Here is a 49,218-nt window from a genome sequence, read left to right as displayed (position 1 = left end):
TTTGTGAATTTGGTCGGCAAACCTTTCATTCACTCTAACTTGGAGACTTTTTCTTGTCTACTCCGCCCCTCGCTATAAGCTCTTTTTCTCCCCCGGCATAGCCGGGGGTTGCCTTTGTCAAGACAATGCAAAAAATTCCCGCGACTTTTAAAGTCGCGGGAATTCTTATTTGACAACGGAAACAGCTTACTTCAGCTCGACCTTGCCGCCAGCCTCTTCGATCTGCTTCTTCAGAGCCTCGGCCTCGTCCTTGGAAACACCCTCCTTCAGGGTCTTGGGAGCGCCCTCAACGGTAGCCTTAGCCTCAGCCAGACCCTGGCCGGTGATCTCGCGGACAACCTTGATGACCTTGATCTTGGCAGCAGCATCGAAGCCAGCCAGAACCACGTCAAAGTCGGTCTTCTCCTCAGCAGCGGGAGCAGCAGCGCCGGCAGCGGGAGCAGCCATGGCAGCGGCGGAAACGCCGAACTCTTCCTCCAGAGCGTGAACCAGCTCGGACAGCTCCAGAACAGTGAGACCCTTGATCTCTTCGATCATAGCGGTAACTTTCTCAGACATTGTATTTGCCTCCTAATAATTATTTTGATTTGTGTGGGTTGCGCTGAATTATTCAGCGGCGGGAGCTTCGGCGGCAGCCTCCTCAGCGGGAGCGCCGTTCTTCTCGGCGATCTGCTTCAGGACAACCGCCAGACCGGTGATGGGCGCCAGCATGGTGCCCAGGAACTGAGCCTGCAGAACAGGCAGAGCGGGAATTGCAGCCAGAGAGTTGATGGTGGCCAGATCGACAGGCTTACCATCCATGAAGCCGCCCTTAATCTCGAACTTGCCGTCCAGCTTCTTGGCATAGTCGGCCATGACACGGGCAGGAGCCACGGGATCATCGGCCAGAGCCAGAGAAGTGGTGCCGTTCAGTAGATTATCCAGATCGTTCAGGCCGGTGTTGTTGAAAGCAAAGCGCAGCAGGGTGTTCTTCACAACCGCATAATCCACGCCGCCCTCACGGCACTCCTTACGCAGAGCAGTGTCTTCTTCAACGGTAATACCCTTGTAGTCGACGATGACGCCTGCGGTAGCCTTCTGGATCTTCTCGGTCAGCTCGGCAACGATTGCCTGCTTCTCGGAAAGGACCTTTGCGTTAGGCATACTTGGTTTCACCTCCATGAGAATTTGCGGCGGACCTCCGTCCGCCCGGGTCAGAGGCGTTCAAAAAGGAACTGTCCTCATGCCGAAAGACATGAGGACAGAAAAGCATCATCAAAATGATTTTGCCATCCTCGGCAGGACTTACGGGGTCTCCCCCACCTGCTGTCTTTGGAACGCGACTGTTATTATATCAAATTTCGCCGCAATGTCAAGCATTTTCGCAAAATTCAATACGATTTTCTTTCTATTCCGCAAATTGGGAAAAATCCCATTCGCGCAATGAAAATTCAATTCGGCATTTGTCAGCCTGTATGCCTGACAAATACTCTCCCTGTGCCCCGCAGGCAAATACGCACAGCAGAGCCGTAGGGCAATGGGAAACAGCCGAAGCGCCGCCTGCAACGAAAGCAATGCTGCTTTCAGGCGGTGGCGTGGGGCCGCGCCTCTTTAAACAATCAAACGAGCTTCGCGGTGTTCATCTTCACGCCGGGGCCCATGGTAGTGGCGGCGACGCAGCTCTTGATATACTGGCCCTTGGCGGAAGCGGGCTTGGCCTTGACGATAGCGCCCATCAGAGCGTTATAGTTGTCGGTCAGCTTCTCAGCGCCAAAGGAGACCTTGCCGATGGGGCAGTGAATGATGTTGGTCTTATCCAGACGGTACTCGATCTTACCGGCCTTGGACTCCTGAACAGCCTTGGCAACATCGGGGGTCACGGTGCCGGCCTTGGGAGAGGGCATCAGGCCCTTGGGGCCCAGCACCTTACCGAGGCGGCCAACCACGCCCATCATGTCAGGGCTGGCGATGACCACATCGAAATCAAACCAGTTTTCCTTCTGAATCTTCTCAACCAGATCCATATCGCCCACATAGTCGGCGCCGGCCTCGCGGGCGGCATCGGCCTTGTCGGCCTTGGCAAACACCAGCACGCGGACAGTCTTGCCGGTGCCATGGGGCAGCACGATAGCGCCGCGGACCTGCTGGTCAGCGTGACGGGAGTCAACGCCCAGCTTCACGTGAAGCTCAACGGTCTCGTCAAACTTGGCCTTCGCGGTCTTGCAGATGAGGTCCATACCCTCAGCGGCTTCATACTGAGCGCTCTTGTCGATCAGTTTGGCGCTCTCCTGATATTTCTTGCCTCTAAACAATGTTATTTCCTCCTCATAGTGGTTCTTCGGAACGTGTCCTCCCACTGTATCGAGCGGTCGGTGACCGCACGGCTTAGTTGTTAGTCGCCGACCACAACGCCCATGGAACGAGCGGTACCGGCGATCATGCTCATAGCGGCCTCAAGGCTGCCGGCGTTCAAGTCACGCATCTTCATCTCAGCGATCTTCTGAACGGAAGCCTTGGAAATGGTGGCGACCTTATTCTTGTTGGGGACGCCGGAGCCGGACTCGATGTTGCATTCCTTCTTGATCAGGACAGCCGCGGGGGGCGTCTTGGTGATGAAGGAGAAGGAACGGTCGGCATACACGGTGATGACCACGGGGATGATAAGGCCCATGTCATTCTTGGTACGCTCGTTGAATTCCTTGGTGAAAGCGGCGATGTTGATGCCGTGCTGGCCCAGAGCGGGGCCAACCGGGGGAGCAGGAGTCGCCTTGCCTGCGGGAATCTGCAGTTTTACATAACCAGTAATCTTCTGTGCCACGGAGAGCACCTCCTAAATCATAAATGTGGTAGCGGACAAATATCCGCTTTTGGCGGGGCCATCGGCCCCTCCCACGGTTTTGCCGGACACGCCGGCGGAAAATCAGTCTACCGTTTCCACCTGATCCAGCTCGAGCTCCACAGGAGTCTCGCGGCCGAACATGGAAACCATGACGCTGACTTGATTCTTTTCGGGTTCGATTTCCTCCACCACGCCGGTAAAGCTGGCCAGAGGACCGTCCACGATTCTCACATGGTCACCCACGTGATAGCCCACAACAACCTCGTGCTTTTCCATGCCCATGGCAAGCACCTCGTCCTCCGTCAGAGGGATGGGCTTGTTGGCGCTGCCGACAAAGCCGGTCACGCCGCGGACATTCCGCACCAGATGCCACGTATCGTCCGTCATGACCATTTTAATGAGCACGTAGCCTGGGAATACCTTCCGCTCGACTTCCTTCGTCTCGCCGGACTCCGTAACTTCCTTCACGGTTTCCACGGGAATCTCCATCTGGAGAATCATATCCTCCATGTTGCGGCCGGTGACAAACTTCTCAATGCTGGTCTTAACGGCATTTTCATAACCGGAATAGGTATGGATCACATACCACTTCGCGTTTTCCGACATTGTGGTTCTCCTTAACCCTGAAACAGGTTCAGGATCATCTGGACCAGAGAATAGGCCACGCCATCAAAGATCCAAATGCACGCGCCGATGAGCAGGGAGCACAGCAACACGGTGCCGGTGTTCTTGAGCACGGTCTTTTTGCCGGGCCAAGTGACCTTCTTCAATTCGCTTTTCATCTCGCGGAGCCATGCCCCACGGGTCTTCTTCGCTACTTCTGCCATAAAGCTACACGTCCTTTCTCAGTGTGATCCGCTCTTACTTGGTCTCGCTGTGGAGCGTGTGCTTCTTGCAGAAACGGCAATACTTGTTCAGTTCAAGCTTGTCCGGGGTATTCTTCTTGTTCTTCATCGTATTGTAGTTTCTCTGCTTGCACTCGTTGCATCTCAAAGTGACTTTTACGCGCATTAACGGCACCTCCTTATTATTGGTATCATTCCCGGCTTGCCGGGGATACCGACTGCCTCCCTGCAGATTTGAAAGCGGCCCTTCTCTCCATGCGAAAAGCGAAAAAACGCATAACAAAAAAGCCCTTTTTCACAGGTAATGAGTATTTTAGCATACCGGGCATATCCAGTCAATCCTTTTTTGCTAAAAATTTTGCATTTTTCGTAAGAGCGCTCTGGTCGATTCGCCTGATACCGTCCCGGTTCCCTCCTTGCATTTGGCCGTTTTGCACGTTGCATTCCGCCGTGCGCCCTCCTATAATGGAAACATTATCCCCTGCACATATTATATAAGATTGGATGGAAGGTGCTCTTTCTATGAAGTATGACCGCGTTTACAATTTTTCCGCCGGTCCTGCCATGATGCCGGAACCGGTGCTGGAGGAGATCGCCGCCGAGGTATTGAACTATCACGGCAGCGGCATGAGCGTGATGGAGATGAGTCACCGCTCCCGTGTGTTTCAGGATATTCTGGCGGAGGCTGAAGCTGATCTGCGAACGCTGATGCACATTCCCGAAAATTATAAGGTCCTGTTCGTTCAGGGCGGCGGCACGGTGCAGTTCGCCATGGTGCCCATGAACCTGATGAAAAACGGCGTAGCCTGCTATGTGGAGACCGGTGCGTGGAGCAAAAAGGCCATTGCCGAGGCCAAGCGGTACGGCGAGGTGAAAATTGTTGCCTCCTCTGCCGACCAGAATTTCTCCTACATTCCCGACTGCTCCGATCTGGACATTCCCGATAACGCCGATTACGTCTATATCTGCGAAAACGAGACCATCAACGGCACCACCTACCACACACTGCCGGATACTAAGGGCAAAATTCTGGTGGCGGACCAGTCCTCCATGTTCCTCTCCCGTCCCTGCGATATCAGCAAGTATGGCCTGATCTGGGCCGGCGTCCAGAAGAACGTGGGACCTGCCGGTATGGCTATCGTCATCATCCGGGAGGACCTGATTCGGGACGATGTGCCAGAATTTGTCCCCACCTATCTCCGCTACAAGACCCACGCCGATGCCGACTCCCTGTACAACACCCCTAACTGCTGGGCCATTTACTGCTGCGGCAAGGTGTTCAAGTACCTGCTGGCCAACGGCGGGCTGGAGGCCATGGCGGCCCGGAACGCGGAGAAGGCCGCGACTCTCTATGATTTTCTCGATGAGAGCAAGTTTTTCACCGGTGCCGTTCGGAAAGAGGACCGCTCCTATATGAACGTTCCCTTTGTCTCCCCCTCCAAGGAGCAGGATGCCGAGGTAGTTGCTGCCACCAAGGCTGCGGGCTTTGACAATCTCAAGGGTCACAAGAGCGTGGGCGGCCTCCGGGCCTCCATTTATAACGCCATGCCGAAGGAAGGCGTGGCGGCTCTGGTGGACTTTTTGAAAAAGTATGAGGCCGAGCACGCATAAAAATGCATAGCAGGGGCGCCCGGACTTTCGTCCGGGCGCCCTTTTTATCTATTCAGGTATTCCTTCATGGTAATCTCAAAGCGGTGCAGCCGCTCTCCCCTTTCCGCGCAGCGGAAGCCGCAGGCGCCGACCGAACGGACAGAGCGTAGGTTTTCCGGGTAGATTTTTGCTATGACCTTGCCTGCCCGCCATTTCAGAAATGCCGTAGCTAACGCGGACCGCACCGCGTCGGTGCCATAGCCTCGTCCCCACAGTGCCTCATCTCCGATAGCATAAACGATCTCGTATGTGCCGGTCATCTGTTCCCGCAGCTTTACAAAACCAATAGCCTCGCCCTCCCGGGTACAAGCCATGAAGAACCGGCTCCTCCGATTAAAATGATAGGTCAGCATCGGCTCCGGCACAGAGCATTCCATCTGTCGGAGATGTGTGGTAACAGTGGAATCCTCATTTAGATATTGTGTTACAGCCGGGTTCTCCATCCATTGGAGCAGCAGTCGGACATCCCGCTGGGTCATATTGGCGCGCAAAAAAATAGAAGCGGCTTTCTTCATACGCTTACCTCACAGTAAAAATACTTAAAAGCCCTTCTATGCGTACCGCATGGTCGGTTCTTTTATATCAAATTGTGTTTTTCTCCAAGAAACTACTTATAGTATAGCAGAGATTTCTGTTTTGTCAACTTTCCTTCCTTTACATAAATTCCCGCCGTGAAATCGGCGGGAATTTATGCTTCTGTTTATTCCGTCTGCAGCAGCTTCTCCAGCTCCTCCCGGCTCACCAGCAGGTTCAGCGCCTCCAGCATTCCGTTGGCGGTCAGGTGCTCCGGCAGGTCGAGCCTTCGCAGAAGCACCTGCCGCCGCCGGGCGCTGTCCGCACCCCCGGCCAGCCCCCACTCCATCAAATCCGCCTTAGTGATAGGCGTCCAGGCCGGGGCGGGCGCTGCCGCTTCATCCAAAAACGTAGCGCCGGCGCGGCGGAGGGTCTCCAAAATGACCTCCGGCCGCATCCCCTCCACACCCAGCTTGCCCTCCTTGCCGGGGGCGCGCTTCCGCTTCTCCTTGCCGTAAACGTCCGGAATATACGCCTGCTTCACCCGGTCCCGGGGCAGCGCACCCTTGAGGTAATTGCGGATAACAAAGCCCGCGCCGTCGCTGTCCGTCAGAACAATGAGCCCCCGTTCCTCCGCCAACCGCCGAAGAAAGGCTACCTTCTCGCGGTCATTGAACACGGCAAAGCCGCCCAGCGTCACTACCGTGGCATCAACGATCTGGGATAGGGTATTTTTATCGTAGCGGCCTTCTACCACAATGACTTCCTTGATTTTTCTCATTTCCGGGCCGCCCCCAATCTTGCCAACAACAGCTTCAACTCCTCCTCCGGGTCAACGCCCCGCTGGCTTTTCATGCGGAGGTCCGCCACCTGACACATTTTCACGGCGTCCGCGCACCACTGTCCGCTGACGCGCTTTGCGGACTGCAGCAGCAGCTTGGCCGGGTAATCCGAGCGCATTTCCCATAGCTCCATAAGCCAGTATTTATCCTTGCCGCTATCAATGGCCATCCGGGCCGTATACAGCCGCCGGAGCTGGCTCCCCAACGCAGCTAAAATGACGATGGGCTCCTCCTGCATTTTCAGTAGGTCGCCTAAAATGGCGGCAGCTTTATTGTAATCGCTCAGGGCCACAGCGTCCGTCATCTTGAAAATCTCCGCCGACAGCACCGGGTCCGCCACGGCGTCAATATCCCGCTGGGTAATGGTGTCCCCCTTGGCATAGGCGCCGATCTTGGAAATTTCCTGTGCAAGCCCAGTCATTAAACCGCCGCAGAGGAAGATAAGATACTCCGCTGTTTGGCGGTCGATCTGCTTTCCCAGTGCCCGGAAACGCCGCGCGATCCACGCGGTCAGGTCCGAGGTGTCCTGCGCCTTGAACTCCACCACGGTCACATGGTCATCCATGGCCTTGCACAGCTTTTTCACCGTTTTATTCTGCTTGTAGGCCACCGTATCGTACACGAATACAACGCAGCAATACTCCGGCAGATCGTTCAGCAGCGCAATCAGCCGCTCCCGCTGGTCCTCCCCCAATTTATAGATGTCCCAGTCCGTGACCACGATCAGCGTCCGCTCCGCCAGCATGGGCATGGCCTCCGCCATCTCCGTCAGGCTCTGAGCGGTCAGGTCCTTCCCCTCCAGCGCGTGATAGTTGAATTCCTCAAACCCCGCCGGGACCAGTGCCTTCCGCATCTGTCCCAGATAATATTCCCGGAGATAACTCTCCTCCCCGTAAAAAAGGTAGGCATTGCCAAGGGCATTCCCGTCCTTCAGGTCGGTCTTCAGCTTTTGATAAGCCTCGTTTTTCGTACTTTTCTTCGCGTATGCCATAACTGCTCCTATTGAAATGAAAAATACACGTTTCCGTGCCGGTCCGTCCGATAAATAGCGCAGCCCGCCCGGGCCAGCCGCCGCAGGGTGTCCTCCGCCGGATGGCCGTAGGAATTGCTGCCGACGCTGATGACCGCCAGCTCCGGTGTCAAGGCACGCAGCAGCTCTGCCGAGGTGGAATCCTTGGAGCCGTGGTGTCCCGCCGCCAAAACCTCGATGTCCGGCAGATCATAACGTTCAATGAGCTTTTTCTCCGTGGCCCGGTCCATATCGCCGGTGATGAGGAAATCCCCCTCCCCGGCTGACGCCAGCACGGACAGCCCCAGTTCGTTGCTGCCGCTTGTCCCCAGCGGCGGAAATACCGTCAACTCCGCGTTGCCGAAGGGCAGAATGGTCTGCTCCGCCGCAACCTCTACCGCAACGCCGTACTGCGCTGCCAACGCTAAGATTTCCGTCTGGGCGGCGCTGTTTTCCGGCGTTTCCGGCACCATCAGTATCTCCACGACGATGCGGGTCAGCAGATGGGCGAAGCCGTTAATATGGTCATCGTCAAAATGCGTCAGGAGCACCCGCTCCACGGAGCGGCAGCCCATGCTCAGCAGCATATCTGCCGTATCGCACCCGGCATCCCGCCATGAATTGCCGCTGCCGCAGTCCACCACGGCAAAATGCGTCCCGGATTTCAGAACGATGCTCTGTCCCTGTCCCACATCCACGGCCACTGCGTCCATACGGTGGGTAAAGCGCAGCTCACCCAGCCGAATCGCTGTCACTAACGTCAATACGGCCATGCCCGCCGCCACGGCGTACTTCCGGCGGCTTCTGGGCCTCAGGAGCCACGCCGCGGCAAACAGAACATACAAAAACACCAGCCAATATTTTAAATAGGGATTGTCAAAATAAACCGCGTGGTATGGCAGCGCCACCAGCGCGTGACACACCCAAAGGAGATAGCGGATTCCCAGTCGAGGCACCAGCCCCACCAGTCTTCCCAGCGGCAGCCACAAAAAGCTCACCAGCACCGCCGCAAGGCCCGCCGCGAATACAACGCCTACCGCCCACAGGCACAGCAGATTGCTCAAAACAGATACAAGGGAGATTGTCTTAAAGTAGTACGCGCTTACCGGCGCGGTCAGCGCCAGACAGCCCACGGTTGTGGAAAGACTTGCCGCGATGACCGTAAAGATACGCCCGTGCTTCTTCTCCCCCGCCAACAGACGGTAAAGCCCCGGTGTCAGCCAGAGCAGCCCCATCACGGCCCCGAAGGAAAGCTGGAGGCTGACGGACTTTGCCGCAAAGGGATTCTGCGCCAAAATGAGGAACAGCGCCGTTAAAAGTGCCGTAGGCGGATCGTTTTCCCGGCGGAACAGCGGCGCGGCGGTCAGCAGACTCAGCATGACGCAGGCCCGCACCACTGAGGGCGAGCCTCCGGCCAGCACCGCGTAAAACGCCAGCACCGGAATGGCCACGGCGGCAGTCAGTCTGCGGCGGTGCCGCCCGGTGAGAAAGGCCACCAGCGCAAGGAGATATGCACAGTGCATTCCGCTGACCGCTAAAATATGGTACACACCGGCCTCGGACAAATCCACATCCGCCTGTGCCGACAATCCGCCCTTCTGCCCCGTCAGCAACGCCAGCAAAAAGCCCGCATTGTCGCCGCCAAACAACGTGCGAATCCGTGCCTGCATAGCGTGTCCCAACCGGACCGGCCACCACCGGGGAGAGCTTTGACTCCCCGCACTGAAGCGGGGTGTTCCCCGGCTGTAGGCCATCAGGAACACACCCTTGGAGTTGAACACCGTCACATCATCGTCCCGAATCCGGGAGGCACTTTGCAGATAGACGTCCTCCGTCATCCGCTGCCCGGGACAAAGCTGCAAAAGCGGCGAATCGCCGTAATAGACGAGCTTTCCCGGCAGCCCCTCTGCCCGCACCGTCACCTTGGCGCCGAAACGGGTCTCCGTGGGATAGTCCGTCAGCGTCATGGTCAGTGTTTGCCGGGTGGCCGCCAGCGCCTCCATCGGCGCGCTGACCTGCCGGATATACAGCCAGTCCCACCCCAGCGCCAATGCCGCGCCCACAAGGCAGAGTACCGCACGCTTCCGCTGCGGCGCGGGCAAAAGCAGCGTAAGTACGCCTGCGCCGATACACGCAAGCCCCACCGGCAGCAGCCAGTCCACTGCCAACAGATATTGCGCGGCAAATATTCCGGCGGCAAAGCCGCCGCAAAAAACAGCCAGTCTTCTCATTTCACGAACTTCTGCTCCGTCCGCCCCGCTTACCGTACCCGTGCTGCTCCGGTCCTGCTTTCACAACCCCACGTCACCCACGGACCTTTGCCCCTACTGCACTTCAGCCATTGAATACTGTCTCTCCGGCAAGCGCTGGTTTCTTCCCATAGAATTAATTTATGATAGCACATTTTTCACGGGGCTTCCACCCTTTTCTATACAGTGCGTCCGTGTTCGTTAAGTTCCCGTTAAATTCATGGGTCATACTATAGAGCGCCGTACCGCATTCTTGTGCATATTGCTGTTTTTCGCTCTGTTTTTAGCAGTTAAAAATGGTTGAGCTGTGAATATTGACATTATATTCGTAAAATTTCTGTGAAGTTTTTTCTTGACACCTCTCTCTTCGTAGAATACGTAGGTTACGTAGTAGAGGTCTGCTTTTTGCAGTCCCCAAAAAATGTAAGGGAGATTTAGTATGAAAAGAATTTTTGCTACCCTTCTTGCGCTGACTCTGGCTCTGAGCCTGACCACCTGCTGGAGCTCGTTCTGGGGCGGTCTTCTCAGCTGCATTTCCCTGTACTTCTTTGCCCCCATGCTGGCCCAGTTGGCGCTGAAGTTCATGTCCGCCGAATACTTCTGGCTGAGCCTGTTCGGCCTGACTATCATCGCGGGCGTTTCCAGCAAGTCCATGGTCAAGGGCCTCATGTCCGGTGCACTGGGCCTGCTGCTGTCCACCATCAGTCTTGACCCCATTCTCGGTACCAAGCGCTTCATGTTCGGCCAGTCTTTCCTTGCCGAAGGCATCAACACCACCTGCGCCCTTATCGGCCTGTTCTCCATGTCTCAGGTCTTCATTCTCATGGAGGCCAAGATCAAGGAGCGGGCCAAGGTCACGAAGTTCTCCGACAAAATTTGCCTGACCCGGGAGGAGAAGAAACGGCTGGCCCCCATGGTCATCCACAGTTGGCTCATCGGCAACATCATCGGCATCCTCCCCGGTGCCGGTGCCTCCATCGCCTGCTTCATGGGCTATAACAACGCCAAGCAGTTCTCCAAACACAAGGAGGAATTCGGCCACGGCAGCATTGGGGGCGTGTGCGGCTCCGAGGCCGCCAACAACGCCGTTACCGGCGGCTCCCTCATTCCTACCCTGACGCTGGGTATCCCCGGCGAGTCCGTGACCGCAGTGCTGATGAGCGGCCTTATCATTCAGGGCCTTCAGCCCGGTCCCGAGCTGTCCACCAAGTATGCCGACATGACTTACACCTTCTTCGCCGGCTTCGTGCTGGTGCAGTTCTTCATGCTGTCCATCGGTACCATGGGCTGCCGGGCTTTCGCCCAGATTCCCCGCCTGTCCGATGCTATCCTCATTCCCTGCGTCGCGGTGCTGTGCTTCGTCGGCTCCTACGCCATCAACAAGAACTTCAAGAATATGGTGGTCATGCTGATTTTCGGTGTGATCGGCTATCTCATGCGGAAGTTTGACCTGAACACCGCCGCCGTGGTGCTGGCCCTGATTTTGGGGCCCATCGGTGAAAAGGGCCTCCGGAACGCACCCCGCAGCTCTCAGGGCAATATCTCCGTACTGTTCTCCTCTCCCGTGTGCTGGGTGCTGATCTGCCTGTGCATCATCGGCATCTTCTCCCCCATCTTCATGTCCAAGTTTGAAAAGAAGGTCACCGGCGGCGAGGAAATTCAGTCCGATACCTGAATGTACAGCCGTATTCCCCAATCCTATTCATCCCCTGGCGCAGAATGCGCCGGGGGATGCTTTTTTCGTCCAGCTCCGCCATGGATGAGCGGCAGCAGAAATAACCGGTCAAAAACGGACATCCTCCGCTTTTTCCACTGCTGTCACGATTTTTCAAAAAATGATTGTTAAAAAAATTGACAAGTCCGCCATTTTATTCTAAACTAAGACTATAAAATATTGAGAGCCCCTATATAATAGCCGCTCCCTTGCCGCAAAAGCGGTTATCTTTTTTTGAACAGGTGATCAGAACATGAAAAAAGAGAATATCTCGGATGCCGTCATTCGCCGCCTGCCCCGGTATTACCGGCAGTTGACTGATCTTTGCAGCCGCGGTATTATCCGTACCTCCTCCCACTCTCTCGGACAGGAAATGAACATCACAGCCTCTCAGATTCGTCAGGACTTTAGCTGCTTCGGCGAATTCGGCCAGCAGGGCTACGGCTACAACGTGGAGGAGCTTCGCGCCGAAATCGGCCACATTTTAGGCGTGGACAATGACCATCATCTCATCATGATCGGCGTAGGCAATCTTGGCCGGGCACTGCTGAATAACTTCCCCTTTGAAAGCAGCGGCTTCACGGTGGACGCCTCCTTTGATGTTGATGCCGACATTATCAACACTGCCATCAACGGCGTTCCCGTTTACTCCGTCAACGATCTGGAGCAGTACATCAAGCGCCACACCATTGATGTTGTGGTGCTCACCGTGCCGCAGTCCGTGGCACAGGATATGGCTGCCCGCCTCATCAGCCTTGGCATCAAGGGCTTTTGGAACTTTACCAATGTGGAGCTTTCCAGCAGCGAGCCGGATGTGAAATTTGAAAACATCCACTTTGCCGACAGTCTCCTGACCCTGAGCTACCGAATCGCCAACCGCTGAGAGGAGAACCGCAGATGAAAAAGCGTTTTCTGCCGCTGTGTCTGGGTGCCGGACTGGCCGCTATCGTTTGGGCCGCTGCCGCGGGCGGCGGTGTTGATGACCCGCTGGCCTCCCTCTCCTACCTCAACGGCACCTTTACTGTTGCTGTAGACAAAAGGGTGGACGCAGCGCTGGACGCCTCCGACGCCCTGCTGCGTGAGCGGGCGGAAAATGGCGAGACCGCCGGCTCCGCCGCGCTGTGGCAGGAGGTCCGTCTGAAGGAGGGCGACGCCCTTCAGGGCGTTACCGGAACCGGAGCGCTTCTGCTGGCTGGCAGTGCACAGGTCATCTATGCCTCCGGCGCTGTGGTGGATGTCACCACCGGCAGCGTTGTTCCCGACGGCGCGCCGCTTTCTGTGGGACACCGCTATCTTGTCGCCGAGGATACCTCCGCCGCCTTTACCGTCACCTCCAAGACCGCCGTGCTGGACTATCAGGGGCAGTCCGCCTTCACCTATTCCGACCGGCCGGACTACAACGCCATGGCCGCTGCTCTGAAGTCTCTGCATCTTTTCAAGGGCACCTTTACCGGCTGCGGATCGGGCTATGATTTGGAGGCGGCCCCCACCCGGCTTCAGGCCCTTATCATGTTCATCCGTGTTCTGGGTGAGGAGGATCAAGCGCTTGCGTGGTCCGGCACAACGCCCTTCCGGGATATTGAAAAGGGTTCTCAGGCGGAGCGCTACGTGGGCTACGCCTATGAAAAGGGCTACACCAACGGCTACACCGCCACCTCCTTCCGGCCTGCCGGAGCGGTCAACGCCTATCAGTACACGGAGTTCGTTCTCCGGGCCATGGGCTACAGCTCCGCCTCCAATACTGACCTTGCCTCTACGCTGATTCGGGCAGTCAGCGCCGGTGTGCTGACAATGGGTGAGGCGGCACAGCTCCAAGCGGATACCTTCCTCCGGGCGGAGCTGGTGTACATCTCCTACTATGCGCTGGAGGCCGAGCTGCCCAGCGGCGAGGAAACGTTGGCGGACCGACTCATGGACTTGGACGTTTTCACCCGCAGCGAGTGGCGCAGCGCCCGGGAACTGGTTTCCACAGAGCGCCTTTAAATTCCGCCGCACCATCTCCACAGGACCGCATACTATGGATTGAGGCCGGCTCAACGGTCTACATCTCAATCTCATAGGAGGTTCCGATATGTGCTGTAATAACGGTTGCGGTGGTGGCGGCGGGAACTGCTGCTGGCTCATCATTCTGCTGATTATCATCTGGTGCTGCTGCGGCGGTGGCTGGGGCGGCTGCGGCTGCAACAACGGCTGCAATAACGGCTGCGGCTGCTGATTCTCTGAAATAGCAGCGACCCCCGCGCCTTTTGGCGCGGGGGGCTACTGCTTTTACACTCTGTTCAGCCGCTGGTCATCAGCGCAGATACCACCGACAATCACGCGCATCCGTTGTCCGCACGAGTTCCGCTATGCTGCCGTGGCTTTTGAGGTTACGGACCTTCTGCGAAAACTTATCATCATTTCTGTCGCTGAGAATTTCGCAGTCCTCCCCATCAGGCCGCATCTGCTGGCGGACTGCATCAATCAGCTCCGAGGTATGGATTCCCGGCCGGTTTCCAATGATTTCCAGCGCAACAGGCGCAATTTCTCTTTCTGTATAAAAGCTCATCATGACCACCCTTCCGCATAGCTGTCTATGGCGGGCTTCCCGCCGTCCTCATGCAGATTCTACCATAAAGGACAGGCCGCCGCAACTAAAATCTGCGTTCAGATGTCTCGATTCGCCTCAAAATCCCATTGTAGGGAAATATAAAAAATATTCTTCTCAAATCCGCGCCAGTATGGTAGAATAAAGTAAAATGTGGTTGTGTGCGCTGGCGGACATTTCTATTCCCCCGGCGCGGTCTATCAGGAAAGGCGGAAAAGCGAATGCAGAGAGTCAAGTGCGAAGAATGCGGCAAGGTTTACAATTTTGACGTGGATGATTTCTGTCCCCGGTGCGGCGCCTTTAATCAGCCTCCCAAAGCCTCCGCTATCAACGCCGATGGCAGCGTGATTCGGCTGGATGGCATCAACGAGAAAAACCATGCCGGCTCCTTTGTTCACGAGGAGCTGCACGAGGAAAACCGGGAACGCCGGCGCATGGGGCTTTCCAAGGGTACGCGGCGTACCGCTCCCGCCAAGCCGCGTTTTTCCGCAGAGGCCACCCGGCCCACCGTTTCCCGCCCTGCCAAGCAGACAAATGCCTCCGGCAGTCCGGTAGGCGTGATCTTCAAGATCATCGCCGCCATCATCCTTCTCAATATTCTCTTCAGCTTCGGCAGCTTTTTCAGATATTTTCTATTCTGATGCCGCCCAAGCCACTGTAAGCCGTGTGCCGCGCCGACGCTGGCCGCGGCACGCGATTTTGCAGGGATAGGAGCTTCCATGAATCCGCTTATCAAATGGCCCGGAGGAAAATCCGGGGAAATTCAAAAAATCCGGCAATATATTCCAGAATATGACCGATATGTTGAGCCGTTCTTCGGCGGCGGCGCCCTGTTCTTTCATCTCCGCCCGAGGGCTGCGGCCATCAACGATATTTCCGGCTCCCTGATGGAGTATTACACGCTGATTCAGCAGCAGGACGAGCAGCTGCGCGACCTGCTGCTGTGCTATAGTGACAGCTTTTCCGGCCTGATTGGCGCTTGTAACCGGCGCTATGATACGCTTTTAGAGCTTTATCAGAGCTTTTGCCGGGAGGATCTTAGTCTCGACGCACTCAGGGGCCGCCTTGCCGCTCTGTCCGCTTCGCTGGTTGCCTCCCTTCCCCCGGATTTTTACGAAAAGCTACAGCCGGATATCGAAGCCTTTACCAATAGCCTTACCCGGTACGCGCTGGACAAGCTGCGCCGTACCCGGAACAATGCTCTAAAAAAGCCCTTTTCCGATGAGGACCTACAGGCAAATCTGATCACCGGCTTTACCTGCGGCTACTATATGTACTTCCGGGACCTTTACAATGCTATGCAGGCCCATCGTAAGAAGCCTCCCTCCCCCGCCTACCGGGCCGCCAACTTCTATTTCATCCGTGAGTATTGCTATGGCTCCATGTTCCGCTACAATGCCAACGGGGAATTCAACATCCCCTATGGTGGAAAATCCTACAACAAGAAGAATATGCGCGCAAAAATCGACCATATTTTCTGCGATGAGGTGCGGGAGCTGTTTGCCAACACGGAGCTTTGCTGCATGGATTTTGGGGACTTTTTCCGGCATATCCATCTGACGGAGCGGGATTTCATGTTCCTTGATCCGCCCTATGACACGGATTTTTCCGACTATGAGGGCCGCGCCTTTACAAAAAAGGATCAGGAGCGGCTGGCTGCGGCGCTGCGGGAAACACCGGCCCGGTTCATCCTTGTCATCAAAAATACGGAGTTTATCCGCAGCCTTTATGAAAAGGACTTCCATATCCTCAGCTTTGACAAGCGCTACACCTACAATGTCAGAAGCCGGAACGAGCGCCGCGTAGAGCATCTCATCATCACAAACCTCCCGGTCTGACGTGTCGAAGCTTCCGGTCCCACGCACTTTTGCCGCAAGTATCTTTCAGTGCAATCCGCTGCCTTTGGACAATCTGAAAAAAGCATCCCGCAGGCTTACGCCTGTGGGATTTTCTTACAGCTTCATTCAGGGGTACATCAGCCGTTGCCGGTAGGGATATAGGGCCGGATGGACGCCGCCACGCTGGAGATGGGCATGGTCTGGAGCCAGACCCTGCCTGGGCCGGTAAGCAGCGTATTGAATAGGCCCTCGCCGCCCAGCAGCTTATTCTTCATGCCCGGCACCTGCTGAATTTCCATTTTCACGCCAGCTGTAAAGCCCGCTACATTGCCGGTATCCGCCACGATCTGCTGGCCCTCCCGCAGCTCGTACTCCACCAGCTCGCCGTCGATCTCCGCAAAGGCCACGCCGCTGCCGCTGAGTCGCTGCATGATAAAGCCCTCGCCGCCGAACAGCCCCGTCCCCAGCTTCTTATTGAAATGGATGGACAGCTCCACCCCCGGCTCCGCCGCAAGGAAGGCAGTCTTCTGCAAGATCATGTCCTGTCCCGGCGCGATGGTCACAGCCTTGATCTGCCCCGGAAAGCTGGAGCCGAAAGCGATCATGCCCGCGCCCCGGGCGGTGTAGATATTCTGGAACATACTCTCGCCGGAAAACGCCTTGGAAAATATCTTCCCCAGTCCGCCGCCGCGGGTGTCCATCTGCATATTGGGACTCATCCAAACCATGGAGCCCTTCTCCGTGATCATCTGCTCACCGTCTGCCAGCTCGCAGACCACCACCGGGAACGCACCGCCCTTGATCTCGTAGCGCATAGTCTTTTCCTCCGTTCTTTTCCGCCTTATGGCGGCTTCTATGCTGAGTGTACCACATATTTTCCGACAGGAAAAGCCCCTTTTCACTCAGGGCATACCCAAGAGAAGCATAAACCCACACCCCGCCGCTTGCTTTCTTCTGTACGGTTTGCTACAATAGAGGCAATACATTCAGGGAGGCACACACAATGGATGACGAGCTTTTTATGCGGAAGGCCATTGCCTTATCCAAGGCGGCCGCGGAGCACGGCAACGAGCCCTTCGGCGCCGTACTGGTAAAGGATGGCGAAATTGTTTTTACCAACGAAAATCAAGTCCACACCCGGCATGACCCCACCTTCCACGGCGAGGCCGGACTTATCCGGGAATTCTGCGGCGCCACTGGAATCACGGACCTGCGGGACTACACGCTGTATTCCAGCTGTGAGCCTTGCTTTATGTGCAGCGGTGCCATGGTCTGGGTCAAGCTGGGGCGGCTGGTCTACGGCGCCAGCAACCGTGATTTGGAGCATATTTTCGATGAGGAGGGCTGCGACTGCTCCCACATTGTATTTGAGCACTCCGGCTGGCAGCCGAAAGTCACTTCCGGCGTACTGCGGGAGGACTGCCTCGCTGTGCTGGACGATTACTTCCGCCCGCTGGTCGAGCAAAAATCCTGATTTTCAAACAAAAAACCGTCCATGGCCGGAAATCCCGGTCATGGGCGGTTCTTTATTTTTCCTGCTCTGCCAATCGGTCCGGCAGCGGGACCTCCGGCATCAGCTCCCGGCTCACCACAGTCAGTATCTCCTCCAGCTTGGCACAGTCCTCCGCCGGAAAGCGGTGCACAATGCGGTCCATGACCTCCGCCATATAGGACGAGGAAATGTTGTAGTAGTCAATATACTTCTGCGTGACCTCCAGATGATATTCCCGGCGGTCCTCCGGGGACTGTATCTTGCGGATATAGCCTTTTTTCACGAGGCTGTTGACCTTATAGGCGGCATTGGGCGGTGAAATTCGCATAAAGGTGGCAAACTCGTTTACCGAGGGCCGCCCCAGCGCCATGATGCTTTCCATACAGAAGGTCTCCACGGTAGTGAGACTGGCCTCCCGGTCCTGAAAGCGACGGAAAATCTCCTGATAAAAATGCAGCTTGAACTTTGTATACACTTCATTAAATGCTTGATTCAGCATGATGTGTCCCCCTCCTGCGGAATTCAACCTTGGTTTCAGTATACCCATTCCGGCAGGAAAAGGCAAGAGCGTCACTGGATGGCGAAGATCAGCTCCGCCGTGCAGGCGGTCTCACCGTTCACGGTGGCGGTGCAGGCGCCGATGCCCACCGGCCCCCGGCGCTTCGTGAGGGTACATTCCAGCTCCAGAACATCTCCGGGGATGACCTGCCGCTTGAACCGGGCGTTTTTCACACCGCCGAACAGGGCGATCTTCCCCCGGTTTTCCGGCAGGGACAAAATAGCCACTGCCCCCACCTGCGCCATGGCCTCTAAAATCAGGACACCGGGCATGACGTGCTTTTGGGGGAAGTGGCCGCAAAAAAACGGCTCGCCCACGCTGACGCACTTGATGCCCTTGGCCCACACGCCGGATTCCCCGTCGGTGATGCGGTCCACCAGCGCGAAGGGGTAGCGGTGGGGCAGGATCTCGGCGATCTCATTGGAATTTAACTGCAAGCCCATGTCAGTCCTCCCATTTCTTCAGCAGCAGACTGCCGTTGTGTCCGCCGAAGCCAAGAGAGTTGCTCAGGGCGTACCGGATGTCCGCCGGACGGCCCTCGTTGGGCACCACATCCAGATCGCAGTCCGGGTCCGGGGTCTGATAGTGGATGGTGGCGGGGAGGAAGCCGTCCCGCAGGCTCAGGGCGGTGAAGATGGCTTCCACGGCGCCGGCGGCTCCCAGCATATGTCCGGTCATGGACTTGGTGGAGCTCATAGCCAGCTGATAGGCGTGGGGACCGAACACGGTTTTCACTGCGGCGGTCTCCCCGGCATCGTTGAGGTGGGTAGAGGTGCCGTGGGCGTTGATGTAGCCCACCTGCTCCGGAGAAACGCCGCCGTCGGTCAGCGCCATGGCCATGGCCTTGGCGCCGCCGCTGCCGTCCGCAAGGGGGGCGGTGATGTGGTGAGCGTCGCAGGTGGCGCCGTAACCGATCACCTCAGCGTAGATCTTGGCCCCGCGGGCCTTGGCGTGGTCCAGCTCCTCTAGGAGCAGCACGCCTGCGCCCTCGCCCATGACGAAGCCGCTGCGCTCCGCGTCAAAGGGGATAGAGGCCCGTTTGGGGTCCTCCGTCTGGGTCAGGGCCTTCATAGAGGTAAAGCCGCCGATGGCCAGCGGCGTAATGGCCGCCTCCGTGCCGCCGCAGAGCATTCCGTCCGCGTAGCCGTCACGGATATAGTGGAACGCATCGCCTACGGCGTTGGTGCCGCCGGCGCAGGCCGTCACCGGACAGGAGCACATTCCCCGGAAGCCCGAATCAATGGCTACCTGTCCCGCCGCCATATTGCAGATGGCGGTGGGAACATAGAATGGTGACACCCGGTCAAAGCCCTTTTCCAATCCCCGGCTGTGCTCCGCCTCTGTAATGGCTTGCCCGCCGATACCGCTGGAGAGGATCACGCCGCAGCGGTCGGGGTCCGCTTGCTCCACGGAGAACCCGGCGTCGGACAGGGCCTCCCGTGCCGCCGCCACGGCGAACTGGGTGAAGCGGCCCATGCGCTTGGACTCCTGACGGCCCAGCAAAGCCTCCGGGTCAAAGCCCTTCACCTCTGCCGCCAGCTTTACCTTTTGCGCGGAGGGATCGTAATGGGTGATGGGGCCGATGCCGCACACGCCGTTTTTCACGGACTGCCAGCTTTCCCCCGCCGTCAGGCCGATGGGGGTCACGGCCCCCAGACCGGTGATGACAACTCTGCGTCGTTCCATGTCGCGTTCCTCCTTACATACTCATGCCGCCGTCAACGGCAAGGACCTGCCCGGTGATGTAGCCCGCGTCCTCGTCGGCTAAAAAGGCCACGGCCTTGGCCACGTTTTCCGGCGTTCCCATGCGGCCCATGGGAATGGAGCCGAGGGCGGCGTTTTTCGCGGTCTCCGTCAGAGCGGCGGTCATATCCGTGTCGATAAAGCCGGGGGCCACGGCGTTAACGGTGATGTTCCGTCCCGCCAGCTCTTTTGCGAGGGATTTCGTCATGCCGATGACGCCCGCCTTGCTGGCGGCGTAGTTCACCTGACCGGCGTTGCCCCGCAGTCCTACCACGCTGGAGAGATTGACAATGCGGCCATAGCGCTGCCTTACCATCTGGCGGGCCACAGCCTTCATGCAGAGGAACGCGCCCTTGAGATTGGCGGCGATGACGGCGTCGAAATCCTCCGGCTTCATCATCATGAGCAGGCCGTCCCTTGTGATGCCTGCGTTGTTCACCAGAATGTCGATGCGGCCAAAGGTTTTGAGGGCGGCGTCCATCAGGGCCTTCACCTCGTCCTCTTTCGACACGTCGCACCGGATGGCCACGGCCTTGGCTCCAAGGGACTCGCAGGCGGCAACGGTCTCATTGGCCGCCACTTCGTTGCCCGCGTAGCAGAGCACCACATTGGCTCCGCCCCGGGCCAGTTCCAGACAGATTGCCCGGCCCAGTCCCCGGCTGCCGCCGGTGACGACCGCTGTCTTCTCAGAAAAATTCATAGCGATGTTCCTTTCAGAGTTTCCGTCAGCTGTTCCAGTTCCGCCGCGGTCTCCACGGCGTACACCGGCAGCTCCGGGACGGTTTTCTTCACAAAGCCGCTGAGGGCCTTGCCCGGGCCGATCTCCACCAGCGCGTCCAGCCCCATGGCGGCCATGCGGCGGAGGGAATCCTCCATGTAGACGCTGCTCTGCACCTGCCGCACCAGCAGCTCCGGGATGGCAGCGCCATCGGGACGCTCCGCGCCCAGACAGTTGAAGATCACGGGGATCTGCGGCTCCCGGAACTCCACGGTGCGGAACCGTTCCGCCAGCGCGTCCCCGGCGGGGGCCATGAGGGGGGTGTGGAAGGGGCCGCTGACCTTCAGCGGCAGGCAGCGGCGGGCGCCTTTTTCCTTTGCCAGAGCCGCCGCGGTCTCCACGGCGGCCTTTTCGCCGCCGAGGACCAGCTGGCCGGGGCAGTTGTAGTTTGCGATGACCACGCAGCCGTGGGCGGAGGCCTCGTCACAGGCCTCCTGCAAGGCCGCCCGGTCCAGCCCCAGCACCGCTACCATGGCAGAGGGCCGTCCGGCTGCGGCTTCCTCCATGGCTTTGCCGCGGAAGGCCACCAGCTCCACGGCGGTGTCGGCGTCAAAGACCCCGGCGGCGTGGAGGGCGGAATACTCGCCCAGAGAGAGCCCGGCGGCAGCGGCGGGGACGATGCCCCGCTCCGCCAGCAGCGCGGTCATGCCTGCGGCGAAGGCCACCATGCAGGGCTGGGTATAGCGGGTCTGATTCAGAACGCCCTTCGCATCGGTGAAGGAGACCTCCTTCAAATCGAAATCCACCTGCTCTGCCGCCCGGTCCAATACGCTTCGGAACGCCGGACAGGTCTCATATAGATCGGCCCCCATTCCGGGGTGCTGGCTGCCCTGTCCGGCATATAAAAAGCCCAATTTCATTGTGCGCTTCTCCATTCCTCCACGATCCGGGCCATTTCGGCGGGGACTGTGGACAGTGTTTTGATCTCACCGGCGTTTTCGCCGCAGAAAAACAGACCGTTTTCCCAGTCGCCGTTCCGTGCGGCAATCAGCGCCTTGGAAATACAGTAGGGCGCGTTTTTCCCGTCACAGGTGGTGATGCACCGCATACACCGCTCCGGCGGCGGCTGTGTCCCGGTCTCCACCCGGCGAATAAGCGGACTGCAGAGCGCCCGTCCGGGCATTCCAACAGGACTTTTCACAAGGGTGATATCACTGGCCTCGGCTGCAATCAGCCGCTCCTTATACGCACGGCTGGCATCGCACTCCTTCGTTACGATAAAGCGGGTGGCAAACTGCGCCCCGGCGGCACCCTGACGCATATATGCGGCCATTTCGGCGCCGTTTTTCACGCCGCCGGCCACAAAGACCGGGATGTCCCGCCCGGCTCTGTCCCGAAAGGGCGCAAGGGCCTCCAGCACCTCCGGCAAAAGCACGGAAAGCGTGGGCGGCTTTTCCAACTCCTGCCGCGAAAAGCCCAAATGCCCTCCGGCGCCAGGACCCTCTAAAATCAGGAAATCCGGAATACGGCCATAATGCCGGTCCCACAGCTTACAGATGAGACCCGCCGCCCGGCCGCTGCTGACGATGGGTGCCAGCGCGGCGCGACTCTCCGACACCTCCGCCGCCAACGCGGGCAGGTCCCGAGGCAGACCCGCGCCGCAGACGATGGCATCCGCCCCCGCCCGAAGGGCGGTACGAACGCTGTCGGCATACTGCGTGGTGGCCACCATGGCGTTGACGGCTACTAATCCCGCGCCGTTGGCCATTTCCTTTGCGCGGCGCACCTGACGCGCCAGCGCCCGGAGATTGGCTTCAAAGGGATTTGTTTCAAAATCCGGCTCGGCAAAGCCGCACATGGCGGTGGAGATCGTCCCCATGCCGCCGCAGGCGGCAACCGTTCCGGCCAGTCCGTCCAGACTGACGCCAACGCCCATGCCGCCCTGAAGAATCGGCAGCGGCAGCGTTTTGTCCCCAATCGTTACCGCCATGCTTCCTCCGTAGAATGCAGCACGGCGCGGCTCCCATTGTACAGCTCCTCAAAAATCTGTCGCACGGGCTTGATCTCATGGAGCATACCGGCTACCTGTCCCGCCATAACGCTGCCGTGCTCCGTATCTCCCTCGAACACCGCGCGGCGCAGACCGCCCAGCGTTACGCGCTCCAGCTCCTCCAGCGTGGCCCCATGCTTTTCCAGCGCCAGATACTCCCGGGCCATTTTGTTTTTCAGCACCCGGACAGGTCCGCCGATGGAGCGGCCGGTCACGGTGGTGTCGCTGTCCTTCGCTTTCAGGATGGCCTGCTTATAATTTTCATGAATCGGGCATTCCCGGCTTGCCAGAAGACACGTTCCCACCTGAATGCCGCAGGCCCCCAGCGCCAGCGCCGCCGCAGCCTGACGTCCGTCGGCAATGCCGCCGGCGGCGATCACCGGGACGTCCACCGCGTCAATGACCTGCGGCACCAGCGCTATAGTGGTCATCTCGCCCACATGACCGCCGGACTCCGTCCCCTCAGCAATGATGGCGTCCGCCCCCTGACTGACCAGACGCCGGGCCAGAACCGCGGCCGCCACCACCGGGAGCACCTTGATACCGGCTTCCTTCCACATGGGGATATACTTGCCGGGACTGCCCGCACCGGTGGTCACCACCCGGACGCCCTCCTCCACAATGATCTGTGCCATTTCATCCGCGCAGGGGTTCATCAGCATCAGGTTCACGCCGAAGGGCTTGTCCGTCAGGCGCTTGCAGATATGAATTTGTTCTCGAAGCAGCCCTGCTTCCAGCATTCCGCCGGTGGCGATGACGCCCAGTGCGCCGGCATTGGAGCAGGCGGCGGCAAATTCGCCGGTGGCAATATTCGCCATACCGCCCTGAATAATGGGGAACTCCGTTCCCAGCAGCTCGCTTAGTTTGATCATAGAAAGGCTCCTTATCGGAAGAATCGGCTCACGCCAGCTCAAGGACCGCGCCGCCCCATGTGAGGCCGCCGCCGAAGGCGACCGTCAGCAAACGGCTGCCGGGGCCGATGCGCCCCTGCTCATACAGCTCGCTGAGCACCAGCGGCACGCTGGCAGCGGCCGTGTTTCCGTAATGGTCGATATTTTTATAGTATTTCTCCGGCGGGATGCGGTACTTCCGCACCGCCAGATCAATGATGCGGGCATTGGCCTGATGGAACACGAAGAAGTCGATGTCCGCCGGGGTCAGTCCAGCCTTTTTCAGCGTGGCGTCCATGCAGGCGGGAACGGTCTCCACGGCGAATTTGAACACCTGCGTCCCCTCCATGGAGAGGACGTTGGGCTCCCCCCGGCCAAGGCCCGGCAGACGCAGGAGAACGTCATCCCCCCGGCTGCCCAGAACGGCACCGATGGAGGGCCAGCCCTCCCGACACTCCACCACGGCGGCGGCCGCGCCGTCCCCAAAGAGGATGCAGGTGCCCCGGTCCGTCCAGTCTACCACTTTACTGAGGGCCTCCGCCCCCACCACCAGACCGAATTTCCGGGGGGAGGCGTTCAGCAGACACTCCATAGTGTGGAGGGCGTAGACAAAGCCGGTGCAGGCGGCGTTCAGGTCGAAACAGGGGGTATCCTCCGGCAGACCCAGCGCCCGTTGCAGCAGACAGGCGGCAGAGGGCACCACGGTATCCGCCGAGACGGTGGCCACGATGCACACGCCGATGTCCGCCGGGGTGATCCCGGCCATGTGCAGGGCGTCCCGCGCAGCGCTGACGCACAGCTCCGTGAGGGTCTCTTTTTCACAGCGGTAGCGGCTGCGGATGCCGGTGCGGGCGGTGATCCACTCGTCATTGGTATCCACTAGCCGGGAAAGATCGTCGTTGGTGACGCTTTGGGCCGGGACACAGCGGCCCAGCCCACGGAGCTTGATTCCGTTCATACGTTCTCCTTCCCCCGGCCCATAGCGCGAAATTTCCGGCAGCGCTGCTCCGCCAGAGCCGTTCCGCTCTCCTTCAGCAGCGGTGTCAGTTCCCGCAGCAGCACCCGGTCCATACTCCGCAGCATTTCCCCATGGTTTGTCTGCGCGCCGCCCTCCGGCTCGCGGATGATTCCATCGATGATTCCCAGCTTTTTCAGCTCCGGTGCGGTGAGCCGCATCAGCTCCGCCGCTTCACCGGCGCGGTGGGCATCCTTCCACAAAATTGAGGCAAAGCCCTCCGGGGACAATATAGCGTATACGGCGTTTTCCAGCATCAGCACCCGGTTCGCCACGGCCAGCGCCAGCGCGCCGCCGCTGTTGCCCTCTCCGGTGACCACGGCAATGACCGGCACAGTGAGGCGGCTCATCTCAAAGAGGTTTCGTGCAATGGCCTCGCCCTGACCGCGTTCCTCAGCCTCAAGGCCGGGATAGGCCCCGGAGGTATCAATAAACGTAAAAATGGGGCGGTGAAATTTTTCCGCCTGCTTCATGAGCCGCAGCGCCTTGCGGTAGCCCTCCGGCCCCGGCATCCCGAAGTTGCACCGGAGGTTTTCCTCCAGCGTTTTGCCCTTCCGGGTGCCGATGACGGTAACGGGCCGCTCATGGAACAGGGCGATGCCGCCTAAAATTGCGGCGTCCTCCCGACAGGCCCGGTCGCCCCGCTGCTCAAAAAAGTCAGTAAAAAGGCCATCGATGTAATCCGTGATATTGGGCCGCTGGGGATGGCGGGCCAGCGCCACCCGCTCCGCGGCAGTTCTCTCAGCCATGACGGTCTCCCTTCCCGTGGAGCTTCAGCAGTCGAGCCAGCGTATCCCGCATTTGGCTCCGGGGCACCACGACATCCACAAAACCGTGCTCCATCTGAAATTCCGCCCGTTGAAAGCCCTGCGGCAGCGTTTCGCCGATGGTCTGCTGAATGACCCGGGGCCCGGCAAAGCCGATGAGCGCCCCCGGCTCCGCCAGAATGATGTCCCCCAGCGAAGCAAAGCTGGCGGTGACACCGCCGGTGGTGGGGTCCGTCAGAACGGAGATATACAGCAGTCCCTTTTCCGCGAACCGGGCCAGAGCCGCGCTGGTTTTCGCCATCTGCATCAGGGATAAAATCCCCTCCTGCATCCGGGCTCCACCGCTGGCCGCGAACAAAATCAGCGGCAACTTATTTTTTATGGCGTGTTCAATGGCAAGGGTCAGCTTTTCCCCCACGGCGGCGCTCATGCTGCCCATGAGGAAGCGGCTGTCCAGCACGCCCACCACACAGCGGCTGCCGCCGATAGTTCCCACCGCCGTAACAGCGGCTTCGTTCATGCCGGTTTTCCGGCGGGCAGCGTCCAGCTTGGCACCGTAGCCGGGAAAATGCAGCGGGTCATTTGACATCAGCTTCTCGTTCAGCTCCCGGAAGGAGCCGGAATCCAGTACACTGCTGAGGCGGTAATACGCCCCCATGGGGAAGTGATAGCCGCACAGAGGGCAGACGGACAGTGCCGCCGCTACAGCGCGACGCTCACTTTCCCCGCCGCACTGCGGACAGGTGCACAGTCTTTCGCCGGGGACATAATTTTCCCGCATGGCCTTCATGGCCAGCAGCCTTGCCCGGCGCTTTGCAAAAATCGTTTCCATTTACACTCCTCGGTGTCCGTCCACCCGGCGGCTGAAGTCCAGCAGCTCCGGCAGGCTCCGGTCCAAAAATGCAGTGGTACAGCTTCCTCGGACAAAGGCCGGGTGGAACAGCACCTCATAGGAAAGCTCCGCATTGGTGGGAAAGCCCTCCAGCGCGAACTCCTCCAGACAGCGGCGCATCCTGCGGATGGCCTCCAGCCGGGTCGGAGCGTGGACCATGACCTTGGCCGCCAAGGAATCGTAGTAGGGCAGCAGCGTACAGCCGTTATACAATGCGGAATCCACCCGGACGCCGGGGCCGCCGGGGAAGTGGAGAAACTCCACCCTTCCGGGACAGGGACGGAAATCCGCCGCCGGGTCCTCGGCATTGATGCGGCACTCAATGGCGTGACCGGTAAGCGTCACATCCTCCTGCCCCATATCCAGCGGCAGGCCGGAGGCAATGCGGAGCTGCTGGCGTACCAAATCCACGCCGGTAACAAGCTCCGTAATGCCGTGCTCCACCTGAATGCGGGTGTTCATCTCCATGAAATAAAAATGCGTCCCATCGGCATCCAGCAGAAATTCCACGGTCCCGGCCCCTTCATAATGTACGGCCTGTGCCGCCCGCACGGCGGCATCGCCCATCTTTGCGCGCAGTGCCGGTGTCAGGCACCGGGCCGGGGCCTCCTCGATGAGCTTCTGGTTGCGGCGCTGGATGGAGCAGTCCCGGTCGCCCAGATGGATGACATGGCCCTGCCGGTCCGCCAAAATCTGAAATTCAATATGCCGGGGCTCCAGCACCAGCTTTTCAAGATACATTTCATCATTGCCGAAGCAAGCCTTTGCCTCCGCCCGCGCGGCGGCATAGGCGTCCGGCAGAGTGTCGGCGCTGTCACAGCGGCGGATACCCCGTCCGCCGCCGCCTGCGCTGGCCTTCAGCAGCACAGGATAGCCCACCCGCTCCGCAGCGGCCAGAGCGTCCTCTACGGAGTTCACCGGGCCATCGGAGCCGGGCGTTACCGGGACACCGGCAACGCGCATCAGCTCCCGCGCGGCGGATTTGGAACCGGCCCTCCGAATGGAATCCCCGGAGGGACCAATGAACGTGATGCCGTTTTCCCGGCAGACGTCGGCAAAGTCGGCGTTTTCGGACAAAAAACCGTAGCCGGGATGCAGACTGTCGCAGCCGGTGGCCAGTGCGGCGGAGAGCAATGCGTTTTCATTGAGATAGCTGTCCGCCGCCCGGGCGGGGCCAATACATACGGACTGTGTTGCCAACTGCACAGGCAGCGCCTCGGCGTCCGCCTGTGAATAGGCCGCCACAGTTTCGATTCCCAGCTCCCGGCAGGCCCGCAGCACCCGGAGGGCAATTTCCCCCCGGTTGGCAATCAGTACCCGCTTCAGCATGGCTGATACCCGAACAACGCCTCGCCGAAGGAGACCAGCGCGCCGTTTTCCTTTAGTACCGCCGTGATCTCGCAGTCACAGGGGGCGGGAAGCTCACTCATCATTTTCATGGCCTCTATCAGGCACAGGGTATCACCCTTTTTCACCCGATCCCCCACCTTGACAAACGGCGGCTGGTCCGGAGAGGGCGCGGTGTAAAACGTCCCCACCATAGGCGCGGTGACAGTTTCCCCCGCCGGTGCCTGCGGCTGCGTAGGAACCGCCGCGGCAGCAGATGCGGGAACCGGGACAGCGGGTGCCGCGGCACAGGGCCGCTCCAGCTCAATGGTAAATTCCTGCGTGGACAGCTTCATTTTTCCAAGGGAGCTGCTCTCAAAGCAGGACAGTAATTCTTTCAATTCCTGATTGGTCATGGAATATCCTTTCCTTTGAAACCAGGCCGCCGGGGATACCCCGGCGGCAGGCGCATCAGTTCTTATGCGCGGCCAGATAGGCCATGATATCGCCCACGGTCTTGAGCTTGGCGGCGTCCTCCTCGGCAATGGACAGACCGGCGGCCTCCTCCAGAGCCATCACCAGTTCCACGGCAGCCAGAGAATCGGCGCCCAGATCATCGGCAAGAGAAGCGGTGGGGGTCACAGCCTCCTCATCGCAGCCCAGAGTCTCCACGATAATATCACGCACTTTTTCAAATTCCATGATGGGTCTCCTTATATGTTCAAAAATCTCCGCCCTTATAATTAAATGTTTTTATTTAAAAAAATTTAATTAAAAGAACCGAAGTATATTGTACTGACTCCTTCCCCTTTTGTCAAGATATTTTTCCGCAAGATTTTCAGAGGGTATAAAAAGTGGAAAAGGTCAATAAATCCTGCGTTTCATTGACCTTTTCCGTATTTTCATATTATTTTTTACTTTATCGCGGCAAAGCGCGGTCCAACCGCTCCAAGAAAAACGCCAGCGCAAAGCCAACGCCGCAGCACGCCGCCGAGACCAGTACTTCCCCTAAGCCGCTGTATTGGATCGGCACGATGACCAGCGTGGAGGCTGCCACAATGCCCAAGATTCCGTGGAAAGCCACAGCGTAGTGCCACCGGAACAGCCATGTCACGCCCCGGGCCAGCAGCGCCATGGTCAGCAGCAGTCCCGGAAGACACGCGGAAAGCACAAGAAACCGCATATCCGCAAGCCCCCGCATGATGGGCTCATACAGCCCCAGCGACATCATGATGGACGAACTCGTAAAGCCCGGAATCGCGATGCCCGCCCCCCATAGGGCGCCGCAGAAATTATACCACCAGAAATTCGGCGTCACCGTCACATGGAGGATGTGCCGAATATAAAATAGGGTCATGAACACCGCCAGCGCACAGACAGCGCAGCTCACCCACGCGGCGGGACTGTGGCCCTCCTTCCCCGCTTCCCGCCACAGAGCCGGGAACGTCCCCGCGATCAGGCCGATAAACAGCCACACCGTTGCGGCGGCCGATAGGGCATACGCCGCTGCGATGGCCTTGGCAAGTCCCAAAAAGCCGACCATGCTGCCGATCCCCAGCGGCAGAAAAATCGGCCAGTATTTCCGCAGTCCCCGGACGGGGTGCGTCAGCGTTTCCATCACCGGGCGGTACACATCAAATACCACTGCCAGCACACCGCCGGAAACGCCGGGCAAAATCGCCCCGGCCCCAATCAGCGCCCCGCACAGCAAATCCCGCAGCCATCGGCTCCGCTTCTCCCTTGCGTTCTGTTCCATAGCTTCCTCCACCTCTCTATGTAAATGGTAATCATAGCAGTATTCTGCCCAGACCGCAATCGTAAATCTGTAAACGTTCGGAAAACTTTCCGTCATCGCCGCCGTTTTCTGTTGTTTTTCGCCAAAAAATACGGCGGATTTTCAGCAAAATATGATAGGGAATTTTTGAAAAAGAGGTGGTTTTTCCAATTTCGCGGTGTTATGATAGGAATACTGCTTTCAGGTAATTTTACAAAAATTTTACGTTTTCTTGTTTTCAGGAGGACTTTCATGGCACGTAGCTCTACAAAATCATACGAGATCGATATGCTCAACGGCGCGATTTTTCCCAAGCTGCTGCGCTTTGCCGTACCGCTGACGCTTTCCACCATGCTGCAGCTCTTGTTCAACGCGGCGGATGTGGTGGTGGTGGGTCGCTACGCCGGTGACAACTCACTGGCGGCAGTGGGCTCCAACACGGCTCTGATCAATCTTTTGACAAATCTGTTCCTCGGCCTTTCCATTGGCGCCAACATTCTGGCCGCAAGGCACTACGGTGCCCACGAGGACGAGGAGCTGAGCAAAACCGTCCACACCTCCATTCTGCTGTCCATTTACAGCGGCCTGCTGCTGACGGTGGTAGGCATTCTGGGTGCCCGGACGATTTTGGAGTGGATGCAGTGTCCGGACGATGTGCTGGGCCTTGCCACTACCTACCTTCGCATTTACTTTGCCGGTCAGACCGCCACCATGCTCTATAACTTCGGCGCCGCGCTGCTGCGGGCTGGTGGCGATACCCAGCGACCGCTGTACTTCCTGTTTGCCGCCGGTATCGTCAACGTGGTCTTAAATCTGGTGTTCGTCATCAAGTTCCAGATGGATGTAGCCGGTGTGGCGCTGGCAACGGTGATTTCCCAGTGCATTTCCGCCGCGCTGGTCATTCGCTGTTTGATGAAGGAAACCGGACCGCTGCGCCTTGATCTGCGGCAATTGAAAATCTATCCCATGAAGCTCAAGCAGATCATGCAGGTAGGTATCCCCGCCGGTATTCAGGGCATTTTGTTTTCCCTTGCCAACGTGACGGTGCAGTCCTCCATCAACTCCTTTGACGATACAACGCTGGTGGCCGCCAGCTCCGCCGCCAGCAGCATTGAGAACTTTGTCTACGCCAATGTCAACGCCTTCTATCAGGCCAACACAGCCTTTACCAGCCAGAACTTCGGCGCCGGGAATTATCGCCGCATTCTGCGGATTCGGCACATCGCCGTGGCTACCGGCACCATCAGCACGTTCCTTTTGGGCTTCCTCGCCATTTTGTTCGGGCATCAGCTTCTGGGTATCTACTCCCCCAGTGAGGCCGTGATTCAAGCCGGTATGGTGCGGATGCACTATCTGATGCTGTTCTACGGGCTGGATGCCCTGATGGATGTTCAGGTGGGCTCCATACGGGGCATCGGCTACAATATCGCCCCCATGCTGGTCACGCTGGTGGGCGCCTGCCTGTTCCGTCTGGTCTGGCTGGGAACCGTGTTCCAAATTCCCGCTTACCACACCATCGAAATGGTCTACATCGTCTATCCCATCTCTTGGGTCATCACCTCCATCGCGCACATGATCGCGTTCCACTTTGCCTATCGCAGAACCATGCGCCGTGTCCATCACACCGGGGATACGCACCCGGCGGAGGCTGCGGTTTCCTGAAGAAGTCAAATCAAGCAGCAAAAAAGCGGCCCATACGGGCCGCTTTTTTCTTACACTTATTTCCGCTCCGGGAATTTGGCACAGTCCTTATCAAGCTCTGCGATAAACTCCTTCAGCTCCTGCGCGGTCAAATGGCTCACCACCTCGGCCGTATCGTCACCATCCATGGTGTTCGGCAGATAGAACGTCATCATCGCGCCAAAGCCATCCTCCTCCGCCCACGCAGAAAAGGTCATACCGCTTGCAATGAAGTCGCTGTCATAACGGTCCTTAATGCCCGCCGCAAGCACCTTCAGTCCGGCGGCAAGCTCCGTCAGCTCCTGTGCCAGCAGACAGTCATTGGAGTCCTTGTGAATTTCTCCGTCCTCCGTCCAAGTGCAGCGCAGCAACAGCCAGTTGCGGTCATATTCGTCCATTCCGTATTCCACTTCGGAAAATTCATAGTTTACAATATCCAGCCTCAAGCTGGCAGTCTCGTTTTTCAGCAGCAGCATGGCAGTCTCCTTTGTATCATTTTGAACTGCCGATAGTATAGCACGTTTTTTACTGTTTGCAAACACAAAAACGCATGGTATGATAAAGGCAGAACCGATTTTTCGGACACGGGAGAGAATATCATGGAACTGAAGCTGACCCTCAGACTGCTGACAAACGAAGAGCGCATCTTCGGCCCCGGCGTGGCCGAGCTTTTAGAGCGGGTCCGGGAGCACCACTCCCTGCGCTCTGCCGCCGCGTCCATGGAAATGGCCTACTCAAAGGCGTGGCGCATCGTCCGCGCGGCGGAGGAGGGCATGGGGTGCAAGCTGCTATCCTCCAGCACCGGCGGCCGCCACGGCGGCGGCGCGTCCCTGACGCCGGAGGCGGAGCGGCTGCTGACCGCCTACCGGACGCTGGAGACGGAGGTCAATGCCTACAGTCAGGAACGTTTTCACGCGCTGTTTGATTCTCTATAAAAATGACCGGCCCCGGAGCTTCCGGGGCCGGTCATCAGCTTGCCGCAAAACGCTTCGCCGAACAAAAGCGTGCTTCGGCAGTCATTTTCTATTACGGTGCAGGCTCCTCCAGCTTCCGCAGCGCCTTGCGGAACTGGACTGAGAACAGGATCGCCGTACAGGTCACCGCGATGGCGTCCGCCACCGGCTCCGCCGTGTAGACTGCCATGGTCTGATTCGCCAGCAGCCGGGGCAGCAGGTAGATCAGCGGCAGCAGCAGCACGAATTTCCGCAGCACCGCCACAATAATGGAGCAACCGGCGGCACCGATGGACACAAAGGCCATCTGGCAGGCGATTTGGATGCCGAACAGGAACAGCGCGCCGCAGTAGATACGAAGCGCGGTCACGGTAAAGTCGATCAACTCCGCCTTGGGGGTAAACATCCGGGCAAATACCCCGGGGAACAGCTGAATAATCGCCCACAGCAGTACGGAGTAGCACAGGCTGACCCTCAGCAGCAGCCAGAAGGTCCGGCGGACACGCTCGGTGTTCCGGGCACCGTAATTATAGCTGATAATGGGCTGTGCTCCCTGCCCGATACCCTGCAGGGGCAGCATGGCGAACTGCATAACGCTGGAGAGAATCGTCATGGCGCCCACGGCAATATCGCCGCCGTATTTCAGCAGCGAGGAATTGAAGCACATGGAGATCACGCTCTCGCTGGCCTGCATGATGAACGTAGCGGAGCCAAGGGCCACACAGGGCAGCACCAGCGCGGGCGCTATGCGGATATTCTCCTTTTTCAGCCGCAGCATGGTCTTAGGGCCGGTGAGGAACCGCAGCACCCAAACACAGGAAAGGCACTGGGAAATAATGGTTGCCAGAGCCGCGCCCCGAACGCCCATATTCAGCGCGAAAATAAACAGCGGGTCCAGCACGATATTGGCCACCGCGCCGATAAGCACGGTCCGCATCCCGATCTGGGCAAAGCCCTGTGCCGTGATGAAGGCGTTCATGCCCAGCGTCAACTGCACGAACACGGTGCCGATGGCGTAGACGCTCATATAGGCAGCGGCATAATCAATGGTATTCTCACTGGCGCCGAAGGTCAGCAGCAGCGGCCGGTTCCAAAGCAGCAGCACCGCTGTCAGCACAGCGGAGACGATGAGTTGGAGGGCAAAGCAGCCGCCCAAGATTTTCTCCGCCGTAGCATGGTCCTGCTTTCCCATATAGATAGACGCCCGGGGCGCGCCGCCGGAGGCCACCAGCGCCGCAAAGGCGGACACGATGAGTATCAGCGGCAGGCAGACGCCCACACCCGTCAGGGCCAGATCACCGTTTCCCGGAATATGGCCGATATAAATGCGGTCCACAATATTATAGAGCATATTCACCAACTGGGCGATGACTGTCGGCACCGCCAACTGCCGCAGGAGCTTTCCGATGGGCTCCGTTCCTAAAAAAGTCTTATCCTGATTCATCCGCTTACACTCCTTCATTCTTTCGCCGGTCCTCGGCCATAGCGGTCATGTTGTCCCCGATGACGGTCAGACACCTTTCAAAGTAGGCCGCGTCCTCCGCAGTCAATCCCCGGACAAGCTGCCGTGAAAAGCGCTCCTGAAGTGCCCGTCCCTGCGCGATGACCAGCGCGGCCTTCTCCGTCGGCACCAGTCGGCATTTCCGCCGGTCTCCCGGCACTGCCTGCCGCAGAAGATACCCCTCCCGCGCCAGCTTGTCCACATGAAAGGACACGATGGCCGGCTTCAGTTTGCGGTAGGTGCAGATGTCCCGGGCTGTGTCCCGGCCGGGGTTGTTGGCCAGAAACAGCAGAATGTCTACAGCGGGCTGGGCCATAGATAACTGCTCTGCCAATGGGCGCATGGCTGACGCATAGGCCGTTTCAAACCGTCGGACCGCCGTATAAATATCAACTGCCGTAGGCAATGGAACGCCTCCTTAAATAGTTTAATTTTGAACAATTTGAAATTATACTACTTTGAAGTGAAATGTCAAGGAAACTTTTGGGACAGCAGCTTCCACATGGAATTTTTCTCCTGCTCCATCGAAGATATTGCCGCTTCCGCGCAAAAAAAGCGGCCCCAATGGGCCGCTTTTTAGAAAAGTTCTCAGTTCTGCTGGGTGGGGTCCTGCTCCGTGGGGCTGGGAATAGGGTGCTCCTTGTGGGCCACTATGGTTTGAATCAGCTCCACCGTGCCGCCGAGGCCCAGTGCGCTGCTGTTGAGGCAGAAATCATAGGCGTCCACTGCGCCCCACTTCTTAGAGGCATAGTATTCGCAGTAGGCCGCGCGGCGCTTATCCGTCTTTTGAATCAGCGTTTTGGCCTCCTCCGGCGTTACCTTCTGCCGCTTCGCTACCCGAGCGATACGGTCCTCCATGGGCGCGCTGATAAACAGGCTCAGCCGATTGGGGTCCTCTGCCAGCGCATAATCGGCGCACCGGCCAATGATGACGCAGGGCCCCTTCTCCGCGATCTGGCGGATGGTCTTAAAGATGGCGAGATGCACCTGCTGCTCCAGAGACTCGCCCATATTGCCGGAAAAGCCAAGGGGGTACGCGTCCATGGCGATGGCATACAGCAGGCTCTTGGGCTTTTCATCAAAATTTTCAAATATCTTCTGGCACAGGCCGCTCTTTTTCGCCGCCTCCTGCAGCAGCTCCTTATCGTAGAAGGGAATACCCAGCTCCTTGGAAACGCGGATACCGATTTCCTTGCCGCCACTGCCGAACTGTCGCCCAATAGTAATGATGGTTTTCATAAATTTTCCTCCTTGTTCTTTGCGTTTGCGGACTCGCATCTCTGTCAAAGGACATGGATGTAACCGTTTTATGAGTTTATTTTACCACGTTTCCGCCAATGCGTCAAACGAAAAAAGTCCGTCCCAATGGGACGAACCTTTTTCGTTCATTCAGTCTCCTTCACCGGGTAAGGGAGCCCCAGCCGCCGGTACATGGTCTTTTTCACCGCTCGGAGAATATTTTCATACCCGGTGCAGCGGCACAGGTGTCCTGAGAGCAGCTTGCGGAGCTCCTCATCCGTATAGAGCTTTCCGCTCTCTAAAATTTCCACGGCGGTCATGATAAAGCCGGGGGTACAGAAGCCGCACTGCACCGCAGTCTCGTCAATAAACGCCTGCTGGATATCACTGAGCTCGCCGTTGGGGCCCAACAGGCTCTCCAGCGTGCGGATGTGCTTGCCCTCAGCCCAGACTGCCAGATAAATGCAGGAGTTGAAGCACTCCCCGTCAATGATGACGTTGCAGGCGCCGCACTCCCCCACCTCACAGCCCTTTTTCACGCTGGTCATGTGGAAGTCATTGCGAAGCAGGTCGGTCAGGCTGGCCCGGACGTCTACCATTTTTTCCACGGCCTTGCCGTTGAGCTTGAAATGAATCAGCTGGTACTGTGCCATTACATCTCACCTCCCGCCAGTCTCACCGCTTTAAGGAACGCGCGCTTGGCACTCTCCACGGCGATGTGCAGCCGGAAATCCTTGGCGGCCCGCCACGAATCCCGGGGATTGATGTCCGCCGTTACCGCATGGGCAAATGCCTCCGCCAATTCAAAGCTCACCGGCTGTCCTGTGGCCAAACGCTCAGCGGTCTCCGCCCGGAGGGGCACCGGCCCCGCCACGCCGAAGGCCACCCGCGCCCGTTCCACCGTCCGCTTATCGGCGGAAAGCCGCACGTTTACAGACGTTCCCAGCGTGGCGATGTCCAAGGCGTTCCGCATGGCGTATTTGATGTAATGGCCGAAGCAGTTTTCGTAGCTCTCCTTAGGAATCAGCACAGCGGTCTGAAGCTCGCCATCCTCCACACGAATGTCCACCTTACCCGCTTTGATATAGAACTCTTGAATCGGCAGGCGGCGGATGCCGTTTTTACCGGTAAGCTCAATGATTGCGTCCCACGCGAACAGCGTGGAGGCGGAGTCGGCGGAGGTCACGCCGTTGCAGGTGTTGCCGCCGATGGTGCCGATGTTCCGTATCTGAGGGCCGCCCACCTGATCCACAGCCTCCCCCAAGACATTGATGTATTTTTGAATCAAAGGATCCTTCGTGATATGGGAAAAGCTGGTAAGAGAACCGATTCGCAGCGTTCCGTCCTGCTCCATGGAAACGCCCCGGAGGGTGTCAATGCCGTAAATGGAGATCAACTCCGCGCCGGCCCGCTTGCCCTCCCGCATCTGCACCAGCACATCGCTGCCGCCGGCAATGATCTGGGCCTCCGGGTGCTCTAAACGGAGCGCCACTGCTTCCTCCACGCTGCCGGCCTGATAAAGCGCCTTCATATCGTACATGGTCAGTTCTTCCCCCCCTCTGCGATCAGTCCCGCGTCCCGGAACGCCTTGTACAGCACATGGGGCGTCATGGGCGTGGTGTCGATGGACACGCCGGTGGCGTTGAAAATGGCACTGCGGATGGCCGGTGCCGGTGAACAGGCCGGCGGCTCACCCAGCGCCTTCGTGCCGAAGGGCGAGGTGGGCTCCGGATTCTCCACAAACAGCGCCTCCAAATTCGGGTGGTCCATGAATGTTGAGAGCTTATAGTCCAGCAGGTTGTTATTCAGGGGCCTGCCGGTCTTTTCATCGAACAAAAGCTGCTCAGAAAGGCCGTAGCCGATTCCCATAGATATTCCGCCGTGGACCTGTGCCTCCGCCAGAGCCGGGTTGATAAGGCTGCCGCAGTCATGGACGTTCAAAATGCGTTTCAGCGTTACCCTGCACATGGGGATATCCACCTCCACCTCCGCGAAGGTGCAGCCGAAGGAATAGGCGTTAGAGCGGATGGTGGCGGTTTTTTCCGCCGTGATATGCTGGGAATACACTGGGTTATACTGGGCGGTCATGGCCAGATGAGAAAGGTCCATTTCCACCGCGCCGCTGTCTCTGCGGACGATGTTCCCCTCCCGAATATCCAGCTCCTCCGCCGCGCAATCCAGCATTTCAGCGGCGTAGGCCAGAATGCGCTCCCGAAGCAGTGCGGCGGTCTGGGCGATGGCAAAGCCCTGCATATAGGTCTGGCGGCTGGCGTAGGCGCCAAGGCCTGTGGGGGTGATGTCCGTGTCCTGACAGGACACCACATGGACATCCCGGTAGCTTTTCAGTCCCACCGCCTCTGCTGTCATCTGCGCGTAGGCGGTGTCAGCCCCCTGACCGATCTCCGTTTCGCCGCAGTGCATGGTCACGGTACCGTCCAAATTCAGCAGCATCCGGTTAGACGCCGTTTCCAGCGAAATGGGGTACACGCCGGTATTGTACCAGAACGGCGCCACGCCGATGCCCCGTCGGATGGGGCCGGTGTCCTTGGCAAATTCCGCCCGCTTGCGGTCATAATCCATAGTGGCCCGACCCTTTTCAAGACAGGCCCGGAAGGAATCGAAATAGTTGATATTGCCGGAGAAGCCGTCGCGGAAATCCTTTGGCATAATGTAGCGCAGCCGATATTCCAGCGGCTCCATCCCCACAGCGGCGGCGCATTCGTCAATGTTGGCCTCATCGGCAAACGTGGCCTGCGGCATTCCGTAGCCCCGCATAGCCCCCGCCACAGGACGGTTGGTAAATACCGTCCACGCATCGCATTCCATGTTGTCGCAGGGATAGATTTGAGCAAAGGAGCCCATGGCCTTAGCGCAGATGGAGTGGCCGTGAGAGGCGTAGGCCCCCTGATTGGAAAAGCACTCCACCTTCCGGGCGACCATCTGTCCGTCCTTCCGCAGCCACGAGATAATGTGGAAGCGGATAGCATGACGGACACGGTTGCTGACAAACGTCTCCTCCCGGGCACAGTCCATACGGACGCAGCGCCCGCCCACCTGTGTGGAGCACCACGCGCACAGCGGCTCGTAGAGCGCGTCCTGCTTATTGCCAAAGCCCCCGCCGATATAGGGCTTGATGATACGGATGTCCGCCCACGGTCGGCCCAGCGCCTGCCCCACAATGCGGCGGATGATGTGGGGAATCTGCGTGGAGGATACTACTACAATTCTCCCGTTTTCCTCATAGGCATAGCAGCCGTGGTTTTCAATATGGCAGTGCTGCACGGTGGGGGTCTCGTACCAGCCCTCCACCCGAAGCAGTCCCGGCTCCCGGATGGCGGCAGCGTAATCGCCCTTCCGCATATCCGTGTGCTTGAGGACATTGCCGGGAAACCGCTCGTGGAGCTGCGGCGCGTCCGGCTCTATGGCCTTCTGCACATCCAGCACAAAGGGCAGCTCCTCATATTCCACCTTCAGCGCCCGGAGCGCCTGATTGGCCGCCACCTCGTTTTCCGCAATGACTGCGGCGATATCATCGCCGTAATAGCGGACATGGCGGTTGAGCAGATGCCGGTCCGCCACATCCTGATGTCCCGGGTCCATGGACCACGGATGACCTGCCGTTGGAAACGGAAGGTCCGGCACATCAAAGCAGGTCAGCACCTTGACCACCCCGTCAATGGCCTCCGCCGCCGAGGTGTCAATGGCGCGCACAAAGCCGTGGGCGATCTCTGCGTGCTTCACCCGCAGATACAAAGCCCCGGCGGGCATCCGGTCCTCATAATACTGCGTGCGGCCCGTTACCTTATCATAGGCGTCCACACGGCTCACAGGCTTGCCGACCGTTGTGCTCATGGAGCATCCCTCCTTTTTCGGATTGACTTATCAGGGAAATATTGGATATACTATAAAAAGAAACATCGAGGTGATGGATTTGAAGATCGGTTGCGTTCTGCTGGCGGCCGGCAATGCCCGCCGCTTCGGCAGCAATAAGCTGACCGCCCAGCTCGACGGAATATCCCTTATCCGCCGGGCTATGGACGCCGTTCCCGGCGGCCTTGTCACGGTGGTTGTGAGCCAATATCCCGAAATTCTGGCATTAGCCGGAGAATACGGCTTTGCCGCTATTTACAACGATGCGCCGGAGCTGGGACTCAGCCGCAGCATCCGTCTGGGGCTTACGCCGTTGCTGGACTGCGACGGCGTTCTTTTCTCAGTGGCCGACCAACCATGGCTGAAGCGGGAGAGTGCTGAAGCCCTCACCGCGCTGTGGGCGCAGAAGCCAAGCAAGATCGCCGCCATGGCCCACAGCGGCGTCCGAGGCAATCCCTGCCTGTTCCCCGCTCGGCTTTACCCGGAGCTGTTTGCTCTGACCGGGGATACCGGCGGCAGCGCCGTAATTCGGCAGCACGAGGACGATCTCATTCTGCTGGAAACGGACGCATGGGAATTAACGGATGTGGACACCCCCGCCGCTTTGGAACTGGCACGGCGGCGAAAATAATGGAAATCACACTCCTGCTTTGACAGCGGCGCCGCCGCTGTCATTTTTTTGCGTAGGGCGTATTCTTCAGCGGCAGCGATGTCCGAAATTCCCCATCGTAGCGGTAATAGGCGTCCGCAATGGCCGGTGCTGTGGGAATCGAGGTGATCTCGCCGATGCCGATAGCGCCGCCGCCCACATTCAGTCCCGGCTTTTCCACGATAATTGGGATGATCTCAGGAATTTGGTTGGCCCGGAATAGGCCCAATGTTCCGAATTTTGCCGTGGGGCGGCAGTTTTCGTCAATAGGATAGCGCTCCGTCAGGGCATAGCCCATGCTCATGACCACGCCGCCCTCGATCTGCCCCTCCACAGAGGTGGGGTTCACGGCCTTGCCCACATCGTGGGCCGCCACGATATGCTTGATGCGGCCCGTGTCCTTATCCAGCACGCAGAGCTGGGTCGCATAGCCATAGGCAATATGGCTGACCGGGTTGGGGACCTTCGCCCCCAGCGGGTCGGTCTTTCCCAGATATTCGCCGTAAAATTCCTTCCCCTCCAGTGCCGAAAGCGCGGCGTCCGCCAGCGCATCCTTTAAGCCCTTGCAGGCCCGGTAGCACGCCTCACCGGTAAACAGCGTCTGCCGGGAGCCGGAGGTAGTGCCGGAATCCGGCGCCATCCATGTATTTGACCGCTCATAGACCACATTCTCCGGGGATAGGCCGGTCTCGCCGCAGACGATTTGCGTCAGCACCGTGCCAAGGCCCTGCCCGATGCAGGAGGCACCGGCAAAAATATGCACCTTACCTCCCTGAACCGTCAGGCGCACCCGGCCGGTGTCCGGGATTCCCACGCCCACACCGGCATTTTTCATGGCGCAGGCCAGTCCCACAGGGTCGCCGTTTTTCACCGCCTCATCATAATAGGGCTTGATGGCCTCCAGCGTTTCCGCAAGGCCCGTGGAAGCGTCTACGATCTGACCGTTTGGCAGCACCTCGCCGGGTCGGATGGCATTGCGCCAGCGAATTTCCCATGGAGAGATTCCCACCATATCCGCCATGCGGTTGAGCAGACTTTCAATGCAAAAGCAGGTCTGTGTCACGCCGAAGCCCCGGAATGCTCCGGCAGGCGGGTTATTGGTGTAATAGGCCCATCCGTCGATCTCGTAAGCCTCGTAGTGATACGGTCCCGCGCCGTGGGTGCAGGCCCGCTCCAGCACCGGCCCGCCCAGCGAGGCGTAAGCCCCGGTGTCGGCGATGCACTCCGCCGCCACGCCCTGAATGATGCCGTTTTCATCGCAGCCCAGAGAAAATTCCATTTCCATCGGGTGCCGCTTGGGGTGAATGAGCAGGCTTTCCGCCCGGGTGAGCTTCACTTTAACCGGGCGCTTCGTCAGATAGGCAATGAGGGCCGCATGGTGCTGGACCGTTACATCCTCCTTGCCGCCGAAGCCGCCGCCCACCAGACAGTTCCGCACCCGCACCTGTTCCGCCGGAAGGCCCAGCATTCCCATGATCTCGTGCTGGGTATCATAGGCACCCTGATCCGTGGAAAGGACGGTGACGCCCTTCCCCTCCGGGTACGCCACGGCACATTCCGGCTCCAAAAAGGCGTGCTCTGTCCACGGCGTTGAAAAGCGCTCCGTCAGCATATATTTTGCCTTGGCAATGGCCTCCGCGGGGTTGCCCCGCTGGATATGCTTATGGGCCAGCAAATTCCCGTCCCGGTGCACCAGCGGCGCATCCGGCAAAATGGCCTCTCTTGGGGAGTGCACCGCCGGCAGCTCCTCGTATTCCACCTCTACCAGCGCCTTGGCCTGCTCCAAAAGTTCCGGTGTTTCCGCCGCCACAAGGCAGATGGCGTCCCCTAAATAGTGGGTGATATCCCCCACGGCGATCATGGTGTCCCAGTCCTTTTTCAGATGGCCCACCTTGTTGCTGCCGGGAATATCCGCCGCCGTCAGCACGCAGGCCACACCGGTCAGCGCCTTAGCCGCCTCCGTATGGATAGCCAGCACCCGTGCTCTCGGATACCGGCTGCGGACAGCGGAGCCGTACAGCATTCCGTCCATATAGATATCGTCCGGGTACTGTCCGGTGCCGATGACCTTCTCCGCTGCATCCACCCGACAGACCCGGCTGCCGGGCCGCCAGTCCTGCTCCGCCTCCGGGAGCTTTCCCTCCCGGAAGCATTTGGCCGCCAGCAAAATTCCGTCAATGATCTTTACATAGCCGGTGCAGCGGCAGATGTTGTTCCGAATCGCGTAGGCTGCCTCCTCCCGGCTGGGGTCCGGGTTTTCGCCCAGCAGTGCCTTGGCAGAGATCACCATACCCGGAATGCAGAAGCCGCACTGAACAGCCCCCGCCGCGCCGAAAGCATAGGTGTAGACCTGCTTTTCCCAGTCCGAAAGGCCCTCCACCGTCACAACGCTTTTGCCCGCCAGCTTACCGGTCATCGGCACACAGGCCTTTGTGGGCTTTCCGTCAATGAGCACCGTGCAGGTTCCGCAGGCGCCCTCGCTGCACCCGTCCTTCACAGACGTCAGCCGCAGTTCGTCCCGCAGAAACCGCAGCAGCCTTTGCTCCCTTTCCGCTGTCACCTGTTTTCCGTTCACTGTAAAGACTGTGGCCATAGCGGGGCCTCCTTTTCAAAAGGTCAACCTCTTTCTTTATAAAATATTATACCGTAATGCGGCGCTTTCCGCAATGGCGGTTTTTGGCAGGCGTTATTCTTTTGAAAATATCACTGTATTACGATGCCCCTTCCGCCACAGCCGAACCCTCCAAACTTTTCCCGTATTTTCAACACTTTTTCCCTGTCTTTAAAAAAGTTTGATTTTTTTGAAAAAATATGTTGACAATCATGGTCTCGCCTGATATACTAACAAATGTTCCGAGCGAACGAAACAAGTTCAAAGCGAACTGGCTTGGGGGATTAGCTCAGCTGGGAGAGCGCTTGACTGGCAGTCAAGAGGTCAGCGGTTCGATCCCGCTATTCTCCACCAAGAAAACCTGTAACCACAATGGTTACAGGTTTTCTTTTTATTACACGAAAGTCATCTGAAATTGGAAAAGAGTGCTCTATTACCCATCGATTGCCCACTATTTTGTAATCTTGACGGCCTTATGATAGTATACCGTGGGCTTTGTCAGTCCCCGTCAAGCAAAATAACACTTATCGACAGAATTTTGAAAAAAGGAAGTCCGGCGGATGCTTTTTGCCGGACTTCCCTTTTATTATCATCGTTCTAAATAGCCGCAGACGGTCAATGCGAAGGGTTCAGGCCTCCTTAGCCTTATGCTTGCTGTACTCAAACACCCAGAAAATAGCCGCCAAGATCACGATAGCGCCCACAATAGAGGTCAGCGTCAGAGTCTCTCCGAAAATCAGATAGCTCAGCAGCGCTGTGAACACAACACCGGAATACTGATAGATACTGACCTCGGAGGCCGGTGCCTGCTGATAAGCATATGTCAGCAAATACTGGCCGCCCGCCGCAAACAGGCCTACCATCAGCAGCATCCCCATTACCTTAAGAGAGGGCACCACAAAGCCGGGAATCATCAAAAGTCCCGCGCAGACCGTGCTGAACAGGGAAAAGTGGAAAATGATGACCGGCGCGCTGGTAAAGCGCTTTGTGTAGGACAACAGCGTGTAGGCAAGGCCCGCCACCATGGCTGCACCCAACGCGGAAAACAGCGGCAGAGGATTGGAATCAAAGGAGGGCTGCATGGAAATATACGCACCCACAAGGCAAAGGCCGATGGCGCAGACCTGCACCTTTGAGATCTTCTCCTTTAAAATCGGCCCGGCAAACAGGGTCACAAACACCGGCGACGCCCGGTTCAGCATGGCAACATCCGCCTGCCGTGCATGGCCGGTGGCGTAAAAGAACAGCACAATGCCGAGGAAGCCGAAAAAGGACCGTCCCCACAGGGTCAGACCACCCTTTTTGATTTCGGGAATCAAATCCAGCTTTTCTCTATAGACCGTGATGCCCGCGATGATCATACTGACCAAATTGCGGAAAAAGACCTGCTCAAAGGTCCCTACCTCCTTGGAGCTCATTTTGACAAATACCTGCATAATGGAAAAGGACAGCGCTGACAGCAGCATCAGCGTGACCGCTCTTGTTTTGCTTCCGCTCATATTGAAACCTCCGTTTTTTCCGGCGGAATTAGCCTCCCGCGGCCTTTTCCGCCATATCGCTTCTGCGCGCAAAGGATAGGCGGTTTGACCCGCCTATCCTTTCGCCGTATCATCTGAACATCAATAGTCGCCATTGTAGCTGGTGCCGTGAGGCGTTGTCCAGCTGTAGTCGCCCAGCTTTTCTGCCTTGGTCTCCTCGCCATTGGCCACGCGGAGAATCAGGTCATACAGTTCGCGGCCGCTCTCCTGCAGGGTCTTTTCACCGTAAAGCATGGGCTTTGCGGAGTAGTCGATCATATCCTCCAGCATCGTAGCGGTGGTGGGGTTGCCGGTGATCTTGATGGTGGTCATGCAGGCGTTGCCGATGGGGTTGCCGCGGCCCGTGGTGAACAGGCAGATGTGGCAGCCGCTCATGGCCAGCGTGGTAGACGCATAGGCGTCATTGGCGCCCTGTGCCTGATTGATGCCCCAGTTGCCGGGACCGGGAACGGGATCGCCGCAGTCCAAAATGCCGAGAATACGGCCGTGGCCCTGGGTCTTGAAGCTGCCGAGGTTCTTCTCGGTCATGGTGGTGAGGCCGCCGGCCTTGTTGCCGGGGGTGGGATTCACCTGAGAGAGACCCTTGCCGCCTCTGCGGGTGCAGTCCTCATTGAAGAAATCGCCGATCTCCATCAGGCGCATACCGATCTCGTAAGAGCCGGCATTGGTGGGATAGCCGCCGCGGCCGCAGATCTGCACAGCCTTACCGCCGATGGCCAGATGCATGTCAATGGCCTCGCCCACGGCGGGGTTGGCGGACAGACCGCTGGTCCAGTCGGAGCCGCCGTTGTAGCCGCTGATGATGAGGCCGCTGGTAGGACAGGGCTCCCGCTTCTGAGCCGCAGCCTGCTCCTTCAGCTCGTTGACAGCCTTGATACCGTCGGCAATGGCCTTCGTCACGCCGCCGTCGGACTGGATGCTGATGTTTACCACGGGGCGGCCGGTCTTACGGATGGCCTCAGCCACCTCCTCGGGGTTCGTCTGCTGGCAGCCCAGAGACAGCAGCACCACGCCGAAGGTGTTGGGATGGGTACCGGCAGTGATGAAGCCCTTCAGGGTACGGGCAAAACGGTCAGGGAACTCGCCGCAGGCGGCGTCCACAAAAGTGGCGGGCGCATTGCAGGCATTGCTGATGCGCTGTGCGGCGTTATTGGAGCACTGCACCAGAGAAATCACCAGCACCTGATTGCGGATGCCGAAGGAACCATCGGCACGCTTGTAGCCCATAATGGTCTCGGGGAGATGAAGCTCCTCCTTGGTATAAATGCGCGGATCGGTATAATCCAGCGCATCGGGTGCCATGGAACGGTAATAGGCCCGCTGCTTCTGGTTGATCTCCTCGAAGTCATCATACACGTTGTTCTCGTGGACCCAGTCGCCCTTTTTGATGTCCTGCGTGGCAACGCCGATATGCACACCGTACTTGATGATCTCATCGCCCTTGGCAATGTCCGTGCGGGCGATCTTATGGCCCTCCTTGATGAACTGGTTGGCAACGATCTCCTCGCCGCCTACCATGGTGGCCTCACCGGCCTCAATGGGCTCCACTGCTACCGCCACATTGTCATGGGGCTCGATCAGCATGGATTTTTTCAGGATACTCATTCCTAATTCTCCTTAACTTTTCTCACAATTTCTCAAAATAAATTTACGCTCAGGCAAAGGCCTTGGCCATACGCTCCATCAGTTCTCGGATGATAGAGCGGGGCGCCGCCAGATTGATACGTTGGAAGCCTGCACCTTCCTGTCCGAACATCGTGCCGCCATCCAGCGCCACACCGGCTTCCTCGATCATCCGCCGGTCCAGCTTTTCGGCGTCCGGCTCTAAAGCATGGAGGTCCATCCACAAAAGGTAGGTGCCCTCCAGCGGTGCGATCCAGACCTTGCCGCCCCATGTCTTTTCCGCAAAGGAACGGACAAACGCCTCATTTCCCTGAATATAGGCAAGACATTCCTTCAGCCATTCCTCGCCGTGCTCCCACGCGGCCTTGGCAGCCACGGGGGCAAAGAACGTGGGATTGGCCCGGCAATAGCGGTTGAACATGGCATCAAACCGCTGGCGGTGCGTCTCGTCCGGAATCATAATGCAGGAAAAGGACAGTCCCGCAAGATTGAACGTCTTGGAGGGGGCATGGCACACGGCGCAGTTTTTGGCATACGCCTCGCCCAGAGAGGCAAACACCGTGTGGTGATGGCCGGGGAAGATCAGATCGCTGTGAATTTCATCAGCAATGACGAAAACATTGTGCTTCAGACAGATGTCGCCCATCCGCTGCAGCTCCTCCCGCGTGTAGACGCGGCCCACGGGGTTATGAGGATTGCTGAGGACAAAGGCCCGGCACATGGGGTCGGCGGCCTTGCGCTCGAAATCCGCAAAGTCGATCTCATACCGCCCATCCCGCAGGACCAGCGGACTGCTGATGACCTGCCGCTTCTGTGTGCGGATGGAATTTCCGAAGGGGTAATAGACCGGCTCCTGAATGAGCACACCGTCCCCCTCCTCGGTCTCGGCCTGAATTAACAGGTTGATGGCGGTAACAACGCCCGGAGTATAACGGAACCAGTCGGACTTGGCCTCCCAGTGGTTCCGGCGGCGCTGCCATGCAAGGTATGCTTCGATCACATCTTCGCCGACGCGGGTATAGCCGTACATCCCGTTTTTCGCGGCCTCAATGACCGCCTCCTGCACGGCGGGGACCGTTTTGAAGTCCATATCTGCGATCCATGCCGGCAGCACATCGCTTCTTCCGAACTGGCTTTCCAGCGCAGCAGGGTCCCATTTGCTCTGATGCCACGGCAGGCGACCTTCAAAGGAATCGAAATCGAACATAATCTCTCTCCTTTTCAGCTTTTCTTCATTCCGATGCGGGAACGGTCCTTACAGACCGTTGATCTCCCGCACGAAATGGCACTTGACGAAATGGCCCGGCTCTACCTCCTCCAGTGCCGGTTCCTGATTGAAGCATTCCGGCTTGGCGTAGATGCAGCGGGGCGCGAAGCGGCAGGACTTGGTCACGTTGATGGGAGAGGTGATCTCACCCTTCAAAATGATCTGGTTGTCCGGCGCGTTATACTTAGGCAGCGGGATAGCGGAGATCAGCGCCTTGGTATAGGGGTGATACTGATGGGCGAAAATCTCGCTGGAGCCAGCCTTCTCCACCATCTGGCCCAAATACATAACCGTGATGTCATCGGAAATGTGCTTCACAACGGACAGGTTATGGGTGATAAACAGATAGGTAAGGTTCCGCTCCTTCTGAAGCTCCATCATCAGGTTCAGTATCTGAGCCTGAATGGAAACATCCAGTGCGGAGACCGGCTCATCGCACACCACCAGCTTCGGGTCCAGAATCAGCGCCCGGGCAATGCCGACACGCTGACGGCGGCCGCCGTCCAGCTCGTGGGGGTACAGGGAGTACGTCCGCTCCGCAAGGCCCACAACATCCATGATCTCATGAACCTTTTTCTCCCGCTCCGCCTTTGAATTGCAGAGCTTATAGATTTTCAGGGGCTCGGCGATGATGTCGCCGATGGACATACGGGGATTCAGGGATGCGTAGGGGTCCTGAAAGATGATCTGCATATCCTTACGCAGTTCCTTCAGCTTTGCATTGCTGACATCGGAAATATCCTCGCCCTGAAACACGATACGGCCCTCTGTCCGCTCGTGCAGATGCAAAATCACACGGCCCAGCGTGGACTTGCCGCAGCCGGACTCGCCCACGATACCCAGCGTTTTACCGGCGTCCACAGTGAAGGTCACGCCATCCACCGCGTGAAGGGTGCCCTTCTTCGTGGCAAAATATTTTTTCAGGTCTTCAACTCTTAGAATTTCAGCCATTGTCAAACCTCCGTATCACTGAAGCGGTTGCAGCGAACCATGTGGGTGTCGGAAATCTTGACCGGCTTGATGTCGCCGCTTCTGCACGCCTCGGTCGCATAGGGGCATCTGGGATTGAACTTGCAGCCCTCCGGCAGATTGGAGGGATCGGGCACGGAGCCCTGAATGACCTTCAATGTCGCGGCATCGTTCTCAATATCCGGCAGAGAGTCGAACAGGCCGATGGTATAGGGATGGCGCTTATCCGTATAGATGTCCTTCAGGGTGCCGGACTCAATGATCTCACCCGCGTACACCACAGCCACCTTGTCGCAGATCTTTGCTACAACGCCCAGATCGTGAATGATGAGAACCAGAGAGGTGTTATACTCCTTCTTCAGGTTCCGCATCAGCTCCAGCACCTGCGCCTGAATGGTCACATCCAGAGCCGTGGTAGGCCTGATCCATCACGATCACGAAGGTCTTGTCATCCACCACATAGCTCTTGTCCAGATCCATGTGGTCGGTAACGGACTTGTTGGCGCTCTCCCGCAGGCACTGCAGGGAGAACAGGCAGTCCTCGGCGGTCAGGGTCTCACCGTTGTGGAACTTCACGCCGTCACGCAGGGTGATGGTCAGCTCGGTACCGTCATCGTTGAACTCCCACTTCTCGGCCAGCAGAGGCTTATACTCCTGATTGGGAACGGTGCGCTCAATCAGCGTCTCATAAACCTGAGCCTTGATCTTGATGGTGTCATTGGTGGTGCTGCCGTTGATGGGGTCCTTATCCGCCATGTCGGTCTGGACCGCGATCACCAGATTGTCCTTGACAGCAGATGCGTCATCCCCGTTGGAGGAATCTCCGCCGTTGGTGCTGCTGTTGCTGCCGCCGCAGGCGGTGGCCACCATGCAGACGCACATGGCAGCAGCAAGGATTCAAAGCAACTTCTTTCTTATCTTGTCTTGCCCTCTTTCTTTCTTAATATCTTGATATCTTGTAAAATTCAGCTCTGCCGAATAATACCGAAGGGTATGCGCCGGGATCTTTCCTTAAAAATGATCGTAGCTGACGATCTCCTCCAGCGCCTTTTTCTGCTTGCGGGAGCTGTCATCATCGCCGTAGCCCATCGCAATCATGGACACCACCCGCATTTCCTCGGGGATACCCAGAACGCGCTTCACCGCGTCCTCCTCAAATGCGCAGACAATGCAGGTATCCAGTCCCTGCTCCGCTGCTTCCAGCAGCGCAAAGCCGGTGGCCAGAGACATATCCACCACGTAGCCATACTGGCCGCAGGGCATCACAAAGTCCAGCGCGCCGGTGGCGCAGAACACCAGAACGGCGCCCGCCTCCTCCACCATGGGCTGGGTCTGACCCTGCTCCCGAAGCTGCTTTTTCACAGCCTCGTCCTGCACGGCGATAACGCGGATATTCTGGTCATTGTGGCGGGAGGGTGTCAGCCGCACAGACTCCAAAACAGCCTGCAGCTTTTCAGCCTCTACCTTGCGGGGCAGGTACTTCCGCACGCTTCTGCGGGCCTGCATCGCTTCCATGACATTCATACTCGTTCTCCCTCTCCCGTCTCAGCGGACCATTTCCTGGATCTCGGCGGCAGTCTTGCCGGAAAGGCCCAGCTTCTCAGCCGTGCGGCCCTCCGTCCAGAAGTCACGGCCGCAGATGGCGCTGGCGAGGTTCACGAAGGAGTCCATCATCGGCGTGGCAATGCCGAGAGAGTGACCCACGGAGGCCAGAGGCACCAGACCGCTCATGGTATCCTCCACGATAAAGCGGTGCTTGGTAGTGGTGGGGTTCCGCAACGCTCTATAGGAATCGATGCTTTGAATCAGGTCATACAGATTGTCCTTCTTCTCCAGCTTGTAGGTCTTGGTCAGCATGGAAATCAGATCCAGCGCGTCAACGCCCAGTGCACGGCACACGGCTACCCGCTCCTTATCGCAGGCGGTGATGATATCGGCAATATGGGGGGTAATACCCTCCATGTAATAATCGTAGCTCTCGCCCAAGTCCATCTTATTGATGTTCATGAGGCTGGGAATGGGGTGCA

54 protein-coding genes, 1 tRNA gene and 1 other annotated feature (1 of these 56 running past the window's edge) are annotated in these 49,218 nt (G+C 58.2%); of the genes, 12 read left to right on the top strand and 43 right to left on the bottom strand.

Annotated features, from left to right (window positions below):
• Positions 1 to 186: 186 nt before the first annotated feature.
• From rplL to rpmG, 7 genes are all read right to left on the bottom strand, one after another.
• Positions 187 to 558, bottom strand: coding sequence for a 50S ribosomal protein L7/L12 (gene rplL, locus PY311_RS07185; protein WP_286147983.1), 372 nt, complete (start codon positions 556 to 558; stop codon positions 187 to 189).
• Positions 559 to 606: 48 nt separating this feature from the next.
• Positions 607 to 1,143 (bottom strand): 50S ribosomal protein L10, encoded by a 537-nt coding sequence (gene rplJ / locus PY311_RS07180; protein WP_286147982.1) that lies wholly within the window; start codon positions 1,141 to 1,143, stop codon positions 607 to 609.
• Between the two features lie 58 nt (positions 1,144 to 1,201).
• Positions 1,202 to 1,333: a sequence feature (ribosomal protein L10 leader region), on the bottom strand.
• A gap of 265 nt (positions 1,334 to 1,598) precedes the next feature.
• Positions 1,599 to 2,291 carry a 50S ribosomal protein L1 gene (gene rplA / locus PY311_RS07175; protein WP_286147981.1) on the bottom strand — a complete coding sequence of 231 codons (693 nt, stop codon included), beginning with the start codon at positions 2,289 to 2,291 and terminating at the stop codon, positions 1,599 to 1,601.
• Between the two features lie 80 nt (positions 2,292 to 2,371).
• Positions 2,372 to 2,797 (bottom strand): 50S ribosomal protein L11, encoded by a 426-nt coding sequence (gene rplK, locus PY311_RS07170; RefSeq protein WP_286147980.1) that lies wholly within the window; start codon positions 2,795 to 2,797, stop codon positions 2,372 to 2,374.
• A 102-nt stretch (positions 2,798 to 2,899) separates the two neighbouring features.
• The gene (nusG, locus tag PY311_RS07165) at positions 2,900 to 3,424 is read right to left on the bottom strand and encodes a transcription termination/antitermination protein NusG (protein ID WP_286147979.1); all 525 of its coding nucleotides are present in this window, start codon (positions 3,422 to 3,424) and stop codon (positions 2,900 to 2,902) included.
• A gap of 11 nt (positions 3,425 to 3,435) precedes the next feature.
• A complete protein-coding gene (gene secE / locus PY311_RS07160) occupies positions 3,436 to 3,645 on the bottom strand; it encodes a preprotein translocase subunit SecE (RefSeq protein WP_286147978.1) in 210 nt (69 codons plus the stop codon).
• A gap of 34 nt (positions 3,646 to 3,679) precedes the next feature.
• Entirely contained in the window at positions 3,680 to 3,829 is a 150-nt protein-coding gene (gene rpmG, locus PY311_RS07155) for a 50S ribosomal protein L33 (RefSeq protein WP_187013636.1), read from the bottom strand.
• A gap of 356 nt (positions 3,830 to 4,185) precedes the next feature.
• Between rpmG and serC the strand changes: the two genes are divergently transcribed.
• Entirely contained in the window at positions 4,186 to 5,274 is a 1,089-nt protein-coding gene (gene serC / locus PY311_RS07150) for a 3-phosphoserine/phosphohydroxythreonine transaminase (RefSeq protein WP_286147977.1), read from the top strand.
• Positions 5,275 to 5,318: 44 nt separating this feature from the next.
• On the opposite strand, the gene PY311_RS07145 is transcribed toward serC, so the two are convergent.
• From PY311_RS07145 to PY311_RS07130, 4 genes are all read right to left on the bottom strand, one after another.
• A complete protein-coding gene (locus PY311_RS07145; RefSeq protein WP_286147976.1) occupies positions 5,319 to 5,828 on the bottom strand; it encodes a GNAT family N-acetyltransferase in 510 nt (169 codons plus the stop codon).
• Between the two features lie 185 nt (positions 5,829 to 6,013).
• Positions 6,014 to 6,607, bottom strand: a complete 594-nt coding sequence (locus PY311_RS07140; RefSeq protein WP_286147975.1) for a ribonuclease M5 — start codon at positions 6,605 to 6,607, stop codon at positions 6,014 to 6,016.
• Positions 6,604 to 7,659 carry a DNA polymerase III subunit delta gene (gene holA, locus PY311_RS07135; RefSeq protein WP_286147974.1) on the bottom strand — a complete coding sequence of 352 codons (1,056 nt, stop codon included), beginning with the start codon at positions 7,657 to 7,659 and terminating at the stop codon, positions 6,604 to 6,606. Before holA ends, PY311_RS07140 begins: the two co-directional genes overlap by 4 nt.
• An 8-nt stretch (positions 7,660 to 7,667) precedes the next feature.
• Positions 7,668 to 9,908, bottom strand: a complete 2,241-nt coding sequence (locus PY311_RS07130; protein ID WP_286147973.1) for a DNA internalization-related competence protein ComEC/Rec2 — start codon at positions 9,906 to 9,908, stop codon at positions 7,668 to 7,670.
• Between the two features lie 457 nt (positions 9,909 to 10,365).
• Here PY311_RS07130 and PY311_RS07125 point away from each other — a divergent pair, with 457 nt between their 5' ends.
• The 4 genes from PY311_RS07125 to PY311_RS07110 all read left to right on the top strand — a co-directional run bounded on the left by PY311_RS07125 (position 10,366) and on the right by PY311_RS07110 (position 13,855).
• Complete coding sequence (locus tag PY311_RS07125) at positions 10,366 to 11,601, top strand: tripartite tricarboxylate transporter permease (RefSeq protein WP_286147972.1); 1,236 nt, start codon at positions 10,366 to 10,368, stop codon at positions 11,599 to 11,601.
• Between the two features lie 292 nt (positions 11,602 to 11,893).
• Positions 11,894 to 12,523, top strand: a complete 630-nt coding sequence (locus PY311_RS07120) for a redox-sensing transcriptional repressor Rex (protein WP_286147971.1) — start codon at positions 11,894 to 11,896, stop codon at positions 12,521 to 12,523.
• Positions 12,524 to 12,537: 14 nt separating this feature from the next.
• Positions 12,538 to 13,623 carry an S-layer homology domain-containing protein gene (locus tag PY311_RS07115; protein WP_286147970.1) on the top strand — a complete coding sequence of 362 codons (1,086 nt, stop codon included), beginning with the start codon at positions 12,538 to 12,540 and terminating at the stop codon, positions 13,621 to 13,623.
• A gap of 88 nt (positions 13,624 to 13,711) precedes the next feature.
• Positions 13,712 to 13,855: a hypothetical protein gene (locus PY311_RS07110; protein ID WP_286147969.1), complete on the top strand. Its 144-nt coding sequence runs from the start codon at positions 13,712 to 13,714 to the stop codon at positions 13,853 to 13,855.
• A 78-nt stretch (positions 13,856 to 13,933) separates the two neighbouring features.
• Here PY311_RS07110 and PY311_RS07105 read toward each other — a convergent pair whose 3' ends face one another.
• Complete coding sequence (locus PY311_RS07105) at positions 13,934 to 14,191, bottom strand: hypothetical protein (RefSeq protein WP_286147968.1); 258 nt, start codon at positions 14,189 to 14,191, stop codon at positions 13,934 to 13,936.
• Positions 14,192 to 14,448: 257 nt separating this feature from the next.
• Between PY311_RS07105 and PY311_RS07100 the strand changes: the two genes are divergently transcribed.
• Positions 14,449 to 14,868 (top strand): hypothetical protein, encoded by a 420-nt coding sequence (locus tag PY311_RS07100; protein WP_286147967.1) that lies wholly within the window; start codon positions 14,449 to 14,451, stop codon positions 14,866 to 14,868.
• Positions 14,869 to 14,946: 78 nt separating this feature from the next.
• Entirely contained in the window at positions 14,947 to 16,065 is a 1,119-nt protein-coding gene (locus PY311_RS07095) for a DNA adenine methylase (protein ID WP_286147966.1), read from the top strand.
• Between the two features lie 137 nt (positions 16,066 to 16,202).
• Here PY311_RS07095 and PY311_RS07090 read toward each other — a convergent pair whose 3' ends face one another.
• Positions 16,203 to 16,880 carry a TIGR00266 family protein gene (locus tag PY311_RS07090; RefSeq protein ID WP_286147965.1) on the bottom strand — a complete coding sequence of 226 codons (678 nt, stop codon included), beginning with the start codon at positions 16,878 to 16,880 and terminating at the stop codon, positions 16,203 to 16,205.
• A gap of 188 nt (positions 16,881 to 17,068) precedes the next feature.
• Here PY311_RS07090 and PY311_RS07085 point away from each other — a divergent pair, with 188 nt between their 5' ends.
• Entirely contained in the window at positions 17,069 to 17,539 is a 471-nt protein-coding gene (locus PY311_RS07085) for a nucleoside deaminase (RefSeq protein WP_286147964.1), read from the top strand.
• Between the two features lie 52 nt (positions 17,540 to 17,591).
• On the opposite strand, the gene PY311_RS07080 is transcribed toward PY311_RS07085, so the two are convergent.
• The 14 genes from PY311_RS07080 to PY311_RS07015 all read right to left on the bottom strand — a co-directional run bounded on the left by PY311_RS07080 (position 17,592) and on the right by PY311_RS07015 (position 29,273).
• Positions 17,592 to 18,056 carry a MarR family winged helix-turn-helix transcriptional regulator gene (locus tag PY311_RS07080; protein ID WP_286147963.1) on the bottom strand — a complete coding sequence of 155 codons (465 nt, stop codon included), beginning with the start codon at positions 18,054 to 18,056 and terminating at the stop codon, positions 17,592 to 17,594.
• Between the two features lie 71 nt (positions 18,057 to 18,127).
• On the bottom strand, positions 18,128 to 18,559 hold the full coding sequence (gene fabZ, locus PY311_RS07075) for a 3-hydroxyacyl-ACP dehydratase FabZ (RefSeq protein WP_286147962.1): 432 nt from the start codon (positions 18,557 to 18,559) through the stop codon (positions 18,128 to 18,130).
• Position 18,560: 1 nt separating this feature from the next.
• Positions 18,561 to 19,802, bottom strand: coding sequence for a beta-ketoacyl-ACP synthase II (gene fabF / locus PY311_RS07070; protein WP_286147961.1), 1,242 nt, complete (start codon positions 19,800 to 19,802; stop codon positions 18,561 to 18,563).
• Between the two features lie 13 nt (positions 19,803 to 19,815).
• Positions 19,816 to 20,559: a 3-oxoacyl-[acyl-carrier-protein] reductase gene (gene fabG, locus PY311_RS07065; RefSeq protein ID WP_286147960.1), complete on the bottom strand. Its 744-nt coding sequence runs from the start codon at positions 20,557 to 20,559 to the stop codon at positions 19,816 to 19,818.
• Positions 20,556 to 21,497, bottom strand: coding sequence for an ACP S-malonyltransferase (gene fabD, locus PY311_RS07060; RefSeq protein WP_286147958.1), 942 nt, complete (start codon positions 21,495 to 21,497; stop codon positions 20,556 to 20,558). The genes fabG and fabD overlap by 4 nt, the downstream gene beginning before the upstream one ends.
• Positions 21,494 to 22,567 (bottom strand): NAD(P)H-dependent flavin oxidoreductase, encoded by a 1,074-nt coding sequence (locus PY311_RS07055; RefSeq protein WP_286147957.1) that lies wholly within the window; start codon positions 22,565 to 22,567, stop codon positions 21,494 to 21,496. Before PY311_RS07055 ends, fabD begins: the two co-directional genes overlap by 4 nt.
• A complete protein-coding gene (locus PY311_RS07050) occupies positions 22,558 to 23,499 on the bottom strand; it encodes a nitronate monooxygenase (RefSeq protein ID WP_286147956.1) in 942 nt (313 codons plus the stop codon). Before PY311_RS07050 ends, PY311_RS07055 begins: the two co-directional genes overlap by 10 nt.
• 28 nt (positions 23,500 to 23,527) lie before the next feature.
• Positions 23,528 to 24,475, bottom strand: a complete 948-nt coding sequence (locus PY311_RS07045; RefSeq protein ID WP_286147955.1) for a beta-ketoacyl-ACP synthase III — start codon at positions 24,473 to 24,475, stop codon at positions 23,528 to 23,530.
• On the bottom strand, positions 24,472 to 25,281 hold the full coding sequence (locus tag PY311_RS07040; protein WP_286147954.1) for an acetyl-CoA carboxylase carboxyltransferase subunit alpha: 810 nt from the start codon (positions 25,279 to 25,281) through the stop codon (positions 24,472 to 24,474). The genes PY311_RS07045 and PY311_RS07040 overlap by 4 nt, the downstream gene beginning before the upstream one ends.
• Positions 25,274 to 26,131, bottom strand: coding sequence for an acetyl-CoA carboxylase, carboxyltransferase subunit beta (gene accD / locus PY311_RS07035; protein WP_286147953.1), 858 nt, complete (start codon positions 26,129 to 26,131; stop codon positions 25,274 to 25,276). Before accD ends, PY311_RS07040 begins: the two co-directional genes overlap by 8 nt.
• On the bottom strand, positions 26,132 to 27,520 hold the full coding sequence (accC, locus tag PY311_RS07030) for an acetyl-CoA carboxylase biotin carboxylase subunit (protein ID WP_286147951.1): 1,389 nt from the start codon (positions 27,518 to 27,520) through the stop codon (positions 26,132 to 26,134).
• A complete protein-coding gene (gene accB, locus PY311_RS07025) occupies positions 27,514 to 27,933 on the bottom strand; it encodes an acetyl-CoA carboxylase biotin carboxyl carrier protein (protein ID WP_286147950.1) in 420 nt (139 codons plus the stop codon). The genes accC and accB overlap by 7 nt, the downstream gene beginning before the upstream one ends.
• 55 nt (positions 27,934 to 27,988) lie before the next feature.
• Positions 27,989 to 28,219 (bottom strand): acyl carrier protein, encoded by a 231-nt coding sequence (acpP, locus tag PY311_RS07020; protein ID WP_286147949.1) that lies wholly within the window; start codon positions 28,217 to 28,219, stop codon positions 27,989 to 27,991.
• A gap of 217 nt (positions 28,220 to 28,436) precedes the next feature.
• Positions 28,437 to 29,273, bottom strand: coding sequence for a DUF368 domain-containing protein (locus tag PY311_RS07015; protein ID WP_286147947.1), 837 nt, complete (start codon positions 29,271 to 29,273; stop codon positions 28,437 to 28,439).
• Between the two features lie 270 nt (positions 29,274 to 29,543).
• On the opposite strand from PY311_RS07015, the gene PY311_RS07010 reads away from it, so the two are divergent.
• The gene (locus tag PY311_RS07010; protein WP_286147946.1) at positions 29,544 to 30,953 is read left to right on the top strand and encodes an MATE family efflux transporter; all 1,410 of its coding nucleotides are present in this window, start codon (positions 29,544 to 29,546) and stop codon (positions 30,951 to 30,953) included.
• A gap of 56 nt (positions 30,954 to 31,009) precedes the next feature.
• On the opposite strand, the gene PY311_RS07005 is transcribed toward PY311_RS07010, so the two are convergent.
• A complete protein-coding gene (locus tag PY311_RS07005) occupies positions 31,010 to 31,447 on the bottom strand; it encodes a WapI family immunity protein (RefSeq protein WP_286147945.1) in 438 nt (145 codons plus the stop codon).
• A 123-nt stretch (positions 31,448 to 31,570) separates the two neighbouring features.
• Between PY311_RS07005 and PY311_RS07000 the strand changes: the two genes are divergently transcribed.
• Positions 31,571 to 31,906, top strand: a complete 336-nt coding sequence (locus PY311_RS07000; RefSeq protein ID WP_286147944.1) for a winged helix-turn-helix domain-containing protein — start codon at positions 31,571 to 31,573, stop codon at positions 31,904 to 31,906.
• 91 nt (positions 31,907 to 31,997) lie between these two features.
• Here PY311_RS07000 and PY311_RS06995 read toward each other — a convergent pair whose 3' ends face one another.
• The 6 genes from PY311_RS06995 to xdhA all read right to left on the bottom strand — a co-directional run bounded on the left by PY311_RS06995 (position 31,998) and on the right by xdhA (position 38,516).
• Positions 31,998 to 33,368, bottom strand: a complete 1,371-nt coding sequence (locus tag PY311_RS06995) for an MATE family efflux transporter (RefSeq protein ID WP_286147942.1) — start codon at positions 33,366 to 33,368, stop codon at positions 31,998 to 32,000.
• Positions 33,369 to 33,372: 4 nt separating this feature from the next.
• Entirely contained in the window at positions 33,373 to 33,831 is a 459-nt protein-coding gene (locus PY311_RS06990) for a MarR family winged helix-turn-helix transcriptional regulator (protein WP_286147940.1), read from the bottom strand.
• 182 nt (positions 33,832 to 34,013) lie between these two features.
• The gene (locus PY311_RS06985) at positions 34,014 to 34,664 is read right to left on the bottom strand and encodes a cytidylate kinase-like family protein (protein ID WP_286147939.1); all 651 of its coding nucleotides are present in this window, start codon (positions 34,662 to 34,664) and stop codon (positions 34,014 to 34,016) included.
• Positions 34,665 to 34,810: 146 nt separating this feature from the next.
• Positions 34,811 to 35,317 carry a xanthine dehydrogenase subunit XdhC gene (gene xdhC, locus PY311_RS06980; RefSeq protein WP_286147938.1) on the bottom strand — a complete coding sequence of 169 codons (507 nt, stop codon included), beginning with the start codon at positions 35,315 to 35,317 and terminating at the stop codon, positions 34,811 to 34,813.
• Positions 35,317 to 36,204 carry a xanthine dehydrogenase subunit XdhB gene (gene xdhB / locus PY311_RS06975; RefSeq protein ID WP_286147937.1) on the bottom strand — a complete coding sequence of 296 codons (888 nt, stop codon included), beginning with the start codon at positions 36,202 to 36,204 and terminating at the stop codon, positions 35,317 to 35,319. The genes xdhC and xdhB overlap by 1 nt, the downstream gene beginning before the upstream one ends.
• 2 nt (positions 36,205 to 36,206) lie before the next feature.
• Positions 36,207 to 38,516: a xanthine dehydrogenase subunit XdhA gene (gene xdhA / locus PY311_RS06970; protein WP_286147936.1), complete on the bottom strand. Its 2,310-nt coding sequence runs from the start codon at positions 38,514 to 38,516 to the stop codon at positions 36,207 to 36,209.
• A gap of 73 nt (positions 38,517 to 38,589) precedes the next feature.
• On the opposite strand from xdhA, the gene PY311_RS06965 reads away from it, so the two are divergent.
• Positions 38,590 to 39,165, top strand: coding sequence for a nucleotidyltransferase family protein (locus PY311_RS06965; RefSeq protein ID WP_286148001.1), 576 nt, complete (start codon positions 38,590 to 38,592; stop codon positions 39,163 to 39,165).
• Positions 39,166 to 39,205: 40 nt separating this feature from the next.
• On the opposite strand, the gene xdh is transcribed toward PY311_RS06965, so the two are convergent.
• A complete protein-coding gene (gene xdh, locus PY311_RS06960) occupies positions 39,206 to 41,776 on the bottom strand; it encodes a selenium-dependent xanthine dehydrogenase (protein WP_286147935.1) in 2,571 nt (856 codons plus the stop codon).
• 296 nt (positions 41,777 to 42,072) lie between these two features.
• Here xdh and PY311_RS06955 point away from each other — a divergent pair.
• A tRNA-Ala gene (locus PY311_RS06955) sits at positions 42,073 to 42,148 on the top strand.
• Between the two features lie 275 nt (positions 42,149 to 42,423).
• Here PY311_RS06955 and PY311_RS06950 read toward each other — a convergent pair.
• The 8 genes from PY311_RS06950 to PY311_RS06915 form a co-directional block, all read right to left on the bottom strand.
• Positions 42,424 to 43,293 (bottom strand): DMT family transporter, encoded by an 870-nt coding sequence (locus PY311_RS06950; RefSeq protein ID WP_286147934.1) that lies wholly within the window; start codon positions 43,291 to 43,293, stop codon positions 42,424 to 42,426.
• Positions 43,294 to 43,413: 120 nt separating this feature from the next.
• A complete protein-coding gene (locus PY311_RS06945) occupies positions 43,414 to 44,937 on the bottom strand; it encodes a UxaA family hydrolase (protein ID WP_286147933.1) in 1,524 nt (507 codons plus the stop codon).
• A 49-nt stretch (positions 44,938 to 44,986) separates the two neighbouring features.
• Complete coding sequence (locus PY311_RS06940; RefSeq protein WP_286147932.1) at positions 44,987 to 46,162, bottom strand: MalY/PatB family protein; 1,176 nt, start codon at positions 46,160 to 46,162, stop codon at positions 44,987 to 44,989.
• 48 nt (positions 46,163 to 46,210) lie between these two features.
• Positions 46,211 to 47,173: an ABC transporter ATP-binding protein gene (locus tag PY311_RS06935; RefSeq protein WP_286147931.1), complete on the bottom strand. Its 963-nt coding sequence runs from the start codon at positions 47,171 to 47,173 to the stop codon at positions 46,211 to 46,213.
• Between the two features lie 2 nt (positions 47,174 to 47,175).
• Positions 47,176 to 47,562, bottom strand: a complete 387-nt coding sequence (locus PY311_RS06930; RefSeq protein ID WP_286147930.1) for an oligopeptide/dipeptide ABC transporter ATP-binding protein — start codon at positions 47,560 to 47,562, stop codon at positions 47,176 to 47,178.
• A complete protein-coding gene (locus PY311_RS06925; RefSeq protein ID WP_286147929.1) occupies positions 47,537 to 48,061 on the bottom strand; it encodes an ABC transporter substrate-binding protein in 525 nt (174 codons plus the stop codon). The genes PY311_RS06930 and PY311_RS06925 overlap by 26 nt, the downstream gene beginning before the upstream one ends.
• 141 nt (positions 48,062 to 48,202) lie before the next feature.
• A complete protein-coding gene (locus PY311_RS06920) occupies positions 48,203 to 48,715 on the bottom strand; it encodes a nitroreductase family protein (RefSeq protein ID WP_286147928.1) in 513 nt (170 codons plus the stop codon).
• A gap of 21 nt (positions 48,716 to 48,736) precedes the next feature.
• Positions 48,737 to 49,218, bottom strand: the final stretch of a protein-coding gene (locus PY311_RS06915) for an NAD/NADP-dependent octopine/nopaline dehydrogenase family protein (protein WP_286147927.1). 595 nt of this gene lie beyond the right edge of the window; only the last 482 of its 1,077 coding nucleotides appear in the window; its start codon lies beyond the right edge, outside the window; the stop codon is at positions 48,737 to 48,739.

Source organism: Neopoerus faecalis (assembly GCF_029218125.1).
Lineage (GTDB): Bacteria > Bacillota > Clostridia > Oscillospirales > Oscillospiraceae > Oscillibacter > Oscillibacter faecalis_A.
This window is presented reverse-complemented; position numbering and strand designations above follow the sequence as displayed.

Excerpts from the sequence above, each read along its gene's own strand:
- PY311_RS07145 (WP_286147976.1), bottom strand. The coding sequence starts at position 5,828 with ATGAAGAAAGCCGCTTCTATTTTTTTGCGCGCCAATATGACCCAGCGG.
- PY311_RS07120 (WP_286147971.1), top strand. The coding sequence starts at position 11,894 with ATGAAAAAAGAGAATATCTCGGATGCCGTCATTCGCCGCCTGCCCCGG.
- PY311_RS07015 (WP_286147947.1), bottom strand. The coding sequence starts at position 29,273 with ATGGAACAGAACGCAAGGGAGAAGCGGAGCCGATGGCTGCGGGATTTG.
- PY311_RS06945 (WP_286147933.1), bottom strand. The coding sequence starts at position 44,937 with ATGAGTATCCTGAAAAAATCCATGCTGATCGAGCCCCATGACAATGTG.
- xdhC (WP_286147938.1), bottom strand. The coding sequence starts at position 35,317 with ATGGCACAGTACCAGCTGATTCATTTCAAGCTCAACGGCAAGGCCGTG.
- rpmG (WP_187013636.1), bottom strand. The coding sequence starts at position 3,829 with ATGCGCGTAAAAGTCACTTTGAGATGCAACGAGTGCAAGCAGAGAAAC.
- PY311_RS06940 (WP_286147932.1), bottom strand. The coding sequence starts at position 46,162 with ATGTTCGATTTCGATTCCTTTGAAGGTCGCCTGCCGTGGCATCAGAGC.
- xdh (WP_286147935.1), bottom strand. The coding sequence starts at position 41,776 with ATGGCCACAGTCTTTACAGTGAACGGAAAACAGGTGACAGCGGAAAGG.
- rplL (WP_286147983.1), bottom strand. The coding sequence starts at position 558 with ATGTCTGAGAAAGTTACCGCTATGATCGAAGAGATCAAGGGTCTCACT.
- PY311_RS06985 (WP_286147939.1), bottom strand. The coding sequence starts at position 34,664 with ATGAAAACCATCATTACTATTGGGCGACAGTTCGGCAGTGGCGGCAAG.
- accD (WP_286147953.1), bottom strand. The coding sequence starts at position 26,131 with ATGGAAACGATTTTTGCAAAGCGCCGGGCAAGGCTGCTGGCCATGAAG.
- PY311_RS07115 (WP_286147970.1), top strand. The coding sequence starts at position 12,538 with ATGAAAAAGCGTTTTCTGCCGCTGTGTCTGGGTGCCGGACTGGCCGCT.
- PY311_RS07105 (WP_286147968.1), bottom strand. The coding sequence starts at position 14,191 with ATGATGAGCTTTTATACAGAAAGAGAAATTGCGCCTGTTGCGCTGGAA.
- PY311_RS07080 (WP_286147963.1), bottom strand. The coding sequence starts at position 18,056 with ATGCTGAATCAAGCATTTAATGAAGTGTATACAAAGTTCAAGCTGCAT.
- PY311_RS07095 (WP_286147966.1), top strand. The coding sequence starts at position 14,947 with ATGAATCCGCTTATCAAATGGCCCGGAGGAAAATCCGGGGAAATTCAA.
- PY311_RS07130 (WP_286147973.1), bottom strand. The coding sequence starts at position 9,908 with ATGAGAAGACTGGCTGTTTTTTGCGGCGGCTTTGCCGCCGGAATATTT.
- PY311_RS06935 (WP_286147931.1), bottom strand. The coding sequence starts at position 47,173 with ATGGCTGAAATTCTAAGAGTTGAAGACCTGAAAAAATATTTTGCCACG.
- fabD (WP_286147958.1), bottom strand. The coding sequence starts at position 21,497 with ATGAAATTGGGCTTTTTATATGCCGGACAGGGCAGCCAGCACCCCGGA.
- acpP (WP_286147949.1), bottom strand. The coding sequence starts at position 28,219 with ATGGAATTTGAAAAAGTGCGTGATATTATCGTGGAGACTCTGGGCTGC.
- PY311_RS07125 (WP_286147972.1), top strand. The coding sequence starts at position 10,366 with ATGAAAAGAATTTTTGCTACCCTTCTTGCGCTGACTCTGGCTCTGAGC.
- PY311_RS07055 (WP_286147957.1), bottom strand. The coding sequence starts at position 22,567 with ATGGCGGTAACGATTGGGGACAAAACGCTGCCGCTGCCGATTCTTCAG.
- PY311_RS06995 (WP_286147942.1), bottom strand. The coding sequence starts at position 33,368 with ATGAATCAGGATAAGACTTTTTTAGGAACGGAGCCCATCGGAAAGCTC.
- fabZ (WP_286147962.1), bottom strand. The coding sequence starts at position 18,559 with ATGGGCTTGCAGTTAAATTCCAATGAGATCGCCGAGATCCTGCCCCAC.
- PY311_RS07000 (WP_286147944.1), top strand. The coding sequence starts at position 31,571 with ATGGAACTGAAGCTGACCCTCAGACTGCTGACAAACGAAGAGCGCATC.
- PY311_RS07140 (WP_286147975.1), bottom strand. The coding sequence starts at position 6,607 with ATGAGAAAAATCAAGGAAGTCATTGTGGTAGAAGGCCGCTACGATAAA.
- PY311_RS07040 (WP_286147954.1), bottom strand. The coding sequence starts at position 25,281 with ATGGCTGAGAGAACTGCCGCGGAGCGGGTGGCGCTGGCCCGCCATCCC.
- PY311_RS06930 (WP_286147930.1), bottom strand. The coding sequence starts at position 47,562 with ATGCGGAACCTGAAGAAGGAGTATAACACCTCTCTGGTTCTCATCATT.
- PY311_RS07045 (WP_286147955.1), bottom strand. The coding sequence starts at position 24,475 with ATGAACGGAATCAAGCTCCGTGGGCTGGGCCGCTGTGTCCCGGCCCAA.
- PY311_RS07010 (WP_286147946.1), top strand. The coding sequence starts at position 29,544 with ATGGCACGTAGCTCTACAAAATCATACGAGATCGATATGCTCAACGGC.
- nusG (WP_286147979.1), bottom strand. The coding sequence starts at position 3,424 with ATGTCGGAAAACGCGAAGTGGTATGTGATCCATACCTATTCCGGTTAT.
- holA (WP_286147974.1), bottom strand. The coding sequence starts at position 7,659 with ATGGCATACGCGAAGAAAAGTACGAAAAACGAGGCTTATCAAAAGCTG.
- PY311_RS07050 (WP_286147956.1), bottom strand. The coding sequence starts at position 23,499 with ATGATCAAACTAAGCGAGCTGCTGGGAACGGAGTTCCCCATTATTCAG.
- PY311_RS07110 (WP_286147969.1), top strand. The coding sequence starts at position 13,712 with ATGTGCTGTAATAACGGTTGCGGTGGTGGCGGCGGGAACTGCTGCTGG.
- accB (WP_286147950.1), bottom strand. The coding sequence starts at position 27,933 with ATGACCAATCAGGAATTGAAAGAATTACTGTCCTGCTTTGAGAGCAGC.
- PY311_RS07090 (WP_286147965.1), bottom strand. The coding sequence starts at position 16,880 with ATGCGCTACGAGATCAAGGGCGGTGCGTTCCCGGTGGTGGTCTGCGAG.
- PY311_RS06925 (WP_286147929.1), bottom strand. The coding sequence starts at position 48,061 with ATGGTGGCCACCGCCTGCGGCGGCAGCAACAGCAGCACCAACGGCGGA.
- PY311_RS07005 (WP_286147945.1), bottom strand. The coding sequence starts at position 31,447 with ATGCTGCTGCTGAAAAACGAGACTGCCAGCTTGAGGCTGGATATTGTA.
- rplJ (WP_286147982.1), bottom strand. The coding sequence starts at position 1,143 with ATGCCTAACGCAAAGGTCCTTTCCGAGAAGCAGGCAATCGTTGCCGAG.
- PY311_RS06965 (WP_286148001.1), top strand. The coding sequence starts at position 38,590 with ATGGATTTGAAGATCGGTTGCGTTCTGCTGGCGGCCGGCAATGCCCGC.
- PY311_RS07100 (WP_286147967.1), top strand. The coding sequence starts at position 14,449 with ATGCAGAGAGTCAAGTGCGAAGAATGCGGCAAGGTTTACAATTTTGAC.
- PY311_RS06920 (WP_286147928.1), bottom strand. The coding sequence starts at position 48,715 with ATGAATGTCATGGAAGCGATGCAGGCCCGCAGAAGCGTGCGGAAGTAC.
- secE (WP_286147978.1), bottom strand. The coding sequence starts at position 3,645 with ATGGCAGAAGTAGCGAAGAAGACCCGTGGGGCATGGCTCCGCGAGATG.
- fabG (WP_286147960.1), bottom strand. The coding sequence starts at position 20,559 with ATGAATTTTTCTGAGAAGACAGCGGTCGTCACCGGCGGCAGCCGGGGA.
- accC (WP_286147951.1), bottom strand. The coding sequence starts at position 27,520 with ATGCTGAAGCGGGTACTGATTGCCAACCGGGGGGAAATTGCCCTCCGG.
- serC (WP_286147977.1), top strand. The coding sequence starts at position 4,186 with ATGAAGTATGACCGCGTTTACAATTTTTCCGCCGGTCCTGCCATGATG.
- xdhA (WP_286147936.1), bottom strand. The coding sequence starts at position 38,516 with ATGAGCACAACGGTCGGCAAGCCTGTGAGCCGTGTGGACGCCTATGAT.
- fabF (WP_286147961.1), bottom strand. The coding sequence starts at position 19,802 with ATGGAACGACGCAGAGTTGTCATCACCGGTCTGGGGGCCGTGACCCCC.
- PY311_RS07085 (WP_286147964.1), top strand. The coding sequence starts at position 17,069 with ATGGATGACGAGCTTTTTATGCGGAAGGCCATTGCCTTATCCAAGGCG.
- PY311_RS06950 (WP_286147934.1), bottom strand. The coding sequence starts at position 43,293 with ATGAGCGGAAGCAAAACAAGAGCGGTCACGCTGATGCTGCTGTCAGCG.
- xdhB (WP_286147937.1), bottom strand. The coding sequence starts at position 36,204 with ATGTACGATATGAAGGCGCTTTATCAGGCCGGCAGCGTGGAGGAAGCA.